This is a genomic window from Ruegeria sp. BI11, from assembly GCF_056538005.1.
In genome coordinates this window covers 1-54,424 of the sequence record NZ_JBQFSM010000008.1, presented here as the reverse complement: position 1 = coordinate 54,424, position 54,424 = coordinate 1, and the positions used below count along the sequence as shown (strand labels likewise).

Here is a 54,424-nt window from a genome sequence, read left to right as displayed (position 1 = left end):
TGCAGCACCCAAAGTGTAGTAGTTATGTTGCGCAATGCTTATCGGCGTGGGTCGATCAGGCTGTGCAGTTATTGAATATGCCAAGCGTGGACCCTGTAGGCAGATTCTGACCTCGAACCTGATATTCCCCGGGAAGCCTCCCTCTCCGTCGTGAGAAACGTAGCTCAGCAAAACCTCGTTCTGTGCAATCTGTTCGAGTTCCCAAAACTGTTTAGACAGCCCATCGTCGCCGCCATGCAGGGTGTTTTTGCCCTTGTTGGCGTTCAATTCAAAACTGGTGCCATCCAAGTCGAACTTCGCGCCGCTGATCCGGTTGGCAACGCGCCCAACAATTGCGCCCAGGTAACGCGTATCGGTGAGATACTCATTCGGGTCCTCGAACCCAAGGATGAGCGGGACGTCCTTGTACCACCACCCCTGCGTGATAGCCCCATAGTTCAGGACTGAAACACGCATATTCCCATCCGTGATAATAGCAGCTTCGATCCCAGAGGCTTTACCCGTTTCTGGTTTCATCTTACTGCCAGCGGCGCAAGCGCCTGATAGAATTGCTTGTATCTCCGGTATTCGTTTTCGTAGGCGTCAATCAGATCGCCGCGTGGTTCGATGCGTTCCTGAATTTCCGGCGGCGTCATGACTTGCGCCGGTTCAGCGTCGTTGGCAGCACATATCGCGAGTCGCGCAGCGCCCATTGCGGCACCGAATTCGCTGCCTTTTGGCAATTCCAGCGGAACTTGCAAAACAGTAGCCAAGGTTTCCAGCCAGAACTGAGATCGCGCACCTCCCCCAACTGCCATAAGGCTATTTGGCTGGGTTCCGGTGCTCTTCAGTGCTTCCAGGCAATCTCTCATTCCAAAGGAAACACCCTCCATTACGGACTGGGTCAACTCAGCGGGTTCCGACGAGATGTCCACGCCCAAAAACGCGCCTCGAATATGGCTATTGTTATGCGGCGTCCGTTCTCCTGACAGATATGGTAGGAAGGTGATCGCTGTAGGTCCGTTCAGTCTTTCAGGCATAGCTGAAGCGAGTCTTTCCACGGGTTCGCCCAGATTGCGAGCAAGCCAGTTCATGCTGTTCGTTGCTGAAAGCATGACACCCATTTGTATCCACCGATCAGGAACCGCATGACAAAAACAGTGCACGGCTGTTTCCGGATCAGGAGCATAGGCTTCCCGCGCTACAAGCAACACGCCAGACGTTCCGAGTGAGACAAAACCGGTGCCGTCGTTGATGCTCCCGATCCCGCAGGCAGCGGCAGCATTGTCACCAGCACCTCCAGCCACGACAACCGGATTCGAAAGCCCCCAATCCTGTCTCAAACGGGCCTTCAACTCTCCACCCGGATCATTGCCTTCGACCAAGTGCGGCATCTGCTCGACACGCATGTGACCTATGGCTAGTGCCTTTTCTGACCACTGCCGAGTGTCAACGTCCAGCCAAGATGTTCCTGCGCTGTCAGACATGTCTGAAACATATTCGCCAGTCAGCCAAAACCGCAAATAATCCTTCGGCAGCAATACCTTGCCCACCTTTGAGAACACATCCGGCTCATTCGCACGCAGCCATTCGAGTTTCGGCGCCGTAAACCCCGGGAATACGATGTTTCCCGATATCGCGCGCATCTCTGATGTTTGATCTAGTGTCCGTGCTTCGTCGGCTGACCGAGTATCGTTCCAAAGAATACAGGGCCTCAATATTTCGCCATCATGATCCAGTAGTGTAGCGCCGTGCATGTGTCCGCTTAGGCCGATACCTCGCAATTCTGAGAATGCTTGCTGGTTGCCAATGCGAAGCTTCCCAACAACCTCTTCGCAAGCGTTGGTCCAATCCAAAGGATCCTGCTCAGACCAACCAGGCTTGGGCGTCGAGGTGGAAATGCTGACTTCGGCATCACCGACAACGTGTCCTGTGTCATCTACCAGAATCCCGCGGAGACCTGACGTTCCCAAATCTAAGCCCAGATACATTGAGCACCACCTGCCTAAATATTTTAATGAATAAAATTATTTGAAACAGAGATCTTGTCAAGGCTCCGTCAAAGGAGTGCGCTTCAGTCGTATCCAGATCAGAAAGCACGAACGCGACGCCCTTCGATGCCCCGAACGCCCAAAAAAACAGAGCAAGAGTTGAGTTTAATCGTCTGACCGAACATGGCTTAAACCTCTTAGAAAAGCTACTTTGGCGGGAGGCAAGGATTAGGCGAGTATTTCCCCAGTTTGACCGACCGTTAGCGTTCCACCATTAACCACTTCGACATAGACGCCCATATCCATATGGCCCATCAATTTCCGAATAAGGTAGGGTATTTTCAAGTCGCGCTCGGCCGTTTTCGGGTTCACTTCAGTTGCCGCACACCTTTTCGTACGTGAGAGTATCTTCAACTCGACATCGCCAAATCTTAAAACTGATCCAACTGCATCCAGCTCAGCAAACGAAGGTAGACCGTCTATCTCAATATTCGCTCGGAAGCGCGCCGGGTGGATTTCTGCGTTCAGTTGTTCGCCTAACTTTTTCACAGAGGCCAGATTCAAAACGGATATCGCGTTCATCATTTGCGGTGATACGACAGATACATCTGTAAACCTATGAGGAGCAGAGGAGACAAACTTTGGCAGCTCTGGATCTTTTAAATCGATCTCTGAAGTAAGGAACTCAGCCGCCTTCTCCCGATCTTCAGACTCTCGCATATCAAAGCGTCGTGTCTTTCCGTTCGCATTGATCTCAAGTGCCTGGGACTCAATTTCAAAACCGGTCTGAATGCCTGCCAGTGCAGCCTCGTTCAACAAAACGACAAATCGATCTTTCGGCAGTGGCATTGGGTTCTGCATGTCGAAACCGGAGTTGTAGCGAGCAAATCCGAACAGGCGATCGCCTGGAATGCCCTCTCCTGCTCGCAGCGTCACAGTTCTCATAGGCTCGGAACTCAAGCCTTTTATAGGGTAGCGGTTCAATCGGACGATGGAGAGATTGTTCATACGTTTGCACCCGACCAAAAAGAACTATGCACGGTCCCGAATTGTCCGCGCTGTTTGACGCTATCTCGAAATCTCAAAGGTATCGAGCAAATAGTTTTTGAGCGCTTCAGAAGCTGGTTCGCTGAACCTGTCGGCCGCATGACGGCTGCGCCCATTTAAGTCGATATGACCATTTAATACCTCGCTGCCGAAAATACATGCACATCAAGTTCAAAGAGCAATTTCTCTAAGAATCAATAACTAAGAGACAAAATTGGCGATCTCACTCAGACTCTTGAGGTACGAACCTCAAAAATATCTAGACTTGAGGTGCGTACCTCAAATAGCCTTGGATGTATGCCGCGATTCGCACATCCTCGATTGACGGCGCAAAAAAGGGAGGAATGGATGACTTACACAAAACTGGCCTCGGCCAGCGCAATAGTCTTTGCCGCTACTACTCTTTCTACCAAGGCAAATGCTGAAGATCTGACACTCTGTTGGGCTGCATGGGACCCGGCCAACGCGCTAGTTGAGCTATCAAAAGAATTCGAAGCAGAATCCGGCCACTCGATGAACTTCGAATTTGTTCCCTGGCCAAATTTTGCGGACCGGATGCTGAATGAACTGAACTCTGGGGGTAAGCTCTGCGACCTGCTGATTGGTGACAGCCAATGGATCGGCGGTGGCGCCGAAAACGGCCACTATGTCCAGCTGAACGACTTCTTCGATGCTGAAGGCATCAGCATGGACGATTTCGCGCCGGCCACGGTCTACGCTTATTCGACTTGGCCTAAGGGTACACCAAATTACTACGCGCTGCCTGCGATGGGCGATGCGAATGGCTGGTTCTATCGCAAGGATTGGTTCGAAAACCCCGAAATTCAAGCTGCATACAAAGAGGCGACTGGTCAGGACCTACGTGAACCGAAGTCTCAGAAAGAGTTGTTGCAGATCGCGCAGTTCTTCCAGGGTCGTGAGATCGACGGCAAGACTGTCTATGGGGCAGCAATCTTTACCGAGCGCGGCTCGGAAGGGATCACCATGGGTGTGACCGGAGCGCTGTATCCATGGGGTTTCAAATACGAAAACACCCCGGGTTCATATGATATGGAAGGCGCCGTAAACTCACCGGAAGCGGTTGAGGCTCTGGAGTTCTATAAAGAATTCTACAAAACCGCGACGCCTCCTGGATATACCAACTCCTACATGGGTGAGAGCTTGGATGCATTTAAGTCCGGTCAGGTCGCTATGGCTATGAACTGGTTTGCGTTCTTCCCTGGTCTATATGCCGATCCCAATACCGGCGGCGACAAGATCGACTTCTTCGTGAACCCACCACAAAATCAGCCAGGCTCGACACTCGGCGGACAAGGTATTTCTGTCGTCAGCTACTCTGACAAACAGGACGCCGCACTTGAGTACATTAAGTGGTTTGCACAACCGGAAGTTCAGGCCAAATGGTGGGAGCTTGGCGGATACTCCGCACATAACTCGGTGCTGGAAGATCCTGGTTTCGTAGACAGCCAACCGTTTGCCGGTGACTTCCTGGAGGCAATGGGCGGTGTGCAGGATTTCTGGCAAGAGCCTGCTTACGCAGAGCTTCTGCTGGCAATGCAGAAACGCATTCACGACTATGTGGTTGCTGACCAAGGTACAGCTCAGGAAGCATTGGATCTTCTGATTGAAGATTGGACGGAAGTCTTCGAAGACGAAGGCAAGCTGTAGTCCGGACACAGGCCGGAGCGGGTGCACTCCCGCTCCACCTTCACCCGTGAGTCCTAAACCAACAAGAACTGGCAAAGAGATGTCTGACAGGACTGTAGATCGCGTTGCGCAGGCAACGCCCCGGCGAGTTGCGCGAAAAATCCGCGGGTTATCCGACCGCGCAATCGCTTGGATATTCATCTCCCCAACGATTTTTCTATTGCTGGCGATCAACATCTTTCCGTTGATTTGGACCATCCAACTGAGCTTTACCAACTACAAGGCCAACCGGATCGGGCGTGAAGTCAAAGATGTCGGGCTCAGGAATTACGAGCGTATCCTGACAGACTCGGACACCTGGCTGAACATGCAGGCGACGGCGCATTTCCTGTTCTGGACGATCTTTTTCCAGGTCCTTATCGGGTTCACGCTGGCGTGGCTGATCAACAAGAAATTCAAGGGCAACGATCTTTGGACTACGATTATCGTGTTGCCGATGATGCTGTCTCCGGCGGTTGTCGGAAACTTCTGGAAGTTCCTGTATCAGCCTCAAATCGGCCTGTTTAACTACATCGTGTCCTGGTTTACCGGCAAGGACCCATCGAGCTTCGAAATGCTGGGATCAGTGACGTTGGCCCCATGGGCAATTGTCATTGTCGACACCTGGATGTGGACGCCTTTCGTTATGTTGATCTGCCTGGCCGGTCTGCGCAGCATTCCCGATTACATCTACGAGGCGGCGGAGATCGACAGGGCCAGCAAGCTGCGGCAGTTCTTTACGATTACCATACCTATGGTGCTGCCGTTCCTGATGCTCGCGGTGCTGTTTCGAGGGATCGAGAACTTCAAGATGTTCGACCTCGTGGTTCAGCTAACCGGCGGAGGCCCCGGTTCTGTAACGGAACTCACCTCAATCAATCTCAAGCGGGAGGCGTTTGAGAAATGGCGTACGGGCTATGCGTCAGCCTATGCGATAATCCTTTTCGTCACCGTGTTCGGCCTTGCGTCGATCTACGTCAAAGCCCTGAACAAGGTGAAACAGAGATGAGCAGTTTTTCCGTCACCGAACCCTCGAACCGGTCCAAGTGGATCGCAGGTTTTCTGGTCATCACTTATGCGCTGATCACAATGATCCCACTGGTTTGGATCTTGCTGACGGGCTTCAAATCGCCCGCCGACGCGATTAGCTACCCGCCTAAAGTGGTCTTTGACCCCACGCTTGAAGGCTACGTCAATCTTTTCACCACGCGCACGCGGCAAACGCAGGAGTTTCTGGAAGCGAACCCACCGCAGAACTGGGCCGATGAGATCGTGCGCCAATATGACATGGTGATTGTGGGGCCATCCAAGTTCGGCGAGCGCTTTATGAATTCGGTGATTATCGGATTCGGCTCAACGTTTTTAAGTATCTTCCTTGGCACGCTGGCCGCCTATGCGTTCAGCAGGTTCAAGGTCCCACTCAAGGACGATCTTCTGTTCTTCATTCTTAGTACGAGGATGATGCCCCCGGTTGCCGTCGCCATCCCAATCTTCCTGATGTTCAGGAACCTTGGGTTGAGCGATACGCATCTTGGAATGATCCTTCTCTATACAGGGGTCAATATCTCCCTGGCGGTTTGGCTGCTGAAGGGTTTCATCGACGAAATCCCAAGAGAGTATGAAGAAGCGGCCCTCATAGATGGCTACACGAGGTTTCAGGCATTCTACAAAGTGGTGCTGCCGCAAGCTGCTACAGGCATTGCTTCAACAGCTATCTTTTGCCTGATCTTCGCCTGGAACGAGTACGCGTTTGCCGTGCTGCTGACATCCGCGAACGCACAAACTGCACCGCCGTTCATTCCAACCATCATCGGGATTGGTGGACTGGATTGGCCTGCAGTTGCCGCTGGCGCAACGATCTTCCTGATCCCCGTCATGATTTTCACCATCCTGATGCGCAAACATTTGCTGCGTGGGATCACATTCGGAGCCGTACGCAAATGAGCGATTTTCTAACCGGATTGATGCGGCTCCGCCGCGGCCCATGGGAGATGGTCGCAACCATCCTTATCGCACTGGGTGTCTTTATGCTGATGCAGCCCTTTGTCCTTTGGGCTTTCACTTACTCTTTCATAGTCACGCTGATCGGAACCGTCATGTTCATCATCGTCAGCCATTTCCCGGAGTAGAAATGGCCCAGATCGTAGTCAAAAACGTAAAGAAGATGTTCGGTGATTTCACGGCTGTCCGCGAAAGCTCGTTCACGATTGAGGATGGTGAATTTTTCATGCTGCTGGGCCCGTCCGGCTGCGGAAAGACGACGACGCTGCGGATGATCGCAGGGTTGGAGCTTCCAACGTCGGGCGAAATCTATCTAGACGGTGAAGAAATCAGCCAGCGGCCGCCATCAGAGCGGGACATTGCCTTCGTGTTCCAGATGTTCGCGCTGTATCCGCACATGAACGTGCGCAAGAATATCAGCTATCCGCTGATATCGCAGGGTATGCCCCGCGCCGCCGTAAATGCCAAAGTCGAGGAAGTCGCAGGAATTCTGGGGATCAAGGACATCCTCGATAGCTCGGTAGGTGGGTTGTCAGGCGGCGACAGGCAGCGCGTGGCGCTGGGTCGCGCGATTGTTCGGGAGCCCAAGGCGTTCATGATGGACGAACCCCTTGGTGCCTTGGATGCTGAGTTTCGGGAACACATGGCCGAAGAGTTACGTGCGCTTCATGATCGCATGGGGGCAACCACTGTGTACGTCACACATGATCAGCTGGAAGCCATGCAAATGGGCGACAAGATCGTGGTGATGAATAATGCTGTGATCGAGCAATTCGGCACACCTCAGGAAATCTACGACAAACCAGCTACGATGTTCGTTGCAGATTTTATCGGTTCTCCTTCGATGAACTTCCTGCCCTTTCAAGGAAAGGTCGCGCCAGGCTCGGAAATGGTGCGACTGAATGGCCATGACGAAGCCGTGCCGAAACTGATGGAAGGGGCGGAAGGTGACTTGGTTTTCGGTGTTCGCCCCGAGCATGTTTTTCTATCAGATACGAGTGCCTACCGGGCCAAGGTCCTGGCCGCAGAATATTTGGGAACCACCCAGATCGTGACGCTGCAAAGCCCGAACGGAGAGCTGAAAGCCCGCATTGATGCACGCGAAACCGTTAATCCCGGCGAGACGGTAGGATTGGAGTTCCGCTCACCCGCAGTAACCCTGTTTGAAGAGTCTACCGGACGCGCGTTGAGGTCCGCTCTGAACGACGAGGTACTAAGCAATGGCTGAAGTCGTTTTAGAGAGTATCTCGAAGTCATTCGGCAACGTAAAAGCGGTCGATGGTATCTCGATGACAATCCCGAACGGGGCTTTCGTAGTGTTGTTGGGTCCGACTGGTGCGGGAAAAACAACGACACTGAGATTGATTTCAGGGCTTGAGAAACTGGATTCAGGAACAGTGCGCATTGCCGGGCGTGACGTTGGAATAGACACTCCCGCTCAGCGCGATGTGGCGATGGTCTTCCAGCAATACTCGCTCTACCCGCATATGACGGTGCGTGAAAACCTGTCTTTCCCTCTGCGGTCGCCGATCCTGAAAACACCAGAGGATGAGATCACGAGGAAGGTAAACGAAGTCGCTGAGATCCTCCAGATCCCGCGCAAACTAGACAACAAAGCCACTGAATTGTCTGGCGGTGAAATGCAGCGCGTTTCAATTGGACGGGCGCTTGTGCGCGACCCCCAGATATTTCTGATGGACGAACCGCTCAGTTCTCTGGACGCCAAGCTACGGGCGGATTTGCGGGTAGAACTGAAGAGAATTCAGGCAGATCTGGGATCGACTTTGCTGTACGTGACCCATGATCAGGTCGAAGCCATGACAATGGCGACGCATATCGGGGTTTTGGAAAACGGACGGTTGGTGCAGTACGGAACACCCCGGGACATTTATGAAAACCCGGGCAGTGTTTACGTAGCCAGCCGGTTGGGTCTGCCGCGGATCAACATCTTGCCGTCCGAGTTGTTCGGAGGCGATCACAAAGGCCCGCAGATTGGCCTGCGCCCGGAAAACATCATTGAAGGCGAAGGCAGTGAAGCGCGTGTGATACGTGCTGAACATCTTGGGGATCAAACGCGGTTGCATCTGGACTTAAACGGTCACCCGGTTGTGACCTTGATTGATGTCCATCAGGACTATCCATCTGGAAAAATTATAAAAATCCGCCCACACAACCCATTGTATTTTGACGCGTCCGGCGCGCGAGTGAATTAAGGAGCAAAAGCATGGCCCAGTTCCTCAACACAAAAGAAACCCTGGTGACAGAGGCCATAGACGGCCTTCTGGCCTCCTCCGGAGGGCAACTTACTCGGTTGGACGGCTACCCGCATATCAAGGTTGTTTACCGGTCGGATTGGGACAAGTCGAAAGTCGCCCTGGTTTCTGGCGGAGGGTCTGGCCATGAACCCGCCCATGCAGGTTTTGTTGGCGCTGGTATGCTGACAGCAGCGGTATGTGGGGAAGTGTTTGCTTCCCCATCGGTAGAGGCGGTATTGGCGGGCATTCTTGCGGTTACGGGTGAGGCTGGGTGCCTGCTTATTGTCAAAAATTACACCGGTGATCGATTGAACTTTGGACTGGCGGCTGAACGCGCCCGAGCGTTGGGCCGCAAAGTAGAGATGGTCGTTGTTGATGATGACATCGCCCTGCCCGACCTTCCGCAACCACGTGGCGTGGCAGGTACGTTGTTCGTGCACAAAATAGGCGGAGCGCTTGCTGAAAGTGGTGCTGATCTGGACACCGTCACCGCCGCAGCAAGATGCACCATAGCCAAGGTCGTCAGCATCGGTATGAGCCTGGACACCTGTACCGTTCCGGGGTCTCCGAAAGAAGACCGGATCGCACCCGGCAAAGCGGAGCTCGGCTTGGGTATTCATGGCGAGCCCGGTGTACAGCAAGTCGAATTCTCAAATGCTGTATCGGCCATGTCCACAGTTGTGGAGAAGCTGAAACAACGGGTGGGGTCCGGGGATTGTGTGGCGTTGGTCAATAACCTGGGTTCTACAACGCCGCTGGAAATGGCTGTCCTCACGCATGCGTTGTCCGAAACTGGTATTGCCCATCACATCATAGGCCCTGCCCCAATGATGACATCGCTGGATATGCACGGGTTTTCTGTTTCCATTCTGCCGGTAGATCAAGACGATTTATCGGCGCTTAAAGCTCCTGTTGACCTGGCGGCTTGGCCCGGCGTCAATTCCATCGACCCGATTACAATAGCGCCTTTGCCTGATGGCCTGACCCCTATCGATCCAATTCCTTCGAACAATCCCGCAACAAGGGAAACGATCCTTCGGCTGTCCGACCTCCTCATCAACGCAGAGAAGAACCTGAACGAGCTGGACGCGAAATCCGGAGATGGCGATACAGGAAGCACACTCGCCACTGCCGCAAGAGCATTGCAAGGTAGCCTTGACCGCATGCCGCTTGCTGATCTGACGCAACTGTTTCCGGCATTAGGTAATGAGTTAAGCCAGACAATGGGTGGTTCTTCTGGCGTGATACTCGCAATTTTCTTCAACGCAGCTGGCGATGCCTGTGCGAGCGGGGCTTCGGTATCGAAGTCTTTGGTCGAAGGACTGAATCGCGTCAGCCAGGTTGGGGGTGCCAAGGTCGGTGACAGGACAATGATTGACGCCCTGGCACCAGCACTTGCCGCACTACCATCTGGTCTGACGCAAGCCGCCGAAGCTGCCCGCGAAGGCGCGAACAACACCGCAAATATTCGTCGTGCGAAGGCGGGCCGCGCGGCCTATGTTCCCGAAGAAAACCTAGTTGGACATAACGATCCCGGCGCTGAAGCTGTTGCTTTGTTGTTTGAAGGCTTGGCACGGGAGATTGAGGGCTGAAGAACACGTGGAAGATCAAAAACAAAAACTAGAATTGGTGAAAAAGCCAACCGTTAATGACATCGCTCGCGTGGCGGGTGTCAGCCTGGCGACCGTTGATCGGGTCTTGAACAGACGCCCCGGCGTGCGAGCAGTGACTGTACAGAAAGTACAGAAGGCGATTGATGAGCTGGGGTATGTGCGCGACACCGCCGCAGCCAACCTGGCGCGAAACCGCGTCTACAATTTCCTCTTTATTTTACCAGACACGGACAACGAGTTTGTGGAGGCAATAAGCAGTCAGATCGCTGAACAAACACGTGACCAATTTATCCAACGGACGCGCATTGCAGTAAAGAACGTCGCTCCGTTCGAGCCGCAAGATATCGTCAACATTCTAGATGCTGTCGACAGTTTGGACGTTGACGGAGTCGCCGTTTTCGGGCCCGAAACGCCTTCTGTCCGCGACGCTGTAAAAAGGCTCAGGGACAAAGGCGTTCCGGTTGTTGCCTTGGTGTCTGACTTGCCAAGTTCTGAGCGAGACCACTTTGTCGGAATTGATAACGTTTCGGCAGGACGAACCGCCGCTCACCTGATGGGACGATTTGTCCATCGCGAAGGCAAGGTCTTGGTTCTTACAGGATCCCGTTTGGCGCGTGACCACCTGGAGCGTCGTCAAGGCTTTGACCTTGTTGTGGCTGAGGAATTTCCGAACCTGGAAGTCGTAGCGTCTGTCGAGGGCCGGGATGACCCGGATCTGATTTACAGGATGATGCCCGAAATCTTTGAAACCTATCCGGATCTGGTCGGAATATACTCGTCAGCAGCGGGCAATGCGGGCCTGATTCAATTTCTTTCAGAGAACAAACTCAGCAAAGATCTGGTGATCATAGCTCATGAGCTTACTCCGCTCAGTCGTGAGGCGCTTAGGCTTGGCACATTTGACGCCTTAATCTCGCAAGATACCGGGCACATTGTTCGTTCTGCTGTCCGTCTATTGCGCGCAACTTCGGACAAGGTTCCGTTCAACAAAGCACAGGAACGTATCCGTATCGACATCTATCTGAAGGAAAATTTACCGCCATAGAGGCTCAGGTTTTGGGGAGGAAATTTTATGAAAACAATCAAAGGTCCAGCTTTGTTTCTTGCGCAATTCGCGGGGGACGAAGCGCCGTTCAGTTCGTGGGACGCGATCACTAAATGGGCGGCTGACTGTGGATACAAAGGCGTTCAGGTACCCAGTTGGGATGGCCGGTTGTTCGACCTGGAACAAGCCGCATCCAGCGCCAGTTATTGCGATGAATTCAAAGGCAAAGCCAAGGAAAATGGCGTCGAAGTCACTGAACTTTCAACCCACCTTCAGGGCCAACTTGTGGCCGTTCATCCGGCCTATGACAGTGCGTTTGATGGTTTTGCAGCCGAAAGCGTCAGAGGAAACCCGAAAGCCCGGCAAGAATGGGCGGTAGACCAAGTTAAAAAAGCGCTATCTGCTTCGAAAAACTTGGGTATTACAGCGCATGCGACATTCTCAGGCGCATTGGCATGGCCCTATGTCTATCCTTGGCCGCAGCGCCCTGCTGGCTTGATCGAAACGGCATTCGAGGAGCTTGCTCGTCGTTGGGTGCCAATACTGGATCACGCCGAGGAATGCGGCGTTGACGTCTGTTACGAAATTCACCCAGGCGAGGACCTCCACGACGGCGTAACGTACGAGATGTTTCTTGAACGGACAGGCAATCACCCACGCGCTTGCATGTTGTACGACCCGTCGCACTACGTGCTGCAATGCCTCGACTATCTGGACAATATCGACATCTACAAAGATCGGATTCGGATGTTCCATGTCAAAGATGCCGAGTTTAACCCGACCGGCCGACAGGGTGTTTATTCCGGGTATCAAAGCTGGGTCGATCGTGCCGGGCGCTTCCGGTCGCTTGGTGATGGCCAGGTGGATTTCGGGGCGGTCTTTTCAAAAATGGCAGCAAATGACTTTGATGGTTGGGCAGTTGTCGAATGGGAATGCTGCCTCAAACACCCCGAGGATGGAGCGCGTGAAGGCGCTCAGTTTGTGTCAGATCACATTATTCGTGTGACTGAGAAAGCCTTTGATGATTTCGCTGATGGTGGCGCAGACGAAGCAGCCAATCGTAAAATGCTGGGGATTGAATGATGGTCACAGGACGCAATGAAGAAGCCTCAGGCCGCATTCGACTTGGCATGGTTGGCGGCGGGAACGACGCCTTCATAGGTGGCGTTCATCGAATAGCGGCGCGACTGGACGACAAGTTTGAATTGGTTGCCGGTGCTTTGTCTTCGACGCCAAAGAAATCTCTTGAAAGTGGTCAGGCGTTGGGGCTGGAACGGGTCTATGAAGACTTCAAACAAATGGCGATAAGGGAAGCCCGGCTGAAATCCGGGATCGAGGCGGTCTCAATCGTCACGCCAAATCACGTCCACTATGCAGCCGCGCGTGAATTCCTGAAGCGCGGTATTCATGTAATTTGTGACAAGCCACTCACCTCGACTCTTGCCGATGCAAAAAAGCTAGTCAATGCAGCAGAAAGCGCGAATGCCCTATTCATTTTGACCCACAATTACACGGGCTATCCGATGGTTCGGCAGGCGCGTGAAATGGTCGCTAACGGAGATATCGGCAAGATCCGCGTGGTTCAGGTTGAATACCCCCAGGACTGGCTGACCGAGCAGCAGGATTTCAAACAGGCTGAGTGGCGAACCGATCCCGAACGCTCGGGCGCGGGTGGATCAACCGGTGACATCGGGACTCATGCTTACAACCTCGCTTGCTTTGTGACCGGGTTGAAGGCGGAAAGCCTTGCCGCGGATTTGCAGGCCTTTGTGCCGGGGCGCAAAGTCGATGACAACGCGCATGTCTTGCTACGCTTTGAAGGCGGAGCGCGGGGTATGTTGTGGTCTTCTCAGGTGGCTCCCGGAAATGAAAACGCACTTCGGTTGCGGGTCTACGGCGAAAAAGGTGGGCTGGAGTGGGCCCAAGAAGATCCCAATTACCTTTGGTTCACGCCATACAACGAACCCAAACGTTTGATCACCCGAAATGGAGCTGGAGCTGGTGACGCAGCCAATCGGTTGAGTAGAGTTCCTCCGGGACACCCCGAGGGATATCTTGAGGGGTTCGCGAATATCTATGGAGAGGCCGCAGAGGCAATCCATGCCTTCCGAAATGGGATTTCACCTGACGTGTCAGTTGTTTATCCAACGGTTCATGACGGACTCAATGGAGTAAAATTTGTGGCCGCATGCGTGCAAAGCTCTTCAAGGAATGCGGCTTGGGTCAACTTAACTTAAAATCTGGTTGTGGGCATAAGGCAGAAATCTTGGAAGGCAGCACGGGTATCTGCCAAAAACCGAAGCGCACCCAACATATAGATGAACACTCCGGAACGACAAACCACGAACGTCTCTGAACGGCAGCTATGTGCCCAATTGCTTTTTGCAGTTTGGCAGAATTGTACAATCGCAAATGGCGGCGGGCCTTCTTCCCCTCACTTTCCCTTCGTGGGCTAGCGGGATTTAGACAAGTCAAATACCCCTGGCCGTCAGGGTGAGGGCGCGGCCCTACCCCTCGGGCAACCCTTTTAGACAAGGCCGTACCCTCGGCTGCGCCTGCGGCCCGCACCCCCCTGACGAATAGCGTTGCCTCGCCCCCTCCCGCGTTCGCCACGTGGCAGATTAGCAAGAACAGGCAGCTTCGCTGTCTGACCTGTAATACAGCCCTGATTTTCCAAAGAGGGAGTCAGAGCAAACGAAACTGTCTGCGGGAGTCTGAGATGGGGGAAATGAGTCAGTTTATGACGCAGACGTCAAATTCAACTGATGTCCAACTTTGGGCGCCTTCTAATGTCGAACGTTCCCTGCTTTTCTGGTCCAACTATGACGCTTGGGTCAGATTCGTGTGACGTTCAACATTCACCAAATGGCGGACCGAGGAGGATTCGAACCCCCGACCCCTTGATTCGTAGTCAAGTACTCTATCCAGCTGAGCTATCGGTCCGCGTTGGTGAGGCGCTATGTAGACCCACCTCAGGGGACGTGCAAGCCGATTCTTCAAAAAAAATCTAAAAAGTCACGTCGCCCCGTGGCAGCCTGATTTCAAAGGTGGTTCCCTCGGGTCCGGTCTCGCTCAGAACCAGTTCTCCGCCGTGACCACGCACAAGTTCCTGCGAGATGGCAAGACCAAGGCCCGACCCACCTTTGCGCACCCCGCCCTGAAACGGAGTAAACAGGTTTTCACGTGCCTTAGGCGGCAGACCCGGACCGTTATCCTTGATTTCGACGCACCAGTCATTGCCGTGCTCGCAACCCGCGATCGTGATCCGGCCCGGTTTGCCCGACGCAACCAACGCCTGACGTGCGTTTCGTACCAGGTTCATTATGACGCGAAAAATCTGTTCAGGATCCGCGCGGGCCACGAGATCGCTAGGCACTTCGTTAACAATCTCAACACAGGCATCAGCAATGGCAAGTTTCTCGCTGGCCACGACGTCTTCTGCCACGTCGTGCAAGGGCACCATGGTCAGTGTCGGTGCGGGCTCTTCCGCCCGGCCAAAGGCCAGCGTGCTTTCACACAGGGATACGGCCCGCGTGATCGAATTCACCAGCTTTGGTGCCATGCGCCGCACCAGCGGGTCATCGCTAGCCTCAATCCGGTCTGTGAACAGCTGCGCCGAGGTCAGGATGTTGCGCAGGTCATGGCTGACCTTGGCCACAGCACCACCCAGCTGCGCCAGACGTTCACGCTGTTTCAGGGCTTGAGTCAGTTCGGTCTGCAACTGCTGCAGCGCCTCTTCGGCTTCGCGCAGCTCGGTCACCTTGGAATTGGGCGAGATTATCCCGCGGGCATCTTCAGGGGCACCTGCGTAGCGCTGCATATACCCCACGACACCTTTGATCGGCTTCACCAGAACAACGCGCACGGCGAGGAACAGGAAAAACGCAGTGATGATCGAGATGACAAAGGACAGGCCCAGAATACGCAGGCCATAGTCCGTCATCGCCATTCGTAGCGGCTTGCTGTCTGTCGTGACCTCGATCAGCAGCCCAGCCTCTTTAACCGGCTCACCAATCACGCGAATGACCTCGTTTTCCGGGTTAAATAGGCGCGACATGGCATCCCGGATCAAAACCCACGGGCTGGCGTCGCGCAGATCATAAGTATTGGCGATCTGTTCCGGAATGGGCGAGGACAGCATCAACTGCCGAATTTCATCGCGCCGCAGCACAACGTTATAAACGCCTGCATTGACCAGCAACTCGGCCTCAAGGTCTTCGGCCAGCATGTCATCGGCCAACAAGGCCAGCGAGGCGATCTGCGCGCGTTCCAGCCGGTTCAGCAGGAAATCTTCGCGAAACCGCGCAATCGAGGGGACAAAGATCAACACCTCGGCCAACATGACGAAGACCGTCGTCAGGATCAGAAATCGGCCCGACAGCGAGTTCACTTTGCGCTCCTTTTCCGGTCAGGGGATCCAGCGTTGGACGAACCCGACCACTCGTTTAACCATTTGATTCTCAAAAAGCCTTGGCGTGAAATAGGCACCCGCCACCCGTTTGTTAAGCTCTCCGATCGTCGGATAGGGCGAAACCATCGCGGCGATCTGCCCCATCTTCAGATTATTGGCCAGCGCCAGCGACCACAAGTTGATCAGTTCGCCTGCCTGATGACCCACGATTGTAGCGCCCACCGGACGACCTTTTACGACCATGACCTTAATGAAGCCTTTCGTCTTGCGCTCGGTAATGGCGCGGTCGTTGTGGTGATAGTCAAAGCGCGCGATCTCGAACCCGTCGCCATGCTTGTCGCGGGCCTGCGCCTCGGTCAGACCGACCTGCGCCAGTTCAGGGTCCGTATAGGTGGCCCAGGGAATATGCGCCGTTTTCGCCTTAGACGGCAGCCCGAACAAGGCCGAGCGGATGATGATCCCGGCATGGTAGCCCGCCACATGCGTGAATTGCAGCCCGCCCGCCACATCGCCGATGGCATAGACCTTGCGGTTCGAGGTGCGCAGCGAGGCGTCCACCTTGATGCCCGTACGGGTCGGCTCGATCCCTGCGGCTTCCAGATTCAGACGATCTGTATTGGCCTTGCGTCCAGCAGCCACCAGCAAGTGCGAGCCGGTGTAGATGTCTCCATTCTCGGTCACGACATCGACCAACCCGTTATTGTCACGAATCTGGGCAACCATCGCCCGTTCGTGGATCGCCACGCCTTCGGCGCGCAGGGTGTCCAATACGACCTCTGCCGCTTCGGGGTCATCCTTGCCCAGCGCTTTCATGCCCTCGATCACCGTAACCTCACAGCCAAGGCGGATATGGGCCTGCGCCATTTCCAGGCCGATAGGACCGCCACCGATGATCAGCAGATGCTCGGGCTTGTCGCGCAGCTCAAAGATGGTTTCGTTGGTGTAATACGGCACTTGGTCCAAGCCAGGGATCGGCGGCACCAATGGGGACGACCCGGTAGCAATCACCACCCGCCGCGCCGTGATCAGGTGATCGCCCGCCTGCACCTGTGTCGGCGAAACAAAGCTGCCGAATTCGCGGATCACTTTGACCCCGAAACCTTCGAACCGTTCCTGACTGTCCATCGGTTCAATCTGAGAGATCACATCGTGGACATGATCCTTGGCGGCGGCATAATCCACTTGCGGCACCACGTCCGCCACACCCATAGAGGCGGCATGGGCCTGCCCGTAAGCCGTCTTGCCACTGGCAATCAGCGCTTTGGACGGGACACAGCCAAAGTTGAGGCAGTCGCCTCCCATCTTATGGCCTTCCAGCAGGATCACATCTGCGCCCATCTGGCTGGCCCCGGCCGCAACGGACAAACCGCCCGACCCGGCCCCGATCACCAGGATATCGGTCTTCAGTTCTTGCATGAGTTCAGGCGTCCTTTTTGCCGCGCAGGGCTTTGATAACTATCGGCAACGCGGCCAGCACGCACAAGCCCAGGATGGGGCCGATGATGAAGGGTTCCCACAGCAGCGACACGTCCGGCGTCTCGCCCCGGTCGAACACGCCACCCAACCCGACACCGATCCAGGTGTAGACGATGCCGCCCGGAATGATGCCCAGAGCCGTGGTGATCAGGAAGTTACGAAACTTCACCCCAACCAGTGCCGGCACCAGATTGGCAACAAAGAACGGCACGACCGGTACAAGGCGTAGCAGGAACAGCACCGAGATTTCGTTCTCGCGCAGGCCATCCTTTAGTTTTTTCACGGTGCCTTCCGAAGCCTCCAGCCGCGCAGTCAGGGACTCGCCCAAACCCCAACGTGCGGCCAGAAAGATTGCTGATGCGCCGATGGTGGCTGCAAAGACGTTGAAGACGGTTCCTGCGAAAAGACCAAACAGAAACCCCCCGGTCATGGACGCCACAGCTGCGCCGGGCAGCGAAAAGGCAACAATGACGATGTAGATGGCCACAAAAGCGGCCGCCATGGACCAGTAATTCGCATCCCGCCATGCCAGCAGGGCTTCGCGGTTGTCGCGCAACGTCTCGAACGTCAAATAATCGCCCAACGTAAAGAACCCCACCGCTGCCACGGCGAGAATCACCAGCAAAGGTACGTGACGCGCAAGGCCTCTGCGCGGGGTTTGGGTCGTTTCGCTCATCAAGCTGTCCGGTTTGGTGCGTTTCATTCTGCCCCCAACATGCGACGCCGATGACCCATACAACAGGGACCTCACGCGGCGTTGATGTAAACAGCAGTGAATGTGAGGGATCGGGGGCGTAAAATCGCTATTTTGAAACCTTTTGCGTGACGCGGCACCAGAATTGTTGCAAAAGGCGTCAAAACCCCCACCTAGGGGTTTGACTTACCCCCCGCTACCCAGTAGAGGACGGGCTTCGAACACTAGGGCCAGGCGAATCCGCGCCGCACCCCACCGCATAGATTGGAGACGGAGCGATGAAACGCACCTATCAGCCTTCGAACCTGGTTCGCAAACGCCGCCACGGTTTCCGCGCGCGCATGGCCACCAAGGCCGGCCGTAAGATCCTGAATGCACGCCGTGCACGCGGTCGCAAATCGCTGAGCGCGTAAACCGCTCACCGATCAGGTTATGAACATGATGCCGCCGGAGGCCCCTGAGGATGGTAAGAACCACCCCGGGGACATGCCCCCGGCGGCATCCGTTTGCGTGCCTGAAACTCTGACCGTCCTCAAGAAACGATCCGATTTCCTGAAAGCCGCACGCGCGCGCAGGCAGGGCACCTCATCCATGATGGTGCAGGCGCGCAAACGTGCTGCGGATGAAGTCCCGGGAATTCGCGTCGGGTTCACCTGTTCTAAAAAGGTTGGCAATGCCGTGGCCCGCAATCGTGCCAAGCGGCGATTGCGCGAGGCTGCGCGCGCGGTGCTGCCCATTCAGGGGCAGGACGGTTGGGACTACGTACTGATCGGTCGCGCCGAAGTCACCGCCGCGCGCCCGTTCGAGGCTCTGCTGGATGATCTGCGCTATGCGTTACGCAAAGTGCACACGGCGCGAAAATGACCCTACTGTCTCATATCATCGCCCTGCCCGTTCGGGCCTATCGGTTGATTTTCAGCCCCTGGGTTGGTTTCAACTGCCGCTATCAACCCACATGCTCGGCCTACGCGCTGGAAGCGTTGGAAAAACACGGTGCCATCAAGGGCGCGTTGCTGACCGCCCGACGGATCGGGCGCTGTCATCCCTGGGGCGGTGATGGGTATGACCCGGTTCCAGAGCAAAATCCAAAAGACTAGAGCAGACGTTAATCAAAGAATAACGATCTCAACTCGGCCTTAAAGCTAGATTGCCTTGCGTCGTGTGCGTGCGGGTCGGGATTTCCTCGCGGTCTAACTTGCCAGAAATGGTGTGGAACACGTCTTCAAGAAACACCGGGTCATCGAAATAAAACGTGTGTCCGGAATTGATACCACCATCAAAACCGCCTTGTTTAAAGCGCGCCGCGCAATACACATTGGCGGCCTTGCTATGCAGCGGCCTGTTCATACCATTCCGCCCAACCCTTGGCGCCACCCCGATCCGTTTGACTGCAGATATCGATAGTACATCATCCATTGTATTGTAGTAATTCGTCAGTCGTACGCAGTGACGATAGAGCGATGAAGACTTGGAGTTATCCGGATCAAGCGATTTGACGGACAGATCTCCAGCCACCAGCATAACCTGGCTTACTGACCAGCTTTTGCTGGCAATCCGGGCTCGGTCATCGGCATCGTCAAATGCCTCGCGCACCACATAGCTGCCCATCGAATGTGCCAGAATGTGCAAGTCGATCCGACACTCTGGTCGCTGCATCTCCGAAAACATCGCGACGCCGTCCCTCACCAGGCGAAAGGCCGATTGCTTGGCGTCCATCCGGTCCTCCAGATAATTCAAGGCCGAATCCGCGCTGGGCCAGTCAAAGCTGACAACAACGCCATTGAAGCCGTGGTCTTTTAGTCCTGCTTTGATTTTTCGGTGCCGCACAAGAACCTCCGCCTGAGAGTTATTGAACCCATGCACGTAGAACACGATGTCGCCCTCGGTATAGGGGTTCGTCGTCCCGCCCTGAGCGGCCAAAATGACCTTGTCGCGCCACTCTCGCTTTGTGATCTTGTGCGACAGCTTCATATCATCCGCGCTATCCGGAATCTCCAGAAAATGACTGGCTGCAGGCTCGCTAGAAAAACCGTTTCCGCTTTTGCCGCGGGCAACAAAGGCATAGTCCATAATAATCTCCTCGATAAATGACGCCGTTTTATCACAGGTCAGCTATGCCCCAAAATTTACAATCCGGATCATCGCGCTTGCCCGCCTGCCATATCGGCTGTAACCACGGCGCATGTTTGACGAAGCTGACGATATCCACCCGCTTTTTGCCGGCGCGCCCTCGACCACCGAGTTCAAGAAGCTGCGTAAACGCATCGTGCGCCAAACCCGTGAGGCCATCGAGCACTATGGGATGGTGGACCCGTCCGCTCATGACAAGGACGGCAAACCGCCCCGTTGGCTGATCTGCCTATCGGGTGGCAAGGACAGCTACACCCTGCTTGCCGTTCTGCATGAATTGAAATGGCGCGGGTTGCTGCCGGTCGACCTGCTGGCCTGCAATCTGGATCAGGGACAGCCCGGCTTTCCGGCAACCGTCCTGCCTGAGTTTCTGGAGCGCATGGGCGTGCCCCACCGCATCGAATATCAGGACACCTATTCCGTCGTCATGGACAAGGTTCCGCAGGGTCGTACCTATTGCGCTTTGTGTTCGCGCCTGCGCCGGGGTAACCTGTATCGCATCGCACGCGAGGAAGGATGCTCGGCCGTAGTGCTGGGCCATCACCGCGACGATATCCTAGAAACATTCTTCATGAACCTGTTCCACGGCGGACGCCTGGCCACCATGCCGCCTAAACTGGTGAACGAAGAAGGCGATCTGTTCGTATTCCGGCCTCTGGCCCATGTGGCCGAGGCCGATTGCGAGAAATTTGCCACTTCGATGAACTATCCCATTATTCCCTGCGATCTGTGCGGCAGCCAGGACGGGCTGCAGCGCCAGCAGGTGAAACAGATTCTGGATCAATGGGAAAAGAACAGTCCAGGTCGACGGCAGGTTATGTTCCGGGCACTGACCAACGCTCGACCATCGCACCTGCTGGACCCGAAACTGTTCGATTTCGCGAACCTTGCGCTAAATCCTGGCAAAAAAGACGAAAATTCAGGGGAAATTCCACAGTTGCGTTAACGTCTGACTCAGATTGGTTTTCTACGGTTGCCCAATACGTGCTTTGCCCAACGTAGAGGCCCAGAAACCCGATGTGGAAACATATCAAACTCGAACGCGTTCTCGATGCCATTACTTCTGTTCTTAGCGGCCCTGCCGCACTGGCCTTTGTGCCCGCCATTAGCTTGGCATCGTTCTGGATGGGCGGTGAGCGGGCTCTGGTGGTCGTCGCCCTTGCTCTGCCTCTTGTCTTTATAGCTGCGTCCACACTTGACGCCCGCACTAACAGGCAACTTCAGCGGCGTAATCCCCCCGGCGGCATGATGACCGTTGATGGCTTTTACTGTGAACTGGAAAGTATCTTCAAAACAGCCACGTCCGATGGCTCAGATTCGGCCTGCCTCCTCATTGCACTGGATGACTACGCAGATTTCCTCGATCTGCACGGCAATGCAGCGACAAATCACATGACCGACCAATTCGGCAGCCGTATTCTTTCCATTATCCGAACGCAGGATATCGCGACCAGGCTGGAGCCCAACAAGATCGCAATCGTCCTGCATCCGTCGCATCAACTGGATCTTGAAGCCTGTATTCAGATGGCCGGGCGCATTCAGGCCGTTGTCGAAGAACCCTTTTCGTTGAACGGTGCTGGTGTCTACGTTTCCTGTTCGATCGGATTCAGCCAACTGGCCAGTGTGTCAAGTGACCGTTACGAGGGCTGGATCGACGCCGCAGCCGCCGCACTGGGAGAGGCGCAACGCAATGGGCCTTCGACAATCCGCGCCTTTTCTAGCGAAACACAGCGTCGTTCCCGAATTCGGGCTAATCTGCGTAAGGATTTTGAGACGGCGCTGGACAATGGTGAAATTCGCCCCTGGTTCCAGCCTCAGATTTCCACCGATACTGGACGTGTCACAGGGTTCGAAGCGCTGGCCCGCTGGGAACATCCCCAGAAAGGCGTGCTAAGCCCGCAAGTGTTTTTGCCCTTTGCCGAACAGGCCGAACTGATGGAGAAATTCGGCCAAACGATGCGGCATCACGCTTTTGCGGCCATGCGTGACTGGGATCGCGCCGGTGTCATGGTCCCCCGAATTGGCGTAAATTTCTCAACCGATGAGTTGCGTGATCCAGCCCTGATCGACCGCCTGAAATGGGAATTGGACCAGAATGATCTGACACCGGGCAGACTGGCGGTGGAAGTTCTGGAAACCGTGTTCTCTCGTCGTCCCGACGATGTGATTACCCGAAACGTGACCAGCATGGCAAAGCTGGGGTGCTGCATTGATCTGGACGATTTTGGCACCGGGCATGCGTCGATTGGGTCGATTAAGCGGTTTGATGTCACCCGGATCAAAATCGATCGCTCTTTTGTCGCCAAGGCGGATCGCGACGCCAGTCAGCAGCAACTGGTCAGCGCCATCCTGACGATGGCCGAGCAACTGAATGTCGAAACATTGGCCGAAGGGGTTGAGACCCAAGGCGAACATGCTCTGATGGCGCAGTTGGGTTGCAACCATGTTCAGGGCTTCGGGATCGGCAAGCCGATGCCTTTTGAAAAGACGCTGGACTGGATCACCGCGCATCAGAACAAGGTCGCCGGAATGCCGAAAATCAGGCGCAAGACGGGACTGTGATCGCTGATTTACGCCACAGAAACGCGCTCCGTGACGAAATGACGGGCGAATCCGCTTGACCTTTGGGCCTGCACTCTGTTGAACCCACCGGGTGTGTTTCACTGCTTAAGGTGGCTGTCCCCGATGGACGATCAGAACAAGAATCTCATCCTTGCAACCGCGCTCAGCTTTGTCGTGATCCTTGTTTGGTTCGTGCTGTTCCCTCCGCCCGAACAGGCAACCACGCCAGACACGGTTGAAATTTCCGCCACTGAGGGCAATGAGGTTCAGACGCCCAGCGCCGCAGGCACTGTTGGTGAAGCGACAGTCGCAGCCGAAGAAGCCCTGCCCGAAGAGCAGGCTCCACGGGTTGAGATCGACACTCCCCGCCTGAAAGGCAGCCTGTCGCTGTCGGGCGGTCGGATTGATGAGCTGTTCCTGAAAGACTACAAGGTCTCGATCGAAGAAGGCGCCCCGATCGTTGAGCTACTGGCTCCGGTTGGGTCTGACTCTGCGTATTATGCGCTGTATGGATGGGCGCCAGGGACCGGAGTGGCAGGTGCGGACGTGCCGGGGCCGAACACTCACTGGACAGTTGAGGCCGGTGAGACGCTGGGAGTTGACACGCCGATCACTCTGAAATGGGAAAACGACAAAGGGCTGACCTTCCGCCGCATGATCTCGGTGGACGAGAATTACATGTTCACGGTCACCCAGTCGGTTGAAAACAACTCGCAGGCCGAAGTTGGCATGGCGCCTTATGGTATCCTGGCCCGCCACGGCATTGGCGAGGATGGCGATCTGCCCGGTCTGAAGAACTTTTTCATCCTGCACGAAGGCGTGATCGGTATGGCCGATGGCACGCTAGCCGAGATCGATTATGGCGATGTCCGCGATTTTGACATTGACCCCAACGAACGCGCTCAGGCCGAAGTGTTTCAGGTGAAAGAAGATGGCTGGATCGGCTTCACTGACCACTATTGGATGACCACGCTGATCCCTGAACCGGGAACTCCGTTCAAGGCCGCCGCAAAATACGACGAACGCCGCAAGATTTATCAGACCGAAACGGTGCTTCCGACCCTGACCATCGCCCCCGGCGCAACCGAAGAGGTCACCACCCAGCTGTTCGCGGGTGCTAAGGAATGGGAAGCCATCCGCGAATATCAGTCGGAAGGCGTGCAGAAATTTATCGACAGCATCGACTGGGGATGGTTCTTCTTCCTGACCAAGCCGATTTTCTGGCTGCTGCACAACATCAATGCGCTGATCGGTAACATGGGTTGGTCGATCATCGGTCTGACCCTGATCATCAAAGCGATCCTGTTCCCGCTGGCCTTCAAATCTTATGTCTCGATGGCAAAGATGAAAGAGCTTCAGCCGCAGATGGAAGCCCTGAAAGAGGCCGCAGGTGATGACCGTCAGAAGATGCAGCAGGGTATGATGGAGCTGTACAAGAAGGAAAAGGTCAACCCCGCTGCGGGCTGTCTGCCGATCTTGATGCAGATCCCGATCTTCTTCTCGCTGTATAAGGTGATCTTCGTCACCATCGAACTGCGTCAGGCCCCATGGTTTGGCCCGTTCCAAGACCTCAGTGCGCCAGATCCGACCTCGATTTTCAACTTCTTTGGCTTGTTGCCTTGGGCGGCCCCGGCACCCGAAAGCTTTATGGCGTTGATCTTCATCGGCATCCTGCCGCTCTTGTTGGGGATCTCGATGTGGCTGCAGCAAAAGCTGAACCCAGCACCAACCGACCCGACGCAGGCGATGATCTTTGCCTGGATGCCGTGGGTGTTCATGTTCATGCTTGGCGGTTTTGCCAGCGGGCTGGTGGTTTACTGGATCGCGAACAACACGATCACGTTCACTCAGCAGTACCTGATCATGCGCAGCCAGGGTTATAAGCCGGACGTGTTCGGCAACATCAAATCCGGGTTCAAACGCACCCCGAAAACGGACGGTAAATGACAGCCTTAGTGACCCAGCTTTGGCGGCATCCGATCAAAAGCCATGGTCGCGAAGCCGTCCAGACCGTAACACTGACCCCCGGGCAGACCATGCCCGGGGATCGCGTTTGGGCGGTCGCGCATGAGGCGTCCAAGGCGGACGGCTCGAAGTGGGTCCCTTGTGCCAATTTCAGCCGCGGTGCAAAGGCGCCACAGCTGATGGCCATCTCGGCGCAATCAAGCGGCGACATTCTGACATTGTCCCACCCGGATCGACCGGATTTGACCTTTGTCCCAAACGAGGATCAACAAGCGTTTCTGGACTGGGTAAAACCCCTGATGCCCGCAGACCGGGCTGCCTCGGCGCGGATCATCCAGGTTCCGGGGCGGGGTATGACCGACAGTAACTTCCCCTCGATTAGCCTGTGTAACCTGGCCTCGCACCGTGCGGTTGGTCAAAAGCTGAGGCAGGACCTGTCGATCCACCGTTGGCGCGGTAACGTTTGGCTGGATGGCCTGCCCCTGTGGGAAGAGTTTGAATGGCTGGGCCGTGAGGTTCAGATTGGCGAGGCCGTATTCCGCGTTCGCGAACGGATCACGCGCTGCCTGGCGACGACGGCCAACCCGGAAACCGGAGTACGCGACGCGGATACGTTGGGCACGCTCGAAACCTGGGGTCATCAGGATTTCGGCGTCGCTGCCGAAGTTATCAAGGGCGGCGCAATTTCGGTCGGCGATAAGGTAGAATTGCTATGAGCACCCTCCCCTTCCCTCTGGTCGAAGATCCCGATGAATTCGCGCTGGAACGCGGTCGCAAACTGTTTGCGGGCGAATCCGAGTTCGTCAAAGGCGTGGTTGCCATGAATGGCCTGCCCGCCCCCGACCGGCTTGAGGTCTGCTTTGCTGGCCGTTCAAATGTGGGAAAATCCAGCTTGATCAATGCGCTGACCGGCACAAAGGGGCTGGCGCGCGCATCGAACACTCCGGGTCGCACGCAAGAGATTAACTTTTTCACCCAAGGCCCAGAACTGTATCTGGTCGACCTGCCCGGCTATGGCTACGCCAACGCACCGGTGAAGGTGGTCGAAAAGTGGCAACGGTTGTTGAAGCAATATTTGAGCGGTCGCCAGACCCTGCGCCGCGCCTTTGTCCTGATCGACTCGCGTCATGGGATAAAACCGGTGGATGCCGAGATCATGAAGCTGCTGGACACGAGTGCTGTGACCTTTCAATGCGTCATGACCAAGGCAGACAAGGTTAAGGCCAAGGACCGCGAAAAGGTGCTGGATCAGGTGCGCGCTGCCTTGTCGAAACATCCGGCAGCCTTTCCTGAAATCGTGTTGACCTCGTCCGAAAAAGGCGACGGAATTCCGACCCTGCGGTCAATCATCGCGCATCTCGAATAAGCCTGCCGATCCGTCTATTTGCTCTACTGACCACACTGGCGCTGCTGGTGCCGTGCACCAGCAACGGCATGGTCGAACAATGGGTTGATCTGGATCCCGGTGATCCCATGCATGACGACACTGACGAGCGTCCCTTGTCCCCCTGTCGGACGATATCCGCGCCAGCATGAATTGCGGACACCAGAACGACAACCTATGGGCGTTAGAGCAGACGTCGGTGCCTGCGGAATTGCCGTTGTGGAAAGGGGCTGTCGTGATCGGCCTTTTTACCGCGATGGCATTCCCTTTGGTCGGTCTGACTTTGCTGGCTGTGCTGATCTTTGACCTGCTGCTGGTCAGCAACACCCCGGCAATGAAAAGGGCCATGAACTGACCGATCCGAGCCGCGTCGCGCCGATGCAGCCCGATCAGACCCTATGTTTCCGCTATCCGGTCTTGGCAGCACCCGCCAAAGGCCCTAACACGGGATGCCAGAGGGATTAGCAGCCATGAAGACAAGAGATATGAACCGGGACTGGATCGCCACCGCCGCCACATTGAACAGCGCTTTGCCATACCTGCAACGCTATGACGGGGCCATTGTCGTCATCAAACTGGGTGGCCACGCCATGGGCAGCGACGAAGCGATGGAGAGCTTTGCCCGAGACGTCGTTCTGATGCGCCAAGTTGGTGTGAACCCGGTGGTCGTGCATGGCGGCGGGCCGATGATCAACGCGATGCTGGATCAGTTGAACATCCAGTCCGAGTTCGTGAACGGCAAGCGCGTGACCGACAAATCCACTGTAGAGGTGGTCGAAATGGTTCTGTCCGGCCTCGTGAACAAGCGCATCGTGCAAGCGATCAACGGTCAGGGTGGTAAAGCAGTGGGTCTGTCGGGCAAGGACGCCAACCTGATTGTCTGTGATCAGGCTGATCCGTCGCTTGGATTTGTCGGCTCTCCGTCCGAAATGGACCCGGCAATCCTGCACAACTTGTTCGCGCATGATGTGATCCCTGTGATCGCCCCCTTGGGCGCTGGCAGGAATGGCGAAACCTTCAACATCAACGGCGATACCGCAGCCGGGGCGATTGCTTCGGCACTCAAGGCGGACCGGCTGCTGCTGCTGACAGACGTTTCGGGTGTGAAGAATGCGGGCGGCGAAGTTGTGACCGAGCTCAAAGCCGGGCAGATCCGCGAAATGACCATGGATGGCACCATTGCGGGTGGGATGATCCCAAAGACCGAAACGGCACTGGACGCCCTGCACAGTGGCGTACGCGCGGTTGTCATTCTGGACGGACGTGCGCCAAATGCAGTGTTGCTGGAGCTGTTCACCGAACACGGTGCCGGTTCGCTGATCCGCCCCGATTGACCTAACCCCCCAGAGGAGAGATGACCGGACGTCCCCCACCATCCTCTTACGCGGCAGCAATCAGCTATGGCTGGGTCATGCGCGCGGCGCATCAAGCAGGTTTGATCGTCATGGGTGCGACACATCCGCGACTAAGTGGTGCCAAGGGGTTGGACGGAGGAACTTTGGTTCTTTTGGGCGCGGGTGCCGCCTTTTGGCCTGTCTTGAAAGCCTCCGCAGAATGGTCAGGACCCGATCCGGTAGACCGCTGGTCCAGCCGCGTCATCGGGCAGATAGCGCAGGATCTAGGTGCACAGGCTCACTTTCCGTTTGGCGGACCACCTTACGCACCCTTTATCGACTGGGCGCTGAAATCCGGTCGAACCTTCAGCAGTCCGGTCGGTGCTTTGGTGCATGATACAGTGGGTATGATGATCTCCTACCGTGGAGCGCTGCATTTCGGACGAGAATTCGACATCCCCGAAGGCGGCAGCGCATCACCTTGCACAGACTGCCCGGCTCCCTGTACCCATACCTGTCCGGTCGGTGCACTGAACAGTCAGAGTTTCTATGACGTCGACGCCTGCCACGGCCACCTCTCGACTGCTGAAGGGCAAACCTGCATGACCGGCGGCTGCTTGGCGCGCCTGTCCTGCCCGCTCAGCGCGGGTGCAGGGCGCGACCCGGAGCAATCCGCCCACCACATGAGAGCCTTCCACCCGTCATGACCCGCACCTTGATCCTGACCCGCCACGCGAAGTCCAGCTGGAATGACCTGAATCTTACGGACCATGACCGCCCTTTGAACAAACGCGGACGCAAATCAGCCCCAGCGATTGCCGGGTGGCTCCGCGCGAACGGCTGGCTACCGGATGAGGTGCTAAGCTCGACATCGACCCGCACCCGTGAAACCTGGGACCGGATGGAATTGCAGGCTGACAAGATCAGCTTCCACCGCGCGCTTTATCATGCTGGTTCCGAAAACATGCTGACCGAGCTTTCGGGGGCGACTGAACCCACCGTTCTGATGCTGGGTCACAACCCCGGCATCGGTGTTTTTGCCAGCCGTATTGTCCGACAGGCACCCAACCACGCCCGGTTCCACGATTACCCGACCTGCGCCACGACCGTGATCCGGTTTGATATCGACGATTGGGCGCACGTCCGATGGCACAGCGGCACTGTGCAGGGATTTGTCATCCCGCGCGAGTTGCTGGAATGAAAAAAGGCGGGGCAAAACCCCGCCTTTTCCTTGGTTTCGTTGGGATCAGTGCCCCAGAATCTGGCTGAGGAACAGCTTGGTCCGCTCTGATTGCGGGTTGTTGAAGAACTCTTCCGGTTCGTTCTGTTCCACGATCTGGCCAGCATCCATGAAAATCACGCGGTTGGCGACCTGACGGGCAAAGCCCATCTCGTGGGTCACACACAGCATGGTCATGCCTTCCTCGGCCAGTTCGATCATGGTGTCGAGCACCTCTTTGATCATCTCAGGGTCCAACGCCGAAGTCGGTTCATCGAACAACATGATCCGCGGCATCATGCAGAGCGAACGGGCAATCGCCACACGCTGCTGTTGACCACCCGACAGCTGGCCGGGATATTTCAGCGCCTGATCTGGGATTTTCACCTTTTCTAGGAAATGCATCGCGCGCTCTTCGGCCTCTTTCTTTGGCGTCTTGCGCACCCAGATCGGGGCCAGCGTGCAGTTTTCCAGGATCGTCAGGTGCGGGAACAGGTTGAAGTGCTGGAACACCATGCCAACCTCAGACCGGATCTTGTCGATGTTTTTCAGATCATTCGACAGCTCGGTCCCGTCCACGACGATCTTGCCCTGCTGGTGTTCTTCCAACGCGTTCAGGCAGCGGATCAAGGTGGATTTGCCCGACCCCGACGGCCCCGCGATCACAATCCGCTCGCCTTGATTGACGGTCAGATTGATGTCGCGCAGCACGTGGAAGGACCCGTACCACTTGTTCATGTTGGTGATTTCGATGGCGACCTCGTCGCTCACCTGCATCTTCGAGCGGTCGATTTCACGTTCAATTGCAAGTTCAGACATGGGTTGAACTCCTTAACGGTGGCCAGTCTGAAGCTTGCGCTCCAGATACATGGAATAACGGGACATGGAGAAGCAGACGACGAAGAACAGAACGCCGATAAAGGCAAACAGTTCCCAGTAGACGCCATTCCAGGCGGTATCGGCGCGGATCGCGTTCGACAGTCCTATCACATCGATAAGACCGATGATCGAGACCAGCGTCGTATCCTTGAAGATACCGATGAAGGTGCTAACGATGCCCGGGATAGAGATTTTCAGCGCTTGTGGCATGATGATCAGCCGCTGTGCCTGCCAATAGTTCAGGCCCAAGCTGTCGGCCCCTTCGTACTGCCCCCTTGGCAAGGCCGCCAGACCACCCCGGATCACCTCGGCCATATAGGCAGCCGAGAACAGGGTCATCATGATCATCACCCTCAGGATGATGTCAAAATTGGTGCCCGGCGGCATAAAGATATTCAGCAGCAGCGAAGCCACGAACAGCAAGGTGATCAGCGGCACGCCGCGGATGAACTCGATAAAGCCCACACACAGGTATTTGACGATCAGCAGATCAGACTGACGGCCCAGCGCCAGAACAATCCCGATAGGCAACGAGACACCAATAGCCACAACACCAAGCAGGATCGCCAGCATGAAGCCACCGAAGTCACGGCTTTCTACTGTCGCAATACCGATGGGAATGACGGAATCGATCGCCCCGGCAACCGCGCCTGAGGCAAACAGCCACCACAGAATGGGCAACAAAACCGCTGCCACCAAGGCTGCCAGAGAGCCTGCCGCCGGCAGGATAAGCCTGTAGGCGATATAACCGATGCCAAAGCCTGCGGCGACCATCAGTGGCCCCCAAATGCTGCCGCCCCACATCAACCAGGGCAGCAGGAATGGATATGCCGCCGTAAGGTAGAGCAGTTTGCGCGGTGCCCCAGTGAACAGGACGGGCGCAATCGCAGCGATCAGCAAAACGAAGGTCAAGTTCGGCCGGAAATAGGCCGGCCAGCCCCCCGATTCGGGTGGATTCGACCACGTCGCACTCGGGTGCGCCGGATAGGGCGGATAGAACCCGTACAACAGCTGCAGCCAGCGATCCTTGATCACGCCCCAGCAGGCATGACCGTGGGTATCGCCCCACGTCGCCATCATAATCTCACGACACTCTGACAAGGAATTGGCGTTCCAAACAGATTCGAACGTCCATGAAAGAATGTTGGACAGCACGTAGTAGATGAAGACCAGTGAGAGAATGGTCAGGATGGCGTTGAGCCAGCTTGAGAACAGATTGTGCCTGATCCACCCCAGGATGCCGACCTCGGATGCAGGTGGCTCCTTCTCAGGCAGCATTTCCGTGCGGACAAATGAAACATCACTCATATTACCGCTCCACCAGTTTGACACGGTTGTTGTACCAGTTCATCACCGCCGAAATGCTCAAGGAGATGGCCAGATAGATCAGCATCAGCAGCAGAACGCATTCCAGTTCGCGACCAGTTTGGTTCATGGTGATGCCACCTAGGGTACCCGTGATATCCATATAACCAACCGCGATCGCCAACGACGAATTCTTGGTCAGGTTCAGATAGTTCGAGATCATCGGCGGAATGATCACTCGCAGCGCTTGCGGCAGGATTACCAGACGCATTGTACGACCTGGGCGCAGACCCAGTGCTGACGCAGCCTCGGTCTGACCTTTTGAGATGGCCAGAATACCGGCACGTACGATCTCTGCGATGAAGGCAGCTGTATACAGGGACAGGGCCAGCCATAGCGCGATCAGCGAGTTCCGCAAGTGGGTGCCGCCGGTGAAGTTGAAACCTTTCAGTTCGGGGTAGCCCAGGTGAAAGCCCAGCGCCGTCAGCAGGATGGCCGACGGAACGAACAGCAGGCCCAGCTGGATGTGCCAGATGGTCGGGCGGTCGCCTGTCTTTTCCTGCGCGGCGTTGGCCCAGGCCGCCACTTTGCGCATCGCAAAGATGCTGCCGCCAATGACAATCAGAAACGCGATCAGGTCCAGTGAAACGTCAAACCGCAGGCTGGACGTGCCGAACAGATGGATATCCCCCAAACTACGCGAGAACAAGAAATCGGGAACATAGACCCCGCGATTTGTGATGGCGACCGAGTCGAACAGCTTCATCGTCGCCTCGGGGTCCTCCCCCCGGAAGGCGCGTGGCGCCGGCAGGCTTTCGATCAGGATCGCCATAGCGAACACGATCCAAAGCAGCACTGGAACGTTGCGGAACATCTCGACATAAACAGTCATGATCCGGGCGATCAGCCAGTTGTTCGACAGGCGCAGGACGCCGACCATGACGCCGATGATTGTAGCGGTGATACAGCCCAGAACCGCGACGACCAGCGTGTTCAGCAACCCGATAAAGGCCGCACGCAGATGGGTATCGCGCGAGTCGTACTCCAACAGGCGCTGGTTGATGTCATAGCTGGCCGGTTCGCTGAAAAAGCTGAACTCGACTGTTTTGCCCAGCGCCTCAAGGTTCTGAATGGTATTGTTGATAAGCCAGGCTGCCAGAAGCATAAAACCGATCATCGCTATGACCTGAATGGTCGCAGATCGGTACCGCGTATCGTAAAGGAGCATGGACAGCCGGAAGTGCTCCTTCGGCGGGTCAGTGAGTGTCGTCATGACCTATGTTTTTCCCCGTGCATCCCGGTTTTTTGTTGGCAGAGTTTTTCTCTGCTCAAAGCCATCCGGGCGTGTTTCTTATGGAAGGAAAAAGGGCGCAGGTTGCCCCGCGCCCTTTTCCGTGGTTTTTAGCGGAAAGGCGGTGCGTAAAGCAGGCCACCATCAGTCCACTGAGCGTTCAGGCCGCGTGCCAGACCGATCGGAGTTTCTTCACCGATGTTCTTGGCAAACACCTCGCCGTAGTTACCGCCCGCTTTGATCGCGCGCTGTGCCCAGGTCGCGTCCAGACCCAGCATCTCACCCAGTGTACCTTCGGTACCCAACAGGCGGTTTACTTCCGGGTTGTCGGTGGCGCCACCGGACATCTCGTCGATATTGGCCGAGGTCACGCCCAGCTCTTCGGCTGCGATCAGTGCGTTCAGGGTCCAGCGAACAACATCGCCCCACTCGTGGTCGCCGTGGCGGACCAGCGGGCCCAGCGGCTCTTTCGAGATGATTTCGGGCAGGATCACGTGATCACCGGCGTTTTCAAAGGTGGCGCGAGTCGCCGCCAGGCCGGATGCGTCCGTTGTATAGACGTCACAGGCACCAGCCAGATACTGCTGCTGCGCTTCGGCGTTAGTTTCGATCGGAACCGGCTCGTAGCTCATGTTGTTGATGCGGAAGAAATCCGCCAGGTTGAGCTCGGTTGTGGTACCGGTCTGAATGCAGACGGTCGCACCGTCCAGTTCCTTGGCCGAGCTGACGCCCAGAGCCTTGGGAACCATGAAGCCCTGACCATCATAGTAGTTGATGCCGACGAATTCGAACTTCAGGTCAACATCGCGGCTGAAGGTCCAGGTGGTGTTACGGGCCAGCATGTCGATTTCGCCCGAAGCCAGCGCGGTAAAGCGTGTCTTACCGGTGGTCGGAATGAACTCTACGGCGGTCGGATCGTCCAGAACGGCGGCTGCGACTGCGCGGCACACGGCCACGTCAAAGCCCTGCCACTCGCCATTGGCATCCGGGCTGGCAAAGCCGGGTACGCCGCTTGCCACACCACAGTTCAGTTTGCCGCGCGCCTTGACATCATCGGCAGTCCCCGCCGCAGCTGCACCAGCAGCCAGGCCGGCGATGGTTGCCACGCCCAAGATTACGGATTTTTTCATTTTTACCTCTTCCTGATTTTCCGTCCCCATCCAGAGACGGCTCTGTCCGGCACCTTTGGCACCAGAAAGGTTTCCCCAAAGGTGTCTCCCCTTTAGTGGGCACGAGTTTGGGCGTATTCATAAACAAACGTCAAGGCCCGGATCAGGGAAAACGATGAGTCAATCCAAAGATGACTCGTTCGAAGTTGGAAAATCAGGTTCTGAGGGATCAAATCGAGAGGTCAAAGAACCTTTTGGCGTGCAAAAAGGCCGCTTTCTTTGTTTCCGCTACGTCAAAAGCCTCATCATCGTGACCCCATTGTTCAATCTGCCAAAGCTCATCCAGTCTGGATATTTCCCAGATTTCTTCAATGTCGCGCCAGTTTTCGGCAGCGGCAAAACCAAGGATAAGTGAACCCGACAGGCTGACAAGGTCGTGGAAGGCTGCCAGTTGAAAATCACTAAGCCCATGAACACGTTGCTTTAGGGTGTTCAGCGCCGTTTCAGATTGTGGCTGATGCAGCACACCGACCACAGGCAATAGCCGCGCAGAAAGCACTTCGGCCGCCCAGTCCAAGGCCGGGTCCCATTGCTCGGCCTGGCGGTCTTGCAACCCCTGCGGGTGGGCCGCGCGATAGCACAGAAGATCCGAATCCCCATAGTCGGCCAGCATGTGCGCAACCTCGGCGTGTTGATGGCAGACCTTATCGATGGCGGCGTTGGCGGAGCGTGTGAACGGCATGACCGTTGGATCGATCTCTTTTTCCTGCGCATCCCATTCCGCGGCAACCTGCTCGGCCATCGCACGTGTGGGCAGGATCAAGGTCGCCTTGGCCGGAGTTTTCACGCGGCGGCCGTCCAGTTCGACCGTGAAACCGCCCTCGGCATCCACCACCGTGCTTTCAGTCCAAAATCGTTTGGGTTTCCAATCGCTCATGTCGTCAGGTCCAGATATCGCCCAGCGCCTGCGGCAACTGGTCAAAATTTTCAATTACGCAGGTCGCACCGTCCAGAGCGGACCGGTCGTGATAGCCCCAGCTGACACCGATGCCCACCACCCCGGCAGCACGGGCCATGTCCATGTCAAACCTGGTGTCACCAATCATCACTGTATTGGCCGCATCCACCCCGGTTTCGCTGCGTGCGGCGTCAATCATAGAAGGATGCGGCTTCGAGGGATGATGATCCGCCACCTGTCGGGTCACGAAATACGATTCCAGCTCGTGCGCCTCGATCAAGGCATCCAGTCCGCGTTGGGATTTGCCTGTGGCCACTCCCAATAAAATCTCGGGCACAGCATGCAACTTCTCAATGGCCTCCCGCGCGCCAGGATATAGCGGAGAGCTTGCAGCACCTTTCTCAAGACGGTGCGCGTGATAGGCCTGCTTATACCCCTCGACCAGACGCCGCTGATCGTTGTCAGAATGTTCAGGTGCCAGTTGCGCCATCGCGTTGGGCAAGGACAAGCCGACAATGGACAAAATCGCGTTGCGGTCAGGCACTGGCAGAGACAGCGCCTCAAAGCTGGAGGTCATCGCCGCGACTATGCTGCCCTGACTGTCGACCAAAGTGCCATCCACATCGAACAGCACCAAACGCAGCGGTGCGCTCATTGCAGTTCCTCGAACGGGTCATCGGCGGCCAGATCCTCGGTCCAACCGAAAGTGTCCCAACTGTGTTTCATGTGATCCGGCAACGAAGCGGTGACAGTGATGGTCTTACGGGTTACCGGGTGCTGGAACGAGGTCTGCCGAGCATGCAGGTGCAGCTTCTTGCTGATGATACCACCCAGTTGCGCGCCCCACCCATCACCAAGATTTTCCTGACCCGAGCCGCCGTATTTGCCATCGCCAATGATGGGATGCCCAATTGCGGCCATATGCGCGCGCAGCTGATGCGTGCGGCCCGTGATCGGCTCCATCGCCACCCATGCAGCGCGTCCAGCCACCCGGTAAAGCGTGGCATAGAGAGTGTGCGCCCGTTTCGCACCCGGCGTGTCGTTGATTTCGTTCAGATGCACAGGGATCATCTTTTCACCCTCACCGTGCTTGCCGTGGCCTGCGGCTTTGACCAGCCCGGTCTTGATCTCACCCAGATACGGCGTCGGCACCCCGGCGACCAGCGCCCAGTAAATCTTGCGCGTGTCGCGGTGACGGAAGGCGGCGGTCAGCCCTTTGGCCGCCTCGCGCGTGCGCGCCATCAGCAACACGCCCGAGGTGTCCTTATCCAACCGATGCACAAGGCGGGGGTTTTCATCATATCCAAACCGCAGCGCTTCGGACAGGCTGTCCACATGGCGCGTCTGGCCGCTGCCGCCCTGCACCGGCAGACCTTGGGGCTTGTTCAGTGCCAGAACGTGATCATCGCGATAGATGACGCAGGACTGAATCATCTTGGCGTCCGCATCTGAGATACGATGTTTGACCTCAGCAGGTTTGTGATCGGCATCGGGCAAAGGCGGAACGCGCACGACCTGACCGGCCTCAAGCCGGGTCGAGGCTTTCACCCGCCCGCCTTCAACCCGCAGCTCGCCCAAGCGGCACATCTTTTCGATGCGCCCCTGACTGACATGGGGAAACAGGCGGCGAAGCCACCGGTCCAACCGCTGGTCGCCGTCACCTTCTGCCACGGTGATCATCTGTACGCCGCTCATGCCGATATCCCCTGCGTCGCGCGACGTGTCCGCGCGCTAAGCCTGTCTGTACGTGTCCTAGAAAACATGCGCGTCTGTGGCCTGCCGCACCGCAAGAGTCAAGCCGACCTTACCCGTTGCGCTGGGCCCGCAGCTTGGCGAAATAATCCAGCCGCTTTTTCAACTCGCGTTCGAACCCACGTTCCACCGGCTGATACAGTTCAGGCCGGTCCATACCGTCGGGAAAGTAGTTCTGACCTGAAAAGCCATCCTCGGCGTCGTGGTCATAGGCATAGCCCGCGCCATAGCCCTGATCCTTCATCAGCGAGGTCGGCGCATTCAGGATATGTTTGGGCGGCGGTTCACTGCCCGATTGCTTGGCCAACCGCATGGCGGCTTTGTATCCGACATACGCACCGTTCGATTTGGGGGCCAAGGCCAAATAAACCAGCGCTTGCGCCAAGGCCAACTCGCCCTCAGGGCTGCCCAGCCGTTCATAGGTTTGCCAGGATTGCAGACAGATCGCCTGTGCCTGCGGGTCGGCCAGGCCGATATCTTCAACCGCCATCCGGGTGATCCGCCGTGCCAAATAGCGTGGATCCTCGCCCCCCGTCAGCATCCGCGCGAACCAATACAGCGCCGCGTCCGGGTCCGACCCACGCACCGATTTATGAAGGGCCGAAATCAAGTTGTAATGCTCGTCGCCCGATTTGTCGTATTTCGCCGCGCGGCGCATCAGCCGGGTCGACAGCGCATCCGGGTCCAGCGGGGCATCGACCTTCCACGCGGCGATCTGTTCGATCAGGTTCAACAGCGCGCGCCCGTCACCATCCGCCATTTCCTGCAGCGCCTCGCGGGCGGGGCCGGTCAGCGGCAGTGCACGGTCCAGCTCTTTCTCGGCCCGTTGGGTCAGCCGTTCCAGATCGGTAAGGCTGAGCCGTTCCAACACCAACACCTGCGCCCGGCTGAGAACAGCGGCGTTCAGTTCAAAAGACGGATTCTCGGTCGTGGCCCCGACCAGCAGGATCGTCCCGTCCTCCATATGCGGCAGGAACCCGTCCTGTTGGGCTTTGTTGAAACGGTGGATCTCGTCGACGAACAGCAGCGTGCCCTGCCCGTTCTGGCGTCGGATTTTGGCAGCCTCGAACACTTTCTTGAGGTCCGGCACGCCGGTAAAAATCGCACTAATCTGAACGAAATGCAGATCCGTTTCCTGCGCCAACAACCGCGCAATGGTGGTTTTGCCCACACCCGGAGGGCCCCAGAACAGCAGACTGGACAAGCTGCCCGAGGCCAGCATGACCCCCAGTGGCGCGTCCGGACCCAGGACCTGCGCCTGCCCGATCACCTCGGCCAGTGTCTGCGGGCGCAGCCGGTCTGCCAGCGGGCGATGCGCGGGCGGTGCGGGCGCGGTCGCCCCGGTGTCGAACAGATCGCTCACGCTCTACAGCCGGTACCGCAGGGACATCGAACGCCCCCCGCGCTGAATGTCAAAATTAACTCTGCGTCCCGGATCGGTCAGTGCATCCACTACGTCTTGCGGGTGTTCTATCTGTGTTCCGTTGATGCCACTGACCACGTCACCTACACGCAGCCCCGACCGCCCGCCATACCGGCCCGCATCCACCACAACGACGCCGGTTTGCGACAGCAGCAGCCCCATCTGTATGATGACCGACGGATTGATGCGCGAAACCGTCAGCCCCGGCATTACCGTCTGATCGTCCAGCGTGGTCTCCTCCGATGCAGGGGTTTCCGGGGGCCTGATCAGGGCGACTTCGATTTCCGCGCTTTCCTCTCCACGCAACCTGGTCACAACCGACGTGCCGCCAACACCCGCCACTGACATGCGGAATTTCATTTCGGCCGGAGAGTTAACCTCATCCCCATCCACATGGGTTACTACGTCACCAACACGCAGCCCTGCGTCAGCCAGCGGGCTCAGGGGATGCAGGTCAGAAATCACCACGCCCAGCGGGATCACTAGGCCAAGTGATTCGGCAATATCAGCGCTCATGTGCTGGCCGGACATTCCGGCCCAGGGGCTGATGAAACTGTCGTTGCCCTCCTGCGCCTGCCGCAGGAACTCGGCCACCAGATTGGCCGGAATAGCAAATCCAATGCCGTTCGATCCGCCCGAGCGGGTTAGAATAGCCGTGTTTATACCAATCAGGTCTCCATTCACATCAATCAGCGCCCCACCCGAATTTCCCGGATTGATCGCTGCATCTGTCTGAATGAAATACCCGCGCGCATTGCCGGTGGCCGCCCCTGTTCGGGCCAGACCCGAGATGATGCCCGACGAAACGGTCTGCCCCACCCCAAACGGGTTACCAATGGCCAGCGCCAGTTCGCCCACTTCGACATGATCCGAGTCGCGCAACTCCAGGAACGGCAGATCGTCGGCTTCTTGCAGTCGCAATATGGCGATATCGCTTTGCTTGTCGCCCAGCACCACCTGCGCCGAGTATTCCCGCCGGTCCGTCGTCACCACACGTATTTCCGTGGCTGTGCCCACCACGTGATAATTCGAAACGACATAACCATCCTGCGACAGGATCACGCCTGATCCCAACGAGTTCTGAACGCGCTGGCGCGGCTCAGCCGAACCACCACCAAAGAAATCCCGAAAGAACGGGTCCGAGAAAAACGGGTTCGAGCGCCCTTGCCGAACGATCTTGGCATAGATGTTGACGACAGCTGGTGAGGCCTCTTTTACCACCGGCGCAAACCCAAGGCTTATTTCAGCCTGCGATGTCGGCACTTTCGTTTCGGCATGTGCAGACACCGTAAGGGTTGCCAGCAACAGTGAACTCAGAACTTTCCGCATGATCTTTCCGTCGATTGGTCGCCCTCCGGATATGCGTCCACTCGGGATGTAATGCAAGCATCGGAAGACGCCATTGATTGTTCAATCCAAAGGGGCGTGCAGACGTGTGCCCTTGGTGATTATCCCACCGCGTTGCCCAACCTCAATCGTTCCATAGCGTTGCTTGAAAACTTCGGGCAATTCCCGGTCCCCCTCAGGCGACAACCAGAGCCTTAGAAGGTGGCGCCGCTCAGACGGCTCTGGCCAATCCACAAAGCCGGTCCGGTCGTGCAGTTGGGAGTGGTTATAAACAAACTGCATGTCCCCCGGCTGCAGCCGCATCGATAGACAAAGACCAGGATCATTGGCCAAGGCGTCGAACTGGTCCAGCGCCGCAACATGGTCCGACGTGAGCCGCATTGCCTCGGGGAACCGCTGGGCACTATCGATGTATTGCCGCTGATAGAACACCGTCAGTTTGCCATTGTGCCAACAAAACGGCGGTATTGTCATAAAAGGCTCCATACCCTCCGGCACTTCGCCTCGGCGGTCGGTGGCTATGGGGTCGAACAACAGCTCCAACAGGTCCGGGCACTCAGTCCGCATCCTGTTATAAATAGCCTCGGCGCTAACGAGCAGAGAGTCGCCGCCTTCTTTCGCGTTTCTCAGGCACAAAAGGCCGACAATGTCGGCGCTGTCGGTGTGAAAGGTCTGACGCTCATGCGTTTGATAGATTCTGGTGTTTGGGTCATTTGCATCTGCACCAATGTCACGCACATGCCCCAGAATATGCCCCTGCGCGTTCTGCGACCGGGCCGACCCCAGATGCGCCCCGACACCGCAGAATATCGTCGCCGCCATTTCCTGCGTGTAGGTTTGCACCGGCAGGCCCCGGATCACTTCGAACCCTATTCCGTTGATCAGCTTGTCGCGCAGCTTTGCCAGATGTTGACCAAACTGCTTAAGCGGAAATTCCGCCTTTGTGATCTCACCAATGTCCAGGCCGAGGCTCAGATAATGCCTGGCCGCTTGTTCGAGGTCTGCGATGTCTACTGGCGCAAGGTCGATGACCCAATCACCCTGGCGCTCACGCATTTCCTCACCTGTCCATACGGACGGTCCAGTGAGTTCACTTGGTATTTCTGCAAGAATTCCCATCACCCGTCCTTTGCGTTCACCTTACGAAGTGATGCGTGAAGGGTGGGCCATTATCAACGGACAATTCTGTGATCAGCTAATGGTGCAACATAGGAGCCGAAAAAGAAAAACCCCCGCGCCCGGGACGCAGGGGCCGAAATCAGAAAGTCGGACTTTCTTATTCTTCGTCTGCAGCCTCTTCGGCGGCGACGCGGGCTTTGTCAGCCGCGCCTTTGGCGTCGACGTCACGATCAACGAATTCGATGATCGCCATCGGGGCCATGTCGCCATAGCGGAAGCCAGCTTTCAGGATGCGGACATAACCGCCCGGACGCTCGGCATAGCGGGGGCCCAGAACTTCGAACAGCTTTGCGACATCTTTGTCTTCTTTCAGCTGTGCTGCGGCCTGACGGCGGGCGTGCAGGTCGCCGCGCTTACCCAGAGTGACCAGCTTTTCGATGATCGGGCGCAGTTCTTTTGCCTTGGGCAGAGTTGTCTTGATTTGCTCATGTTCGATGAGCGAGCCAGCCATGTTAGCAAACAGCGCCTTGCGGTGCTCATGAGTACGGTTCAGGCGGCGGTAACCACGTGCGTGACGCATTTTCTAGTTCCTTCTTTCGCGTTTTGCTTTGTCTGGCCGGCGATGCGTGTCACCGGCTCTCCTTGGGGCGGAAGTGCCCTTGTTGTCCCCGGCAGCCCGGGCATTAGGGAAGACGCGCTTAGAACGCGTCTTCGAATTTCTTGGCCAGATCTTCGATGTTGTCGGGCGGCCAATCCTCGACATCCATGCCGAGGTGCAGACCCATGCCGGACAGCACTTCTTTGATCTCGTTCAGCGACTTGCGGCCGAAGTTCGGGGTGCGCAGCATCTCGGCTTCGGTCTTCTGGATCAGGTCGCCGATGTAAACGATGTTGTCGTTCTTCAGGCAGTTTGCCGAACGAACCGACAGTTCCAGCTCGTCCACTTTCTTCAGCAGCAGCGGGTTGAACTCCAGACCATCGTCTTCGTCCTGGCGGCCAGCCGATTCCGGCTCGTCGAAGTTGACGAAGATCGACAGCTGATCCTGCAGGATACGAGCGGCAAAGGCCAGCGCGTCTTCCGGAGTGATCGAACCATCTGTTTCGATCTTCAGGGTCAGCTTGTCATAGTCCAGAACCTGACCTTCACGGGTCGGCTGAACGTCATAAGCAACCTTTTTGACCGGCGAATAGATCGCATCGATCGGGATCAGGCCGATGGGCGCATCTTCCGGCTTGTTCTTTTCAGCCGAAACATAGCCTTTGCCGGTGTTGACGGTCAGTTCCATGAACAGGTCGGCGCCATCGTCCAGGTGGCAGATGACGTGATCACGGTTCAGAACCTCGATGCCGGCGCTTTCGCTGATGTCACCAGCGGTGACAACTGCGGGACCTTTGGCATTGATCGACAGGCGCTTGGGGCCTTCGACTTCCATGCGCAGGGCAACCTGCTTGAGGTTCAGGATTATGTCGGTGACGTCTTCACGAACGCCCGCGACCGAGGAGAACTCGTGCAAAACGTTATCGATCTGGACGCTGGTGATGGCCGCGCCTTGCAGCGAGCTCATCAGAACGCGGCGCAGCGCGTTGCCCAGGGTCAGACCAAAGCCACGCTCCAGCGGCTCGGCAACCAGGGTCGCCTGACGTGCGGGATCGTTGCCCGGCTTGCCTTCCAGCTGGGTCGGCTTGATCAATTCAGCCCAATTCTTATGGATCATGTAATCCCTCCATTCCTGTCCGCGCCCCATGACCAACAAGGTGCAGACGCCCGAGGTTCAAAATGACGTGCTGGGGCCGTGCAAAAAACACAGCCCCAGCTCAATTCAAAATCGCTTAGACGCGACGACGCTTCGGCGGACGGCAGCCGTTGTGAGCGATCGGCGTCACGTCGCGGATCGACGTGATGTTGAAGCCCACTGCAGCCAGCGCGCGCAGAGCCGATTCACGACCCGAACCGGGGCCCTGAACTTCGACTTCCAGCGTCTTGACGCCATGTTCCTGCGCCTTCTTGCCTGCATCTTCTGCAGCCATCTGAGCGGCGTAGGGTGTCGATTTCCGCGATCCTTTGAAGCCCATGGTGCCGGCAGACGACCACGAGATGGCATTGCCCTGTACGTCCGAGATCAGGATCTTGGTGTTGTTGAAGGTCGAGTTCACATGGGCGACGCCCGATGCGATGTTCTTACGCTCTTTGCGCTTAACGCGAGTCTTATCACGTGCCATCAGTCAGACCCTCCCTTATTTCTTCTTACCGGCAATGGCCTTTGCGGGGCCTTTGCGGGTACGAGCGTTGGTGTGGGTACGCTGACCGCGAACCGGCAGGTTGCGGCGGTGGCGCAGACCGCGATAGCAGCCTAGGTCCATCAGGCGCTTGACGTTCATCTGAACTTCACGACGCAGGTCACCTTCAACGGTGAAGTTTTCGTCGATGTATTCGCGGATTTTCAGAACTTCGGCGTCGGACAGTTCGTTGACGCGACGAGTCGCTTCAATGCCCACGGCTTCGCAGATCGCTTTGGCCGAGGTGTTTCCGATACCGGTGATATATGTGAGGGCGATTGGTACCCGCTTTGCAGTCGGGATGTTTACGCCGGCAATACGTGCCACGTGTCACTTTCCTTTTCGTTGCGGTTCCGTAACTCCAGAACCTTTTTTCACAACGCTTTACCGTGGCAGTGAGGCCAGAGGGTTCAGCATTATTCGAGGTGGTCGGGGCAAACGGAACGAATCCCGCTTGCGGTCTTGATTCCCCAAAGGGATGGGGGTCGATATGGGGTTTTGGTGGGGCCGTCAAGCCCCTACTTGAAGTCAGCCGAGAATCGCCTCAATCGAGGCAGTGACTTCCTTGATATCCGCCAGCCCGTTGACCGGGCGCAGATCGCCCTTGGCATAGTAGTAGCCGATCAGCGGCGAGGTCTTTTTGTAGTATTCCATCAAGCGCGTGCGCAGGCTGTCTTCATTGTCATCCGCGCGGCGTTGGAAATCATTTTCCTTGCCACAGTTGGTGCATTTGCCATCTGCCGGGATCGGTTTGGTGTTGTCGTTATAAACCTCACCACACCCACCACAAGTCGAACGCGCAGTGATACGGCCCACCAGAGCATCATCATCAACGCGCATTTCAATCACGGTGTGCAGCGACTGACCCAGCTTGGTCAGCAGCGCCGCCAGCGCATCAGCTTGCGCTAGCGTCCGCGGGAAACCGTCGAAGATGAACCCGGCACCAGTTTCAGTGGTCAGCTTCTCTTCGATCAGGCCAATCACGATCTCATCGGTGACCAGCTTGCCCGCATCCATGATCGCCGCAACCTTCTTGCCCATCTCGGTGCCCGAGGTCTTGGCCTCGCGCAGCATGTCGCCAGTGCTCAGCTGAACCATGCCGCGTGTTTCGACCAGGTGGCGCGCTTGCGTCCCTTTACCGGCCCCCGGGGGCCCAAGAAGAATGATATTCATCGACGAGCGGGTCCCTTCCTGCCGCGTTTCTTACCTTTGCCGCGCAGTTGGGACTTTTCGATCAGCCCTTCGTATTGATGCGCCAGCAGGTGGCTCTGTACCTGTTGGATCGTGTCCATGGTCACAGAGACGATAATCAGAACCGAGGTGCCGCCGAAATAGAACGGAATGGCGAACTGACCCCGTAGGATTTCAGGCAACAGGCATACCGCTGCCAGATAGGCCGAGCCCAGAACCAGCACGCGGTTGACCACGTATTCCAGATACTCGGCGGTTTTCTTGCCCGGACGGATACCCGGCACGAAACCGTTCTGCTTTTTCAGGTTGTCCGCCACATCGTCCGGTTTGAACGACACGTTGAACGTATAGAAATAGGCAAAGAACACGATCATCGAGGCGAAGAACAGCAGATACAGCGGCTGTCCGGGGCCAAAGTTGGCAAGCAGCCACGACATCACCGGCCCGTTGGTCGCACCCGACGAGAAGGTCGAGATCGTCACCGGCAGCAGCAGCAGCGAGCTGGCAAAGATCGCCGGGATAACGCCCGCCGGGTTCACCTTAACAGGCAAGTGGCTGGAGCCGCCTTCATAGATCTTCATACCGGCCTGACGGCGCGGGTACTGAATGTGGATCTTGCGCAGAGCCCTCTCCATGAACACCACAAAGGTAATCACGGCGATAACCATGACGATCACACCCACGATCACGGCAGGGCTGATCGCACCGCTGCGTCCGCTGGCAAAGAACTGCGCCAACGCGGCCGGAACCTCGGCAATGATGCCGACGAAGATGATCAGAGAGATACCGTTACCGATGCCGCGTGCGGTGATTTGTTCACCTAGCCACATCAGGAACATGGTGCCGCCAACCAGTGTAATCATGGTAGACAGACGGAAGAACATGCCCGGATCGGTCGCCAGATCGCCCGATTCCAGCGAAACCGCCAGACCATAGGCCTGAACAGTGGCCAGAGCCACAGTGCCGAAACGGGTGTATTGATTGATCTTCTTACGCCCCTGCTCACCCTCTTTCTTGAGCTGTTCGAGCGCGGGAACCATAGATGTCAGCAGCTGCACGATGATCGAGGCTGAAATGTAAGGCATGATGCCGAGGGCAAAGATACCCATCCGCCCCAGCGCCCCGCCAGTAAACATCGAAACCATGCCGCCGATGCCCTGCCCCGCTTGCTCCATGAACTCGCGCAGGGCTTGTCCGTCGATCCCCGGCACCGGAATAAAGGTGCCCAGGCGATAGACGATCAGCAAACCCAGCGTGAACAGGATGCGGTTGCGCAGATCGGTGGCTTTGCCAAGGGCAGACCAGCTTGTGTTGGCTGCCATTTGTTCTGCTGCTGATACCATAAATCGGTCTCTCTTATGAAAACACCGCCCGGAACCGTTTTCCGGCTCGGGCGGCGTCTGGGAAAACTCTGAGCACTATGTAAGCGGGTCTTCGCCCGCTCACAAGCGCTTACTCTGCCGCAGCAGCTTTTGTGACCGTCAGTGAACCGCCCGCTTTTTCAACTGCCTCAACAGCAGCCTTCGAAGCACCGGTGACTTCCAGGTTCAACTTGGCGCTGATTTCGCCTTTGGCCAGAACGCGGATACCGTCCAGCTTGCGACGGACCAGACCGGATGAAACCAGTGCGTCTTCGGTGATCGCTGCTTTGGCGTCCAGCTTGCCGGCGTCGACGAATTTCTGGATCAGACCCAGGTTGATAACGGCGAATTCCTTACGGTTCGGCTTGTTAAAGCCACGCTTAGGCAGGCGTTGGTACAGCGGCATCTGACCGCCTTCGTAGCCATTGATGGCCACACCCGAACGGGATTTCTGACCTTTGATACCACGGCCACCCATTTTACCTTTGCCGGAACCCGGACCACGGCCAACGCGGGTGCGTTTCGGGTTGGCGCCAGGATTGTCGCGCAATTCGTTCAGTTTCATTTCGCTTCTCCTAAGCCGGATATGACCCCCGAAGCGTGATGGGTCAAACACGGCATTTCTTGGTTTTGATTCTCGTGGATTGATATCCACCGGAGGCGTATAGGCCCGTTGCCCAAACTTGGCAAGCCTGCAGAACAGCGTTCAAACCAAAAGAGGCGCCAATTGGCGCCCCTGAGTGAGTGGATCAGCTTCTTGATTTACGAGCAGTAAACGTGATCGTGAGCGATGTCTTTGATATCGCAGCGACGCACGCCGATGTCGTTCAGTTCGCGGTCAGTCAGACTCTGTAGTTCCGAATAGGTGCGGTTGTACTCGGCGCGAAGGACGAATGCTTCTTTCACCTTTGCGACGAACTGTGCAAAGCGCGCGGTCAGGTTGAAGCCGCCGTGAGTGGTTGTTGCTGTATAGGCCATATCTGAATTCCTTTCCTGATCGGGGCGAATTCCCCGATGATTTCTGTTCTGGTCCTTTTGAAGACAGGCGTCAGATAGGCGTGCTGGATATCGCTAACAACCGAAGTTTCGGTCTAGCCGGTATGCATAACAGGAATGGCGCATACAGCTTGAATTGCAGGACCGGCAGCGTGAAGCCGACTACCGTGAATATTATCGCCAGTATCAACTCAGAGCGCGACGCCATTCGACATAGGCTGTAACAAGCTGCCCTTCAAAACGGGCATTTGTTGCACTTAACCACAAACGGTCACCGTCTATCTTGACATTCCGAACCTGCTGGGTGCCTACCCAATTCGGGCAGGACGCCTGCGCGACGTGGTGTGTGACCTGTCGATTGTTAAAATCATAGCGACCCGCGTATGTAATCTGCGACTTGATGGCTGCTGAGTCCTCCTCAAGCGAGCCACCAAAAGGATCGTTGTTTTTATACAAGACTCGGTTAGCAGCCATAATGTGAACGAAAACGAAGCCATCAGCGGAATAGCTGATAAAGCCGGTTGCATCCTCTCCTAACGGATACAGGCGATCACCGTCACTGGTTTCGTTGTACCAAGCAACTAAAGACCAAGTGCCCAACAATGGTGAATCACTGCTCATCGAACCAACCAACAATAGACGCGTAAAAGTTCCTCGTCGAATATGGTTTTCGCACGCCCGCAATAATGGCGCAACGGTTCAACCAGGAACCTTGGCTATGGTCAGGCCGTCGATTTTAACAATTGCTGCGCACAACAAAAAACGCCCCCGACCAGGTCGGAGGCGTTTCTAAGTCTTCGAAGGGTCGCTTAGCCGCGCTCTTCGACGATCTCTACCAGATGCGGGATCTTGTTGATCATGCCGCGAACCGAAGGAGTGTCTTCCAGCTCACGGGTTTTGTGCATCTTGTTCAGGCCCAGACCGATCAGGGTCGCGCGCTGTTCGGCGGGGCGGCGGATCGGGGAACCGACCTGCTTGACGACGATGGTTTTTGCCATGGGTCGCTCTCCTTATGCTTCTGCTTCAGCAGCAGCCGGTGCTTCGTCCCGCTTGGGCAGGATGTCAGCAACCTTTTTGCCACGACGTGCGGCAACCGAACGCGGGCTCTGCTCTTTCTGCAGGCCGTTGATGGTGGCGCGGATCATGTTGTACGGGTTCTGCGAGCCCAGCGACTTGGACACAACGTCCTTGACACCCAGCATTTCGAACACGGCACGCATCGGACCACCGGCGATGATACCAGTACCTTCAGGTGCGGTGCGCATAACCACTTTACCAGCGCCGTGACGGCCCTCGATGTCGTGGTGCAGGGTACGACCTTCGCGCAGTTGCACGCGGATCATCTGACGCTTGGCTTGTTCAGTTGCCTTGCGGATGGCCTCAGGTACTTCTTTCGCTTTACCTTTGCCAAAGCCGACGCGGCCTTTCTGATCGCCGACAACCACCAGAGCGGCGAAGCCAAAGCGCTTACCACCTTTTACGGTTTTCGACACGCGGTTGATTGCGACCAGACGATCTGCAAATTCCGGTGCTTCTTCACGGTCGCGGCCACGGCCCCGACGGTTTTCACGTTCTGCCATTTGGCATCCCTTTTCTCATGTGGCGCATCAGCGCCGTTTTATTCAATCCAAGTGAGCCTCGGCACTGCCAAGGCCCCCGGATCATCGGGGCGGATCGAAACCCGCCCGCAGGTCTTAGATCTTCAGACCACCTTCACGCGCAGCGTCGGCCAGAGCCTTCACCTTGCCGTGGAACAGGAAGCCACCACGATCGAAATAGGCCTCTTCGACGCCTGCCTTCTTGGCACGCTCGGCGATGGCCGCGCCCACTTTGGTGGCCGCTTCGACGTTGTTCTTGCCAACAACACCCAGATCTTTTTCCAGGGTCGAGGCCGAGGCCAGGGTCACGCCACGTACGTCGTCGATCAGCTGAACAGAGATGTTCTTGTTCGAACGGTGTACGGACAGACGCGGGCGACCCGCGTTGACCTTGCGAAGTTTGTTCCGAACGCGCAGGCGGCGCTTCAGAAACAGGGTTCTTTTGCTGTTTGCCATGGTTTGCGTCCTTACTTCTTCTTGCCTTCTTTGCGGAAGATGAACTCGCCCTTATAGCGGATGCCCTTGCCTTTATACGGCTCGGGACGGCGCCATTCGCGGATTTTGGCCGCGACTTCGCCCACCTGCTGCTGGTCGATACCTTCCACAACGATCTCGGTCTGCTTCGGTGCGGTGATAGTGACACCTTCCGGAGCGGTGAAATCAACGTCGTGGCTGTAACCCAGGTTCAGCTTCAGGGTGTTGCCCTGCATCTGAGCCCGGTAACCAACACCCTGGATCTCCAGCTCTTTTTTGAAGCCCTGGGTCACACCGGTTACCAGGTTGGCAACCATGGTGCGGCTCATGCCCCACTGCTGGCGGGCACGCTTGGACATGCCACGGGGGTTGATTTGCACAACATTGTCTTCGACCGACAGCGTTACGTCATCGGTTGCGGTGAAGCTGCGGGTGCCTTTCGGACCTTTCACTTCGATGGTCTGGCCGGACACAGTGGCGGTAACGCCGCTGGGCAGCTCGACCGGTTTTTTACCAATACGAGACATTGACAGACCTCCTTAGAAGACGGTGCAGAGCACTTCGCCGCCAACATTGTTGGAGCGAGCGTTTGCGTCCGACATCACACCTTTCGGAGTGCTGACAATCGACACGCCCAGACCCTGACGGACCTGCGGGATGTCATTGACGCCCATATATACGCGGCGACCGGGCTTCGAGACCCGCTTCAGTTCGCGAATGACAGGGGTGCCTTCGTAGTATTTCAGGCTGATTTCGATGGCCGGATGACCGTTTTCACCGGTCGTCGCTTCGTAGCCACGGATGTAACCTTCGTCCGCCAGCACGTCCAGAACCCAGCCGCGCAGCTTGGAAGCCGGGGTGGAAACGGTGGACTTGCCGCGCATTTGCGCGTTGCGGATGCGGGTGAGCATATCGCCGATAGGATCATTCATATCTATGTCTCCCTTACCAGCTCGATTTCACCATGCCGGGGATCTGACCAGCAGAACCCAGCTCGCGCAGCGCGATACGGCTGACCTTCAGCTTACGGTAGTAAGCGTGGGGACGACCGGTCAGCTGACAGCGGTTGTGCAGACGGGTAGCCGAGCTGTTGCGCGGCAGTTTCGCCAGTTTCAGACGCGCTTTAAAACGCTCTTCCATCGGGCGGCTCTCGTCATTCGCGATTTCTTTCAGCTCGGCACGCTTTGCGGCATATTTGGCCACCAGGCGTTCGCGCTTCTTTTCGCGTTCGATCATTGCTTTTTTAGCCATGTCTCTATCCTTCCGGCGCTTACGCGTTGAACGGCATGTTGAAAGCTTTCAACAGTGCCTTTGCTTCAGCGTCGGTTTTCGCTGTGGTGGCAATTACGATGTCCATGCCCCAAACTTCGTCAACTTTGTCGAAGTCGATTTCGGGGAACACGATGTGCTCTTTCATGCCCATGGCAAAGTTGCCCTGACCATCGAAAGACGGCTTAACACCGCGGAAGTCACGAACGCGCGGCATCGCGATGGTGATCAGACGATCCAGGAATTCGTACATCCGGTCACCGCGCAGGGTCACTTTCGCGCCCAGCGGCATGTCTTCACGGACGCGGAAACCCGCGATCGACTTTTTCGCCTTGGTTGCAACGGCCTGTTGACCGGCAATCGCAGTCAGATCCTCGACAGCCGCTTTGGCTTTCTTGGAGTCCTTAACCGCCTCAGCACCACAACCGATGTTCAGAACGATTTTTTCCAGCTTGGGCAGCTGCATGTCGTTCTTGTAGCCGAACTCTTCTTTCAGAGCGGCACGGATGGTTTCAGCGTACTGAGCTTTCAGACGCGGGGTGTAGGTTGCGTTATCAAGCATCAATCACGTCCCCTGTGGTCTTGGCGAAGCGGACCTTCTTGTCACCTTCCATGCGGAAGCCAACGCGAGTTGCTTTGCCGTTCTTGTCCAGCAGCGCCAGGTTCGACAGCTCGATCGGGTTTGCCTGGGGCAAACGGCCGCCTTGACTGTTCTGGGTCTGGCGGGTGTGGCGGATGGCGATGTTGATGCCGTCGACAACAGCTTTACCGGCTTTGGGGTCAACCGAGGTGATAGTTCCCTCTTTGCCCTTGTCTTTACCGGCCAGCACGACGACCTTGTCGCCTTTGCGGAGTTTAGCAGCCATGATTACAGCACCTCCGGAGCCAGCGAGATGATTTTCATGAAGTTCTTGCCGCGCAGTTCACGAACAACGGGGCCAAAGATACGGGTACCTACAGGCTCGTTGTTGTTGTTCAGGATGACAGCGGCGTTGCGATCGAAACGGATCGCGGTGCCGTCTTCGCGACGGACTTCCTTGGCGGTGCGTACGACGACGGCCTTGCGGACGTCACCTTTCTTTACGCGGCCGCGCGGGATGGCTTCCTTCACCGAGACGACAATGATGTCGCCGACGGATGCGTATTTACGCTTGGAACCACCCAGGACCTTGATGCACTGAACTCGGCGTGCGCCGGAGTTGTCAGCGACATCCAGATTGGTCTGCATCTGGATCATGTGGTTTCTCCCGACCTGTGGGGGCTGGTCTGGTTAGATCCCCCAGGGTTTCGACAAATGAAAAATCCCGGAAGCTTACGCTTCCAGAACTTCCCAACGTTTCGTCTTCGATTTCGGCGCGCATTCGATAATGCGTACGGTGTCGCCGACCTTGAAGGCGTTCTTTTCATCGTGAGCCCGGTATTTCTTGGACTTACGGATGGTTTTCTTCAGAACCGGATGGGTAAAGCGGCGCTCTACCTGAACGGTTACGGTCTGTTCGTTGGCGTCGCTGGTTACGGTGCCGGACAGGATACGCTTAGGCATAGGATTACTCCTCCGATGCCGCAGCAGCGGCCTTTTCGTTCAGAATGGTTTTGACGCGGGCAGCGTTGCGGCGGGCCGCTTTGATGCCGGCAGTGTTTTCCAGCTGACCGGTTGCCTGTTGAAAGCGCAGGTTAAAGCTTTCTTTCTTCAGGTTGGCCAGTTCCTCGCGGAGCTGGTCCGGGGTCTTGTCACGCAGTTCTTGGGCGTTCATCGCCTTTTTCCTTTGCTCAAAACACCAGAAGGCCCCCTGACAGGGTCACCTTGGACCTGGTGGATGAATGATAGACATGCGAATCGCCCGACAACGCCGGGAGATCGCAGGATGCCGCCGTATAAGGGTTTGGGGGGTGGGTGGCAAGAGGAAGTTTGGAAGGCTTGAACTATGCTAGTGTTCTGTTGTGTGAAGCGCCGAGGCTATCAGGAAATTTTGCACTATGCCGTGTCGCAGCCTTTTTTCATCGTTCGACGAATGATGTCTTCAAAGTACCAAGCGTCTGGCAGACGAGGCATCCACAGTTTTAGGCGCACGCCGCGTAGCATAAGTGCCGTTCTTGATCCCAGAAAGTTATTGATGTCGGTTAGGTACATTTCGCTCACCACTCCACCGGCGTCCAACACAATAACGCGCTGCGTGGTGATTACGTAAACGGTTCTTCGAAAAAGAAAATGTATCATCACCCACGGAAGCATCATAAGCGTCGGCGCAAAAACCACGACCAGTATCGCGTCTGACAGAGATGGCAACAACCGTGCTTGAACCGCATAGACGGGTTGTTCGTTCTCGCCCAAAACGAGTGGTTCAATTTCATCAAAAAGGGCAGTCAATGTCGTAACGATTACCTAGATTAAACTGAGTAAAACTCGCTTTTGTTCAGATGGGCTCCGGCCGTTCGCCCCTCAATCGCTTCACCGGAGCGATTGTCGCTTCGCGGACCGGGACTCACTCCCACTTATAATTAAAGCTGACACTGATCCGCTCATCCTCCGCCATGTTCATCGGAACCTCGTGGCGCAGCCAGCTTTCCCATAGCAGGACATCGCCCACCTGAGGCTTCACGTAGATGAACGGCTGCAAATCCCGCCGACCACCCTTGATCCGCGTCGGCGAGGCCATCATGCGGCCAGAACGGGGGTCTTCCAGCTTCAGCGCGCTGGCCCCTTCCGGCATTGCCACATAGGTCGTACCGGAAATTACGCTGTGCGGGTGCAGGTGGCTGGAGTGCATACCGCCCTCGGGCAGGATGTTGATCCACAGATCCTCTAGCTTCAGCTCGCCCTCGCCCAGATCGAACTCCAGATCCTTGGCAAAGGCCGCTACATGCCGGTCCAGTGCCGCAACCAGATCGGCAAAGATCGGGAACCGCCAAGGCAGATCGGTCAGCGAGGCATAGCTGGTATAGCCGGGATAGCCGTTCTCCTCGCACCATTCCTGCCCGGCCTCATCATCCTCGGCGATGACAAGGCAGGAGCTTTCCAATTCTTCCGGATCGATCTTGGGATCAAACTCGGACAAAGCTGCGCGGTAGAGACGGGTAACGAAGAGCGATTCAATCTGTGCCATGAGCGGGGCATACCCCAGCCCCTTCGACAAGGCCAGCCGATGTTGGCAGCTTAGGACTTCACGGGTCCTTTGCCACAGCGTGGAAGGGGCCGCCCTCCATCCGCGTAAGCCAGACACAAAACAATCTCATCCGGCTTTGGCGCGTCGGGAATATTCAGCGTCATGGTGTCAAAATGATCGAAAGACCAAGGGTTGTCCTTGTGCCCAAGCGGCAGATCAATCGCGCATCCCGGCGCACCCAATTTTGCATTTGATGAGATCACCGCTTCTCCCCCACCCGCAGCAGACCGCATCGGCGCACCAAGCTTGGGATGGATCACCGCCCCGCCCTGCTCTAAATCGCCGTTCACGCCGACGATCGCAGCCTTTCCGTAAGAAACCGGAACTCCGTCCAGTTGCGAAACCGCCTCGGCAGCGAGTTCCGAGCCCAGAATACCACCGATCTCGAACAACTCAGAGAGATCCTCGGAAAACTTTCCGGCCAGTGGGTTTTGTATGACTGCCAGGGCGGCAACACGGCTGATCGGGGTGCAGGGGTGACCCAATTGGTCAGTGGAAATAACTTCTTTGATAAACATCTTCTTGCGCAATTGAACCATAGAACCCTCCCATTCCTCAGAGTCAGCCTAGGTTCACCACGGGTAGACGTCGACTTTTTTCGCGACCAGCAGGATCAAGAGAAGCGGTCTCAAGAGAAAAACCCGCCGATATCCCGACGATGGTCAATCTAGTCGCAAGCAAGGTCTCCCCCGGATTGCTCGCCAGTCTTGGCGGATCACAACGCGTGTCTTGATCGGCAAAGATCGGGGACTGCCAAGGCAAATCGGTCAACGAGACTTAGCCAGTGTAGCCGGGATAGATGTTCTCCTTACACCATCCCTGCCCGGCCTCATCATCCTCGGCTATGACAAGGCAGGAACTTTCCAACTCCTCCGGATCGATCTTGGGATCAAACTCGGCCAAAGCTGAACCATAGAGACGGGTGACGCGGAGCGATGCAATCTGGGGGATAGAGTCCATTCAAACGCAGACTCAAAGGAGGTGCCAGGTGGGTGGATTGAATCGAAATCACCACCCCGGACTTGGATCATACAACTCTAATTCTACTTGATTTTCTTAACGCTCATATCCGACGACGCAAGCTTGTACTGAAACACCCGTTTCGAATAAACGCCATGTTTTAAATAGAACTTTTTAGACTTAAAGTACTTGCCTCCGGCAGGTGGTTCGTAGGTTCCGGTGATCTGCATCTTGCCATCGAGCTTAACCCAAAGTTGGAACCCTCCCTTCCCATCGAAGTCAATCATGACCTCAAGGTGATATGTCTCGCCATCGCGGGTGATGCGCGCGCTAGACGCTTTTCCGCGCAGCGAAGGGTTACCTTTGCAGTTTTTCCCCGACAGCTTGAATTCGCTATCCAAATCCAGGCGACCATCCCCCAATACACGCAGCTTGAGTGGCGGGGCGCACCAATTTCGCGCATCGTGGATTTGGAAGATATCAAAGCGCTCGTTGCTGTCTGACCACATCGTAAATGTAGTAGAAAATAGATACGCACCTTTATGTTTCGGCGAAATTCGATCCGTCGAAATCTCTGCCCTCTGATTGTAGCTGCCTCCTACACAGTGTTTTGAGCTTGTTTTGAATACACGTGTGTTCCCCCGACGCTCGAATGCGCCCTTATCCACACCACATGAGATGTTCCAGTTGTTCAGGGGATTGGAATGTGCCTGACCGGTAAAATTCAGAAGAAATCCGGATAGTGAAACTAATAGAATAAGGAACTGTGCGTCCCTCATTGCACTCATCTCTCCCCTTCCTGGCCGCATCAGTTAATTTTACCATAACTTCAACAAAAAAGCCCACCGGATTGCCGGTGGGCTTTAATTAGCCAAGCAGCGTTCCCTAATACGATTACCAGTCTTCGTGAACTACGGTGCGAATATTGATCGGCAGCTTCATTGCGGCCAGGCTTGACTTTGCATGCCCAGCGGTCGACCGAGCCTTTAGCCATACGAACTTCGAGCGGCTTTGAAGTGACCCGATTGTCGGGGAAGATGCGGATCCAGACACACTCTATTGCTTTAGCTGAATTAGTTTCGATGTGATCTGACACCGCCCCCAATTTTTCAAATTGGATTGGGGGCGGTGGTTCCCTTGAAGGGAAATGGTTGTTCGT

63 protein-coding genes, 1 tRNA gene and 2 pseudogenes (1 of these 66 cut by a window edge) are annotated in these 54,424 nt (G+C 56.4%); 22 read left to right on the top strand and 44 right to left on the bottom strand.

All coding sequences use genetic code 11. The annotated features are described in order from the left end of the window. From ACR0DT_RS16870 to ACR0DT_RS16860, 3 genes are all read right to left on the bottom strand, one after another. A protein-coding gene (locus ACR0DT_RS16870) for an aldose epimerase family protein (RefSeq protein ID WP_480711871.1) crosses the window boundary here: on the bottom strand, positions 1 to 516 show its 5' portion. Its footprint begins 432 nt before the window's first position; the window shows 516 of its 948 coding nt (coding positions 1-516); it begins with the start codon at positions 514 to 516; its stop codon lies off the left edge, out of view. Continuing rightward, positions 513 to 1,970 carry a xylulokinase gene (gene xylB, locus ACR0DT_RS16865; RefSeq protein WP_480711870.1) on the bottom strand — a complete coding sequence of 486 codons (1,458 nt, stop codon included), beginning with the start codon at positions 1,968 to 1,970 and terminating at the stop codon, positions 513 to 515. Before xylB ends, ACR0DT_RS16870 begins: the two co-directional genes overlap by 4 nt. 228 nt (positions 1,971 to 2,198) lie before the next feature. Next, on the bottom strand, positions 2,199 to 2,978 hold the full coding sequence (locus ACR0DT_RS16860) for an MOSC domain-containing protein (RefSeq protein ID WP_480711869.1): 780 nt from the start codon (positions 2,976 to 2,978) through the stop codon (positions 2,199 to 2,201). Positions 2,979 to 3,365: 387 nt separating this feature from the next. On the opposite strand from ACR0DT_RS16860, the gene ACR0DT_RS16855 reads away from it, so the two are divergent. From ACR0DT_RS16855 to ACR0DT_RS16810, 10 genes are all read left to right on the top strand, one after another. Then, entirely contained in the window at positions 3,366 to 4,685 is a 1,320-nt protein-coding gene (locus ACR0DT_RS16855; RefSeq protein WP_480711868.1) for an ABC transporter substrate-binding protein, read from the top strand. A gap of 79 nt (positions 4,686 to 4,764) precedes the next feature. Further along, positions 4,765 to 5,712, top strand: coding sequence for a carbohydrate ABC transporter permease (locus tag ACR0DT_RS16850; RefSeq protein ID WP_480711867.1), 948 nt, complete (start codon positions 4,765 to 4,767; stop codon positions 5,710 to 5,712). Then, entirely contained in the window at positions 5,709 to 6,647 is a 939-nt protein-coding gene (locus ACR0DT_RS16845; protein ID WP_010442361.1) for a carbohydrate ABC transporter permease, read from the top strand. The genes ACR0DT_RS16850 and ACR0DT_RS16845 overlap by 4 nt, the downstream gene beginning before the upstream one ends. Then, positions 6,644 to 6,832, top strand: a complete 189-nt coding sequence (locus ACR0DT_RS16840) for a hypothetical protein (RefSeq protein ID WP_010442360.1) — start codon at positions 6,644 to 6,646, stop codon at positions 6,830 to 6,832. Before ACR0DT_RS16845 ends, ACR0DT_RS16840 begins: the two co-directional genes overlap by 4 nt. 2 nt (positions 6,833 to 6,834) lie before the next feature. Then, positions 6,835 to 7,932, top strand: coding sequence for an ABC transporter ATP-binding protein (locus ACR0DT_RS16835; RefSeq protein ID WP_480711866.1), 1,098 nt, complete (start codon positions 6,835 to 6,837; stop codon positions 7,930 to 7,932). Beyond that, positions 7,925 to 8,917, top strand: a complete 993-nt coding sequence (locus ACR0DT_RS16830; RefSeq protein ID WP_480711865.1) for an ABC transporter ATP-binding protein — start codon at positions 7,925 to 7,927, stop codon at positions 8,915 to 8,917. Before ACR0DT_RS16835 ends, ACR0DT_RS16830 begins: the two co-directional genes overlap by 8 nt. An 11-nt stretch (positions 8,918 to 8,928) precedes the next feature. Next, positions 8,929 to 10,551, top strand: a complete 1,623-nt coding sequence (locus tag ACR0DT_RS16825) for a dihydroxyacetone kinase subunit DhaK (protein WP_480711864.1) — start codon at positions 8,929 to 8,931, stop codon at positions 10,549 to 10,551. A 7-nt stretch (positions 10,552 to 10,558) separates the two neighbouring features. After that, complete coding sequence (locus tag ACR0DT_RS16820; protein WP_480711863.1) at positions 10,559 to 11,617, top strand: LacI family DNA-binding transcriptional regulator; 1,059 nt, start codon at positions 10,559 to 10,561, stop codon at positions 11,615 to 11,617. A 27-nt stretch (positions 11,618 to 11,644) separates the two neighbouring features. Further along, positions 11,645 to 12,700 carry a sugar phosphate isomerase/epimerase family protein gene (locus ACR0DT_RS16815; RefSeq protein WP_480711862.1) on the top strand — a complete coding sequence of 352 codons (1,056 nt, stop codon included), beginning with the start codon at positions 11,645 to 11,647 and terminating at the stop codon, positions 12,698 to 12,700. After that, positions 12,700 to 13,854, top strand: a complete 1,155-nt coding sequence (locus ACR0DT_RS16810; protein ID WP_480712008.1) for a Gfo/Idh/MocA family protein — start codon at positions 12,700 to 12,702, stop codon at positions 13,852 to 13,854. Before ACR0DT_RS16815 ends, ACR0DT_RS16810 begins: the two co-directional genes overlap by 1 nt. Before the next feature lie 629 nt (positions 13,855 to 14,483). On the opposite strand, the gene ACR0DT_RS16805 is transcribed toward ACR0DT_RS16810, so the two are convergent. From ACR0DT_RS16805 to ACR0DT_RS16790, 4 genes are all read right to left on the bottom strand, one after another. Beyond that, positions 14,484 to 14,560 (bottom strand) — tRNA-Arg (locus ACR0DT_RS16805). 64 nt (positions 14,561 to 14,624) lie between these two features. After that, on the bottom strand, positions 14,625 to 16,007 hold the full coding sequence (locus ACR0DT_RS16800; RefSeq protein ID WP_480711861.1) for a sensor histidine kinase: 1,383 nt from the start codon (positions 16,005 to 16,007) through the stop codon (positions 14,625 to 14,627). Positions 16,008 to 16,025: 18 nt separating this feature from the next. Then, positions 16,026 to 17,444 (bottom strand): dihydrolipoyl dehydrogenase family protein, encoded by a 1,419-nt coding sequence (locus ACR0DT_RS16795; protein ID WP_480711860.1) that lies wholly within the window; start codon positions 17,442 to 17,444, stop codon positions 16,026 to 16,028. 4 nt (positions 17,445 to 17,448) lie between these two features. After that, positions 17,449 to 18,180, bottom strand: a complete 732-nt coding sequence (locus ACR0DT_RS16790; protein ID WP_480712007.1) for a TVP38/TMEM64 family protein — start codon at positions 18,178 to 18,180, stop codon at positions 17,449 to 17,451. A 296-nt stretch (positions 18,181 to 18,476) separates the two neighbouring features. Here ACR0DT_RS16790 and rpmH point away from each other — a divergent pair, with 296 nt between their 5' ends. Genes rpmH through yidD form a run of 3 tightly spaced genes read left to right on the top strand, consistent with a single transcriptional unit; the run spans position 18,477 to position 19,295 of the window. After that, positions 18,477 to 18,611, top strand: a complete 135-nt coding sequence (gene rpmH / locus ACR0DT_RS16785) for a 50S ribosomal protein L34 (protein ID WP_005980833.1) — start codon at positions 18,477 to 18,479, stop codon at positions 18,609 to 18,611. A gap of 25 nt (positions 18,612 to 18,636) precedes the next feature. Continuing rightward, entirely contained in the window at positions 18,637 to 19,062 is a 426-nt protein-coding gene (rnpA, locus tag ACR0DT_RS16780; RefSeq protein ID WP_480711859.1) for a ribonuclease P protein component, read from the top strand. Next, positions 19,059 to 19,295 carry a membrane protein insertion efficiency factor YidD gene (gene yidD, locus ACR0DT_RS16775; protein ID WP_480711858.1) on the top strand — a complete coding sequence of 79 codons (237 nt, stop codon included), beginning with the start codon at positions 19,059 to 19,061 and terminating at the stop codon, positions 19,293 to 19,295. The genes rnpA and yidD overlap by 4 nt, the downstream gene beginning before the upstream one ends. 28 nt (positions 19,296 to 19,323) lie before the next feature. Here the strand turns inward: yidD and ACR0DT_RS16770 are convergent, their stop codons facing one another. Beyond that, on the bottom strand, positions 19,324 to 20,268 hold the full coding sequence (locus tag ACR0DT_RS16770) for an alpha/beta hydrolase (RefSeq protein WP_480711857.1): 945 nt from the start codon (positions 20,266 to 20,268) through the stop codon (positions 19,324 to 19,326). A gap of 112 nt (positions 20,269 to 20,380) precedes the next feature. Between ACR0DT_RS16770 and ttcA the strand changes: the two genes are divergently transcribed. The 9 genes from ttcA to ACR0DT_RS16725 all read left to right on the top strand — a co-directional run bounded on the left by ttcA (position 20,381) and on the right by ACR0DT_RS16725 (position 28,774). After that, the gene (ttcA, locus tag ACR0DT_RS16765) at positions 20,381 to 21,274 is read left to right on the top strand and encodes a tRNA 2-thiocytidine(32) synthetase TtcA (protein WP_480711856.1); all 894 of its coding nucleotides are present in this window, start codon (positions 20,381 to 20,383) and stop codon (positions 21,272 to 21,274) included. Positions 21,275 to 21,345: 71 nt separating this feature from the next. After that, a complete protein-coding gene (locus ACR0DT_RS16760; RefSeq protein ID WP_480711855.1) occupies positions 21,346 to 22,890 on the top strand; it encodes a putative bifunctional diguanylate cyclase/phosphodiesterase in 1,545 nt (514 codons plus the stop codon). 123 nt (positions 22,891 to 23,013) lie between these two features. Further along, on the top strand, positions 23,014 to 24,837 hold the full coding sequence (gene yidC, locus ACR0DT_RS16755) for a membrane protein insertase YidC (RefSeq protein ID WP_480711854.1): 1,824 nt from the start codon (positions 23,014 to 23,016) through the stop codon (positions 24,835 to 24,837). Next, complete coding sequence (locus ACR0DT_RS16750) at positions 24,834 to 25,571, top strand: MOSC domain-containing protein (RefSeq protein ID WP_480711853.1); 738 nt, start codon at positions 24,834 to 24,836, stop codon at positions 25,569 to 25,571. The genes yidC and ACR0DT_RS16750 overlap by 4 nt, the downstream gene beginning before the upstream one ends. Next, on the top strand, positions 25,568 to 26,221 hold the full coding sequence (yihA, locus tag ACR0DT_RS16745) for a ribosome biogenesis GTP-binding protein YihA/YsxC (protein ID WP_480711852.1): 654 nt from the start codon (positions 25,568 to 25,570) through the stop codon (positions 26,219 to 26,221). The genes ACR0DT_RS16750 and yihA overlap by 4 nt, the downstream gene beginning before the upstream one ends. Before the next feature lie 166 nt (positions 26,222 to 26,387). Beyond that, on the top strand, positions 26,388 to 26,594 hold the full coding sequence (locus ACR0DT_RS16740; RefSeq protein ID WP_480711851.1) for a hypothetical protein: 207 nt from the start codon (positions 26,388 to 26,390) through the stop codon (positions 26,592 to 26,594). A gap of 115 nt (positions 26,595 to 26,709) precedes the next feature. Continuing rightward, entirely contained in the window at positions 26,710 to 27,573 is an 864-nt protein-coding gene (gene argB / locus ACR0DT_RS16735; protein ID WP_480711850.1) for an acetylglutamate kinase, read from the top strand. Between the two features lie 20 nt (positions 27,574 to 27,593). Further along, entirely contained in the window at positions 27,594 to 28,280 is a 687-nt protein-coding gene (locus ACR0DT_RS16730) for a ferredoxin (RefSeq protein ID WP_480711849.1), read from the top strand. Further along, positions 28,277 to 28,774 (top strand): SixA phosphatase family protein, encoded by a 498-nt coding sequence (locus tag ACR0DT_RS16725; RefSeq protein ID WP_480711848.1) that lies wholly within the window; start codon positions 28,277 to 28,279, stop codon positions 28,772 to 28,774. Before ACR0DT_RS16730 ends, ACR0DT_RS16725 begins: the two co-directional genes overlap by 4 nt. A gap of 45 nt (positions 28,775 to 28,819) precedes the next feature. Here ACR0DT_RS16725 and ACR0DT_RS16720 read toward each other — a convergent pair whose 3' ends face one another. The 36 genes and pseudogenes from ACR0DT_RS16720 to ACR0DT_RS16545 form a co-directional block, all read right to left on the bottom strand. Continuing rightward, the gene (locus tag ACR0DT_RS16720; protein WP_480711847.1) at positions 28,820 to 29,611 is read right to left on the bottom strand and encodes an amino acid ABC transporter ATP-binding protein; all 792 of its coding nucleotides are present in this window, start codon (positions 29,609 to 29,611) and stop codon (positions 28,820 to 28,822) included. A gap of 12 nt (positions 29,612 to 29,623) precedes the next feature. Beyond that, the gene (locus ACR0DT_RS16715) at positions 29,624 to 30,979 is read right to left on the bottom strand and encodes an amino acid ABC transporter permease (RefSeq protein WP_480711846.1); all 1,356 of its coding nucleotides are present in this window, start codon (positions 30,977 to 30,979) and stop codon (positions 29,624 to 29,626) included. Between the two features lies 1 nt (position 30,980). Then, positions 30,981 to 32,249, bottom strand: a complete 1,269-nt coding sequence (locus ACR0DT_RS16710) for an amino acid ABC transporter permease (RefSeq protein WP_480711845.1) — start codon at positions 32,247 to 32,249, stop codon at positions 30,981 to 30,983. 128 nt (positions 32,250 to 32,377) lie between these two features. Then, the gene (locus tag ACR0DT_RS16705; protein WP_480711844.1) at positions 32,378 to 33,397 is read right to left on the bottom strand and encodes an amino acid ABC transporter substrate-binding protein; all 1,020 of its coding nucleotides are present in this window, start codon (positions 33,395 to 33,397) and stop codon (positions 32,378 to 32,380) included. Between the two features lie 208 nt (positions 33,398 to 33,605). Next, positions 33,606 to 34,313, bottom strand: coding sequence for an ATP12 family chaperone protein (locus ACR0DT_RS16700; RefSeq protein WP_480711843.1), 708 nt, complete (start codon positions 34,311 to 34,313; stop codon positions 33,606 to 33,608). A 4-nt stretch (positions 34,314 to 34,317) separates the two neighbouring features. Beyond that, a complete protein-coding gene (locus ACR0DT_RS16695) occupies positions 34,318 to 34,989 on the bottom strand; it encodes an HAD-IA family hydrolase (protein ID WP_480711842.1) in 672 nt (223 codons plus the stop codon). Then, positions 34,986 to 36,029 (bottom strand): RluA family pseudouridine synthase, encoded by a 1,044-nt coding sequence (locus ACR0DT_RS16690; protein ID WP_480711841.1) that lies wholly within the window; start codon positions 36,027 to 36,029, stop codon positions 34,986 to 34,988. The genes ACR0DT_RS16695 and ACR0DT_RS16690 overlap by 4 nt, the downstream gene beginning before the upstream one ends. Before the next feature lie 109 nt (positions 36,030 to 36,138). After that, positions 36,139 to 37,449, bottom strand: coding sequence for a replication-associated recombination protein A (locus ACR0DT_RS16685; protein WP_480711840.1), 1,311 nt, complete (start codon positions 37,447 to 37,449; stop codon positions 36,139 to 36,141). Positions 37,450 to 37,452: 3 nt separating this feature from the next. Continuing rightward, on the bottom strand, positions 37,453 to 38,838 hold the full coding sequence (locus ACR0DT_RS16680) for a trypsin-like peptidase domain-containing protein (protein ID WP_480711839.1): 1,386 nt from the start codon (positions 38,836 to 38,838) through the stop codon (positions 37,453 to 37,455). An 81-nt stretch (positions 38,839 to 38,919) separates the two neighbouring features. Next, positions 38,920 to 39,912, bottom strand: coding sequence for a TauD/TfdA family dioxygenase (locus tag ACR0DT_RS16675; RefSeq protein ID WP_480711838.1), 993 nt, complete (start codon positions 39,910 to 39,912; stop codon positions 38,920 to 38,922). Between the two features lie 220 nt (positions 39,913 to 40,132). Next, positions 40,133 to 40,555 (bottom strand): 50S ribosomal protein L17, encoded by a 423-nt coding sequence (gene rplQ, locus ACR0DT_RS16670; protein WP_170356670.1) that lies wholly within the window; start codon positions 40,553 to 40,555, stop codon positions 40,133 to 40,135. Positions 40,556 to 40,673: 118 nt separating this feature from the next. Beyond that, positions 40,674 to 41,690: a DNA-directed RNA polymerase subunit alpha gene (locus tag ACR0DT_RS16665; RefSeq protein ID WP_058276312.1), complete on the bottom strand. Its 1,017-nt coding sequence runs from the start codon at positions 41,688 to 41,690 to the stop codon at positions 40,674 to 40,676. Positions 41,691 to 41,805: 115 nt separating this feature from the next. After that, positions 41,806 to 42,195, bottom strand: coding sequence for a 30S ribosomal protein S11 (gene rpsK, locus ACR0DT_RS16660; protein ID WP_008757289.1), 390 nt, complete (start codon positions 42,193 to 42,195; stop codon positions 41,806 to 41,808). A 15-nt stretch (positions 42,196 to 42,210) separates the two neighbouring features. Further along, on the bottom strand, positions 42,211 to 42,579 hold the full coding sequence (rpsM, locus tag ACR0DT_RS16655) for a 30S ribosomal protein S13 (protein ID WP_170332212.1): 369 nt from the start codon (positions 42,577 to 42,579) through the stop codon (positions 42,211 to 42,213). A 201-nt stretch (positions 42,580 to 42,780) separates the two neighbouring features. Further along, positions 42,781 to 43,425, bottom strand: a complete 645-nt coding sequence (locus ACR0DT_RS16650) for an adenylate kinase (RefSeq protein WP_480711837.1) — start codon at positions 43,423 to 43,425, stop codon at positions 42,781 to 42,783. Further along, positions 43,422 to 44,786, bottom strand: a complete 1,365-nt coding sequence (gene secY, locus ACR0DT_RS16645) for a preprotein translocase subunit SecY (protein WP_480711836.1) — start codon at positions 44,784 to 44,786, stop codon at positions 43,422 to 43,424. Before secY ends, ACR0DT_RS16650 begins: the two co-directional genes overlap by 4 nt. Positions 44,787 to 44,895: 109 nt before the next feature. Beyond that, complete coding sequence (gene rplO / locus ACR0DT_RS16640) at positions 44,896 to 45,369, bottom strand: 50S ribosomal protein L15 (RefSeq protein ID WP_480711835.1); 474 nt, start codon at positions 45,367 to 45,369, stop codon at positions 44,896 to 44,898. 197 nt (positions 45,370 to 45,566) lie between these two features. Continuing rightward, the gene (locus tag ACR0DT_RS16635) at positions 45,567 to 45,782 is read right to left on the bottom strand and encodes a DUF1127 domain-containing protein (RefSeq protein ID WP_480711834.1); all 216 of its coding nucleotides are present in this window, start codon (positions 45,780 to 45,782) and stop codon (positions 45,567 to 45,569) included. Positions 45,783 to 45,986: 204 nt separating this feature from the next. Further along, complete coding sequence (locus tag ACR0DT_RS16630) at positions 45,987 to 46,421, bottom strand: lipocalin-like domain-containing protein (protein WP_480711833.1); 435 nt, start codon at positions 46,419 to 46,421, stop codon at positions 45,987 to 45,989. A 188-nt stretch (positions 46,422 to 46,609) separates the two neighbouring features. After that, complete coding sequence (gene rpmD, locus ACR0DT_RS16625; protein ID WP_058283504.1) at positions 46,610 to 46,798, bottom strand: 50S ribosomal protein L30; 189 nt, start codon at positions 46,796 to 46,798, stop codon at positions 46,610 to 46,612. A 12-nt stretch (positions 46,799 to 46,810) separates the two neighbouring features. After that, a complete protein-coding gene (gene rpsE, locus ACR0DT_RS16620) occupies positions 46,811 to 47,380 on the bottom strand; it encodes a 30S ribosomal protein S5 (protein ID WP_155148691.1) in 570 nt (189 codons plus the stop codon). Positions 47,381 to 47,494: 114 nt separating this feature from the next. Then, complete coding sequence (gene rplR, locus ACR0DT_RS16615) at positions 47,495 to 47,854, bottom strand: 50S ribosomal protein L18 (protein ID WP_058283506.1); 360 nt, start codon at positions 47,852 to 47,854, stop codon at positions 47,495 to 47,497. 11 nt (positions 47,855 to 47,865) lie between these two features. After that, positions 47,866 to 48,399, bottom strand: coding sequence for a 50S ribosomal protein L6 (rplF, locus tag ACR0DT_RS16610; protein WP_170351676.1), 534 nt, complete (start codon positions 48,397 to 48,399; stop codon positions 47,866 to 47,868). Positions 48,400 to 48,411: 12 nt separating this feature from the next. Further along, positions 48,412 to 48,804, bottom strand: coding sequence for a 30S ribosomal protein S8 (gene rpsH, locus ACR0DT_RS16605; RefSeq protein WP_010437099.1), 393 nt, complete (start codon positions 48,802 to 48,804; stop codon positions 48,412 to 48,414). 13 nt (positions 48,805 to 48,817) lie between these two features. Next, positions 48,818 to 49,123: a 30S ribosomal protein S14 gene (gene rpsN / locus ACR0DT_RS16600; protein ID WP_068340744.1), complete on the bottom strand. Its 306-nt coding sequence runs from the start codon at positions 49,121 to 49,123 to the stop codon at positions 48,818 to 48,820. A gap of 19 nt (positions 49,124 to 49,142) precedes the next feature. Further along, a complete protein-coding gene (rplE, locus tag ACR0DT_RS16595) occupies positions 49,143 to 49,703 on the bottom strand; it encodes a 50S ribosomal protein L5 (protein ID WP_170334098.1) in 561 nt (186 codons plus the stop codon). Continuing rightward, entirely contained in the window at positions 49,696 to 50,007 is a 312-nt protein-coding gene (gene rplX, locus ACR0DT_RS16590; protein ID WP_170440482.1) for a 50S ribosomal protein L24, read from the bottom strand. Before rplX ends, rplE begins: the two co-directional genes overlap by 8 nt. Before the next feature lie 2 nt (positions 50,008 to 50,009). Continuing rightward, positions 50,010 to 50,378: a 50S ribosomal protein L14 gene (rplN, locus tag ACR0DT_RS16585; protein WP_008757934.1), complete on the bottom strand. Its 369-nt coding sequence runs from the start codon at positions 50,376 to 50,378 to the stop codon at positions 50,010 to 50,012. A 75-nt stretch (positions 50,379 to 50,453) separates the two neighbouring features. After that, positions 50,454 to 50,684, bottom strand: coding sequence for a 30S ribosomal protein S17 (gene rpsQ, locus ACR0DT_RS16580; protein ID WP_480711832.1), 231 nt, complete (start codon positions 50,682 to 50,684; stop codon positions 50,454 to 50,456). Positions 50,685 to 50,688: 4 nt separating this feature from the next. After that, on the bottom strand, positions 50,689 to 50,895 hold the full coding sequence (rpmC, locus tag ACR0DT_RS16575) for a 50S ribosomal protein L29 (protein WP_010437082.1): 207 nt from the start codon (positions 50,893 to 50,895) through the stop codon (positions 50,689 to 50,691). A 221-nt stretch (positions 50,896 to 51,116) separates the two neighbouring features. Further along, the gene (locus tag ACR0DT_RS16570; RefSeq protein WP_480711831.1) at positions 51,117 to 51,509 is read right to left on the bottom strand and encodes a hypothetical protein; all 393 of its coding nucleotides are present in this window, start codon (positions 51,507 to 51,509) and stop codon (positions 51,117 to 51,119) included. A 115-nt stretch (positions 51,510 to 51,624) separates the two neighbouring features. Then, positions 51,625 to 52,245 (bottom strand): 2OG-Fe(II) oxygenase family protein, encoded by a 621-nt coding sequence (locus ACR0DT_RS16565; protein WP_480711830.1) that lies wholly within the window; start codon positions 52,243 to 52,245, stop codon positions 51,625 to 51,627. Positions 52,246 to 52,295: 50 nt separating this feature from the next. Continuing rightward, positions 52,296 to 52,844, bottom strand: coding sequence for an amino acid synthesis family protein (locus tag ACR0DT_RS16560; RefSeq protein WP_480711829.1), 549 nt, complete (start codon positions 52,842 to 52,844; stop codon positions 52,296 to 52,298). A gap of 241 nt (positions 52,845 to 53,085) precedes the next feature. Next, positions 53,086 to 53,265: pseudogene (locus ACR0DT_RS16555) on the bottom strand (hypothetical protein); the annotation flags it as partial. Between the two features lie 83 nt (positions 53,266 to 53,348). Beyond that, a complete protein-coding gene (locus ACR0DT_RS16550; RefSeq protein ID WP_480711828.1) occupies positions 53,349 to 54,044 on the bottom strand; it encodes a hypothetical protein in 696 nt (231 codons plus the stop codon). Positions 54,045 to 54,159: 115 nt separating this feature from the next. Further along, positions 54,160 to 54,316: pseudogene (locus tag ACR0DT_RS16545) on the bottom strand (ribosomal protein L16); the annotation flags it as partial. Positions 54,317 to 54,424 lie beyond the last annotated feature (108 nt).

Bases quoted from the DNA above. Each gene is read 5' to 3' on its own strand.
- rpsQ (WP_480711832.1), bottom strand. From the start codon at position 50,684: ATGCCTAAGCGTATCCTGTCCGGCACCGTAACCAGCGACGCCAACGAA.
- rpsN (WP_068340744.1), bottom strand. From the start codon at position 49,123: ATGGCTAAAAAAGCAATGATCGAACGCGAAAAGAAGCGCGAACGCCTG.
- argB (WP_480711850.1), top strand. From the start codon at position 26,710: ATGAAGACAAGAGATATGAACCGGGACTGGATCGCCACCGCCGCCACA.
- rplR (WP_058283506.1), bottom strand. From the start codon at position 47,854: ATGGCAAACAGCAAAAGAACCCTGTTTCTGAAGCGCCGCCTGCGCGTT.
- ACR0DT_RS16665 (WP_058276312.1), bottom strand. From the start codon at position 41,690: ATGATCCATAAGAATTGGGCTGAATTGATCAAGCCGACCCAGCTGGAA.
- ACR0DT_RS16650 (WP_480711837.1), bottom strand. From the start codon at position 43,425: ATGAATATCATTCTTCTTGGGCCCCCGGGGGCCGGTAAAGGGACGCAA.
- rplX (WP_170440482.1), bottom strand. From the start codon at position 50,007: ATGGCTGCTAAACTCCGCAAAGGCGACAAGGTCGTCGTGCTGGCCGGT.
- rpmC (WP_010437082.1), bottom strand. From the start codon at position 50,895: ATGAACGCCCAAGAACTGCGTGACAAGACCCCGGACCAGCTCCGCGAG.
- secY (WP_480711836.1), bottom strand. From the start codon at position 44,786: ATGGTATCAGCAGCAGAACAAATGGCAGCCAACACAAGCTGGTCTGCC.
- rpmD (WP_058283504.1), bottom strand. From the start codon at position 46,798: ATGGCAAAAACCATCGTCGTCAAGCAGGTCGGTTCCCCGATCCGCCGC.
- ACR0DT_RS16630 (WP_480711833.1), bottom strand. From the start codon at position 46,421: ATGAGCAGTGATTCACCATTGTTGGGCACTTGGTCTTTAGTTGCTTGG.
- ACR0DT_RS16720 (WP_480711847.1), bottom strand. From the start codon at position 29,611: ATGTCTGAACTTGCAATTGAACGTGAAATCGACCGCTCGAAGATGCAG.
- ACR0DT_RS16815 (WP_480711862.1), top strand. From the start codon at position 11,645: ATGAAAACAATCAAAGGTCCAGCTTTGTTTCTTGCGCAATTCGCGGGG.
- ttcA (WP_480711856.1), top strand. From the start codon at position 20,381: ATGTTTGACGAAGCTGACGATATCCACCCGCTTTTTGCCGGCGCGCCC.
- ACR0DT_RS16825 (WP_480711864.1), top strand. From the start codon at position 8,929: ATGGCCCAGTTCCTCAACACAAAAGAAACCCTGGTGACAGAGGCCATA.
- ACR0DT_RS16700 (WP_480711843.1), bottom strand. From the start codon at position 34,313: ATGAGCGATTGGAAACCCAAACGATTTTGGACTGAAAGCACGGTGGTG.
- ACR0DT_RS16835 (WP_480711866.1), top strand. From the start codon at position 6,835: ATGGCCCAGATCGTAGTCAAAAACGTAAAGAAGATGTTCGGTGATTTC.
- rplF (WP_170351676.1), bottom strand. From the start codon at position 48,399: ATGTCTCGTATTGGTAAAAAACCGGTCGAGCTGCCCAGCGGCGTTACC.
- yidD (WP_480711858.1), top strand. From the start codon at position 19,059: ATGACCCTACTGTCTCATATCATCGCCCTGCCCGTTCGGGCCTATCGG.
- rplN (WP_008757934.1), bottom strand. From the start codon at position 50,378: ATGATCCAGATGCAGACCAATCTGGATGTCGCTGACAACTCCGGCGCA.
- ACR0DT_RS16730 (WP_480711849.1), top strand. From the start codon at position 27,594: ATGACCGGACGTCCCCCACCATCCTCTTACGCGGCAGCAATCAGCTAT.
- rpsE (WP_155148691.1), bottom strand. From the start codon at position 47,380: ATGGCAGAACGTGAAAACCGTCGGGGCCGTGGCCGCGACCGTGAAGAA.
- ACR0DT_RS16725 (WP_480711848.1), top strand. From the start codon at position 28,277: ATGACCCGCACCTTGATCCTGACCCGCCACGCGAAGTCCAGCTGGAAT.
- ACR0DT_RS16810 (WP_480712008.1), top strand. From the start codon at position 12,700: ATGGTCACAGGACGCAATGAAGAAGCCTCAGGCCGCATTCGACTTGGC.
- ACR0DT_RS16740 (WP_480711851.1), top strand. From the start codon at position 26,388: ATGAATTGCGGACACCAGAACGACAACCTATGGGCGTTAGAGCAGACG.
- ACR0DT_RS16830 (WP_480711865.1), top strand. From the start codon at position 7,925: ATGGCTGAAGTCGTTTTAGAGAGTATCTCGAAGTCATTCGGCAACGTA.
- rplO (WP_480711835.1), bottom strand. From the start codon at position 45,369: ATGAAACTGAACGAATTGCGCGACAATCCTGGCGCCAACCCGAAACGC.
- ACR0DT_RS16635 (WP_480711834.1), bottom strand. From the start codon at position 45,782: ATGGCCTATACAGCAACAACCACTCACGGCGGCTTCAACCTGACCGCG.
- ACR0DT_RS16840 (WP_010442360.1), top strand. From the start codon at position 6,644: ATGAGCGATTTTCTAACCGGATTGATGCGGCTCCGCCGCGGCCCATGG.
- ACR0DT_RS16750 (WP_480711853.1), top strand. From the start codon at position 24,834: ATGACAGCCTTAGTGACCCAGCTTTGGCGGCATCCGATCAAAAGCCAT.
- ACR0DT_RS16850 (WP_480711867.1), top strand. From the start codon at position 4,765: ATGTCTGACAGGACTGTAGATCGCGTTGCGCAGGCAACGCCCCGGCGA.
- ACR0DT_RS16710 (WP_480711845.1), bottom strand. From the start codon at position 32,249: ATGACGACACTCACTGACCCGCCGAAGGAGCACTTCCGGCTGTCCATG.
- rpsK (WP_008757289.1), bottom strand. From the start codon at position 42,195: ATGGCACGTGATAAGACTCGCGTTAAGCGCAAAGAGCGTAAGAACATC.
- ACR0DT_RS16860 (WP_480711869.1), bottom strand. From the start codon at position 2,978: ATGAACAATCTCTCCATCGTCCGATTGAACCGCTACCCTATAAAAGGC.
- ACR0DT_RS16770 (WP_480711857.1), bottom strand. From the start codon at position 20,268: ATGGACTATGCCTTTGTTGCCCGCGGCAAAAGCGGAAACGGTTTTTCT.
- ACR0DT_RS16855 (WP_480711868.1), top strand. From the start codon at position 3,366: ATGACTTACACAAAACTGGCCTCGGCCAGCGCAATAGTCTTTGCCGCT.
- rplQ (WP_170356670.1), bottom strand. From the start codon at position 40,555: ATGCGTCACGCACGTGGTTACCGCCGCCTGAACCGTACTCATGAGCAC.
- ACR0DT_RS16760 (WP_480711855.1), top strand. From the start codon at position 21,346: ATGTGGAAACATATCAAACTCGAACGCGTTCTCGATGCCATTACTTCT.
- rpmH (WP_005980833.1), top strand. From the start codon at position 18,477: ATGAAACGCACCTATCAGCCTTCGAACCTGGTTCGCAAACGCCGCCAC.
- ACR0DT_RS16790 (WP_480712007.1), bottom strand. From the start codon at position 18,180: ATGAGCGAAACGACCCAAACCCCGCGCAGAGGCCTTGCGCGTCACGTA.
- ACR0DT_RS16715 (WP_480711846.1), bottom strand. From the start codon at position 30,979: ATGAGTGATGTTTCATTTGTCCGCACGGAAATGCTGCCTGAGAAGGAG.
- ACR0DT_RS16845 (WP_010442361.1), top strand. From the start codon at position 5,709: ATGAGCAGTTTTTCCGTCACCGAACCCTCGAACCGGTCCAAGTGGATC.
- ACR0DT_RS16690 (WP_480711841.1), bottom strand. From the start codon at position 36,029: ATGAGCGGCGTACAGATGATCACCGTGGCAGAAGGTGACGGCGACCAG.
- ACR0DT_RS16675 (WP_480711838.1), bottom strand. From the start codon at position 39,912: ATGCGTGAGCGCCAGGGTGATTGGGTCATCGACCTTGCGCCAGTAGAC.
- ACR0DT_RS16695 (WP_480711842.1), bottom strand. From the start codon at position 34,989: ATGAGCGCACCGCTGCGTTTGGTGCTGTTCGATGTGGATGGCACTTTG.
- rplE (WP_170334098.1), bottom strand. From the start codon at position 49,703: ATGCTTGATAACGCAACCTACACCCCGCGTCTGAAAGCTCAGTACGCT.
- yidC (WP_480711854.1), top strand. From the start codon at position 23,014: ATGGACGATCAGAACAAGAATCTCATCCTTGCAACCGCGCTCAGCTTT.
- xylB (WP_480711870.1), bottom strand. From the start codon at position 1,970: ATGTATCTGGGCTTAGATTTGGGAACGTCAGGTCTCCGCGGGATTCTG.
- rnpA (WP_480711859.1), top strand. From the start codon at position 18,637: ATGATGCCGCCGGAGGCCCCTGAGGATGGTAAGAACCACCCCGGGGAC.
- ACR0DT_RS16795 (WP_480711860.1), bottom strand. From the start codon at position 17,444: ATGCAAGAACTGAAGACCGATATCCTGGTGATCGGGGCCGGGTCGGGC.
- ACR0DT_RS16550 (WP_480711828.1), bottom strand. From the start codon at position 54,044: ATGAGGGACGCACAGTTCCTTATTCTATTAGTTTCACTATCCGGATTT.
- ACR0DT_RS16565 (WP_480711830.1), bottom strand. From the start codon at position 52,245: ATGGCACAGATTGAATCGCTCTTCGTTACCCGTCTCTACCGCGCAGCT.
- ACR0DT_RS16680 (WP_480711839.1), bottom strand. From the start codon at position 38,838: ATGCGGAAAGTTCTGAGTTCACTGTTGCTGGCAACCCTTACGGTGTCT.
- rpsH (WP_010437099.1), bottom strand. From the start codon at position 48,804: ATGAATGATCCTATCGGCGATATGCTCACCCGCATCCGCAACGCGCAA.
- yihA (WP_480711852.1), top strand. From the start codon at position 25,568: ATGAGCACCCTCCCCTTCCCTCTGGTCGAAGATCCCGATGAATTCGCG.
- ACR0DT_RS16560 (WP_480711829.1), bottom strand. From the start codon at position 52,844: ATGGTTCAATTGCGCAAGAAGATGTTTATCAAAGAAGTTATTTCCACT.
- ACR0DT_RS16705 (WP_480711844.1), bottom strand. From the start codon at position 33,397: ATGAAAAAATCCGTAATCTTGGGCGTGGCAACCATCGCCGGCCTGGCT.